At 53.3% G+C, this 57,326-nt stretch carries 52 protein-coding genes, 1 pseudogene and 1 riboswitch (1 of these 54 only partly in view); of the genes and pseudogenes, 30 read left to right on the forward strand and 23 right to left on the reverse strand.

Annotation, left to right across the window (positions count from 1 at the left end):
• Nucleotides 1-26 precede the first annotated feature (26 nt).
• The gene (gene dnaK, locus RHK62_RS09860) at nt 27-2,051 is read right to left on the reverse strand and encodes a molecular chaperone DnaK (protein ID WP_206199749.1); all 2,025 of its coding nucleotides are present in this window, start codon (nt 2,049-2,051) and stop codon (nt 27-29) included.
• A 290-nt stretch (nt 2,052-2,341) separates the two neighbouring features.
• On the opposite strand from dnaK, the gene RHK62_RS09865 reads away from it, so the two are divergent.
• A complete protein-coding gene (locus RHK62_RS09865; RefSeq protein WP_024125163.1) occupies nt 2,342-2,656 on the forward strand; it encodes a DUF6679 family protein in 315 nt (104 codons plus the stop codon).
• Nucleotides 2,657-2,665: 9 nt separating this feature from the next.
• Complete coding sequence (ribD, locus tag RHK62_RS09870) at nt 2,666-3,805, forward strand: bifunctional diaminohydroxyphosphoribosylaminopyrimidine deaminase/5-amino-6-(5-phosphoribosylamino)uracil reductase RibD (protein WP_206199750.1); 1,140 nt, start codon at nt 2,666-2,668, stop codon at nt 3,803-3,805.
• Here ribD and RHK62_RS09875 read toward each other — a convergent pair.
• Nucleotides 3,777-4,247 carry a hypothetical protein gene (locus RHK62_RS09875; RefSeq protein WP_206199751.1) on the reverse strand — a complete coding sequence of 157 codons (471 nt, stop codon included), beginning with the start codon at nt 4,245-4,247 and terminating at the stop codon, nt 3,777-3,779. The two genes, ribD and RHK62_RS09875, sit on opposite strands and share 29 nt — an antisense overlap.
• 616 nt (nt 4,248-4,863) lie before the next feature.
• On the opposite strand from RHK62_RS09875, the gene RHK62_RS09880 reads away from it, so the two are divergent.
• The 3 genes from RHK62_RS09880 (at nt 4,864) to RHK62_RS09890 (ending at nt 8,368) form a co-directional block, all read left to right on the forward strand.
• Entirely contained in the window at nt 4,864-6,192 is a 1,329-nt protein-coding gene (locus tag RHK62_RS09880; RefSeq protein ID WP_310453662.1) for a peptidoglycan DD-metalloendopeptidase family protein, read from the forward strand.
• Between the two features lie 3 nt (nt 6,193-6,195).
• Nucleotides 6,196-7,716, forward strand: coding sequence for a uroporphyrinogen-III C-methyltransferase (gene cobA / locus RHK62_RS09885; protein WP_302678026.1), 1,521 nt, complete (start codon nt 6,196-6,198; stop codon nt 7,714-7,716).
• A gap of 61 nt (nt 7,717-7,777) precedes the next feature.
• Nucleotides 7,778-8,368, forward strand: a complete 591-nt coding sequence (locus RHK62_RS09890) for a chromophore lyase CpcT/CpeT (protein WP_206199753.1) — start codon at nt 7,778-7,780, stop codon at nt 8,366-8,368.
• Here RHK62_RS09890 and lgt read toward each other — a convergent pair.
• Genes lgt through rpmI form a run of 3 tightly spaced genes read right to left on the reverse strand, consistent with a single transcriptional unit; the run spans nt 8,365 to nt 9,775 of the window.
• Nucleotides 8,365-9,171, reverse strand: coding sequence for a prolipoprotein diacylglyceryl transferase (gene lgt, locus RHK62_RS09895; RefSeq protein WP_310453663.1), 807 nt, complete (start codon nt 9,169-9,171; stop codon nt 8,365-8,367). The two genes, RHK62_RS09890 and lgt, sit on opposite strands and share 4 nt — an antisense overlap.
• A 14-nt stretch (nt 9,172-9,185) precedes the next feature.
• On the reverse strand, nt 9,186-9,536 hold the full coding sequence (gene rplT / locus RHK62_RS09900) for a 50S ribosomal protein L20 (protein ID WP_310453664.1): 351 nt from the start codon (nt 9,534-9,536) through the stop codon (nt 9,186-9,188).
• Between the two features lie 41 nt (nt 9,537-9,577).
• On the reverse strand, nt 9,578-9,775 hold the full coding sequence (rpmI, locus tag RHK62_RS09905) for a 50S ribosomal protein L35 (protein WP_149818467.1): 198 nt from the start codon (nt 9,773-9,775) through the stop codon (nt 9,578-9,580).
• 65 nt (nt 9,776-9,840) lie between these two features.
• Here rpmI and RHK62_RS09910 point away from each other — a divergent pair, with 65 nt between their 5' ends.
• From RHK62_RS09910 to RHK62_RS09920, 3 genes are read left to right on the forward strand one after another with little or no spacing between them, the layout of a single operon-like run.
• Entirely contained in the window at nt 9,841-10,239 is a 399-nt protein-coding gene (locus RHK62_RS09910) for a hypothetical protein (protein WP_206201667.1), read from the forward strand.
• The gene (locus RHK62_RS09915) at nt 10,240-10,971 is read left to right on the forward strand and encodes a photosystem II S4 domain protein (RefSeq protein WP_302678027.1); all 732 of its coding nucleotides are present in this window, start codon (nt 10,240-10,242) and stop codon (nt 10,969-10,971) included.
• A 4-nt stretch (nt 10,972-10,975) separates the two neighbouring features.
• Entirely contained in the window at nt 10,976-11,767 is a 792-nt protein-coding gene (locus RHK62_RS09920) for a YdcF family protein (RefSeq protein ID WP_206199757.1), read from the forward strand.
• On the opposite strand, the gene RHK62_RS09925 is transcribed toward RHK62_RS09920, so the two are convergent.
• Complete coding sequence (locus RHK62_RS09925; protein WP_310453665.1) at nt 11,764-12,651, reverse strand: alpha/beta hydrolase; 888 nt, start codon at nt 12,649-12,651, stop codon at nt 11,764-11,766. The two genes, RHK62_RS09920 and RHK62_RS09925, sit on opposite strands and share 4 nt — an antisense overlap.
• Nucleotides 12,652-12,922: 271 nt before the next feature.
• On the opposite strand from RHK62_RS09925, the gene RHK62_RS09930 reads away from it, so the two are divergent.
• From RHK62_RS09930 to RHK62_RS09980, 12 genes and pseudogenes are all read left to right on the forward strand, one after another.
• Complete coding sequence (locus tag RHK62_RS09930; RefSeq protein ID WP_310438237.1) at nt 12,923-13,930, forward strand: PstS family phosphate ABC transporter substrate-binding protein; 1,008 nt, start codon at nt 12,923-12,925, stop codon at nt 13,928-13,930.
• Between the two features lie 135 nt (nt 13,931-14,065).
• Nucleotides 14,066-15,079 (forward strand): phosphate ABC transporter permease subunit PstC, encoded by a 1,014-nt coding sequence (gene pstC / locus RHK62_RS09935; RefSeq protein ID WP_206199760.1) that lies wholly within the window; start codon nt 14,066-14,068, stop codon nt 15,077-15,079.
• Between the two features lie 2 nt (nt 15,080-15,081).
• On the forward strand, nt 15,082-16,029 hold the full coding sequence (gene pstA, locus RHK62_RS09940) for a phosphate ABC transporter permease PstA (protein WP_206199761.1): 948 nt from the start codon (nt 15,082-15,084) through the stop codon (nt 16,027-16,029).
• Nucleotides 16,023-16,826, forward strand: a complete 804-nt coding sequence (pstB, locus tag RHK62_RS09945; protein ID WP_225901538.1) for a phosphate ABC transporter ATP-binding protein PstB — start codon at nt 16,023-16,025, stop codon at nt 16,824-16,826. The genes pstA and pstB overlap by 7 nt, the downstream gene beginning before the upstream one ends.
• Before the next feature lie 110 nt (nt 16,827-16,936).
• Nucleotides 16,937-18,499: a polysaccharide deacetylase family protein gene (locus RHK62_RS09950; RefSeq protein ID WP_206199762.1), complete on the forward strand. Its 1,563-nt coding sequence runs from the start codon at nt 16,937-16,939 to the stop codon at nt 18,497-18,499.
• A gap of 30 nt (nt 18,500-18,529) precedes the next feature.
• The gene (locus RHK62_RS09955; protein WP_310453666.1) at nt 18,530-19,201 is read left to right on the forward strand and encodes a Uma2 family endonuclease; all 672 of its coding nucleotides are present in this window, start codon (nt 18,530-18,532) and stop codon (nt 19,199-19,201) included.
• Nucleotides 19,202-19,224: 23 nt separating this feature from the next.
• Nucleotides 19,225-19,890, forward strand: coding sequence for a Uma2 family endonuclease (locus RHK62_RS09960; RefSeq protein ID WP_302678033.1), 666 nt, complete (start codon nt 19,225-19,227; stop codon nt 19,888-19,890).
• 124 nt (nt 19,891-20,014) lie between these two features.
• The gene (locus tag RHK62_RS09965) at nt 20,015-20,881 is read left to right on the forward strand and encodes a cyanophycinase (RefSeq protein WP_302678034.1); all 867 of its coding nucleotides are present in this window, start codon (nt 20,015-20,017) and stop codon (nt 20,879-20,881) included.
• A gap of 93 nt (nt 20,882-20,974) precedes the next feature.
• Nucleotides 20,975-23,665 (forward strand): cyanophycin synthetase, encoded by a 2,691-nt coding sequence (cphA, locus tag RHK62_RS09970; RefSeq protein ID WP_310453667.1) that lies wholly within the window; start codon nt 20,975-20,977, stop codon nt 23,663-23,665.
• Nucleotides 23,666-23,891: 226 nt separating this feature from the next.
• A complete protein-coding gene (locus tag RHK62_RS09975; RefSeq protein WP_310453668.1) occupies nt 23,892-24,593 on the forward strand; it encodes a hypothetical protein in 702 nt (233 codons plus the stop codon).
• Nucleotides 24,577-25,014 (forward strand): annotated as a pseudogene (locus tag RHK62_RS13115) (DUF2290 domain-containing protein). The gene RHK62_RS09975 and the pseudogene RHK62_RS13115 overlap by 17 nt, the downstream one beginning before the upstream one ends.
• Nucleotides 25,015-25,059: 45 nt before the next feature.
• The gene (locus tag RHK62_RS09980) at nt 25,060-28,707 is read left to right on the forward strand and encodes a hydantoinase B/oxoprolinase family protein (protein WP_310453669.1); all 3,648 of its coding nucleotides are present in this window, start codon (nt 25,060-25,062) and stop codon (nt 28,705-28,707) included.
• A 10-nt stretch (nt 28,708-28,717) separates the two neighbouring features.
• Here RHK62_RS09980 and RHK62_RS09985 read toward each other — a convergent pair whose 3' ends face one another.
• Together RHK62_RS09985 and RHK62_RS09990 are read right to left on the reverse strand one after the other, a co-directional pair.
• On the reverse strand, nt 28,718-29,119 hold the full coding sequence (locus RHK62_RS09985) for an AbrB family transcriptional regulator (protein WP_206199770.1): 402 nt from the start codon (nt 29,117-29,119) through the stop codon (nt 28,718-28,720).
• A gap of 497 nt (nt 29,120-29,616) precedes the next feature.
• Nucleotides 29,617-30,225, reverse strand: a complete 609-nt coding sequence (locus RHK62_RS09990) for a Uma2 family endonuclease (RefSeq protein ID WP_310453670.1) — start codon at nt 30,223-30,225, stop codon at nt 29,617-29,619.
• An 89-nt stretch (nt 30,226-30,314) separates the two neighbouring features.
• Between RHK62_RS09990 and RHK62_RS09995 the strand changes: the two genes are divergently transcribed.
• Nucleotides 30,315-33,326, forward strand: coding sequence for an SMC family ATPase (locus tag RHK62_RS09995; protein WP_310453671.1), 3,012 nt, complete (start codon nt 30,315-30,317; stop codon nt 33,324-33,326).
• A gap of 74 nt (nt 33,327-33,400) precedes the next feature.
• Nucleotides 33,401-34,651: a VWA domain-containing protein gene (locus RHK62_RS10000; RefSeq protein WP_310438231.1), complete on the forward strand. Its 1,251-nt coding sequence runs from the start codon at nt 33,401-33,403 to the stop codon at nt 34,649-34,651.
• Here the strand turns inward: RHK62_RS10000 and RHK62_RS10005 are convergent.
• Genes RHK62_RS10005 through RHK62_RS10025 form a run of 5 tightly spaced genes read right to left on the reverse strand, consistent with a single transcriptional unit; the run spans nt 34,643 to nt 39,304 of the window.
• Complete coding sequence (locus tag RHK62_RS10005; RefSeq protein ID WP_310453672.1) at nt 34,643-35,419, reverse strand: SAM-dependent chlorinase/fluorinase; 777 nt, start codon at nt 35,417-35,419, stop codon at nt 34,643-34,645. The genes RHK62_RS10000 and RHK62_RS10005 overlap by 9 nt on opposite strands.
• A gap of 7 nt (nt 35,420-35,426) precedes the next feature.
• Nucleotides 35,427-36,161 (reverse strand): SDR family oxidoreductase, encoded by a 735-nt coding sequence (locus tag RHK62_RS10010; RefSeq protein WP_310453673.1) that lies wholly within the window; start codon nt 36,159-36,161, stop codon nt 35,427-35,429.
• Nucleotides 36,158-37,516: an FAD-binding oxidoreductase gene (locus RHK62_RS10015; protein WP_310453674.1), complete on the reverse strand. Its 1,359-nt coding sequence runs from the start codon at nt 37,514-37,516 to the stop codon at nt 36,158-36,160. The genes RHK62_RS10010 and RHK62_RS10015 overlap by 4 nt, the downstream gene beginning before the upstream one ends.
• Nucleotides 37,494-37,901: a GtrA family protein gene (locus RHK62_RS10020; RefSeq protein ID WP_206199777.1), complete on the reverse strand. Its 408-nt coding sequence runs from the start codon at nt 37,899-37,901 to the stop codon at nt 37,494-37,496. The genes RHK62_RS10015 and RHK62_RS10020 overlap by 23 nt, the downstream gene beginning before the upstream one ends.
• Nucleotides 37,898-39,304, reverse strand: coding sequence for a UbiA family prenyltransferase (locus RHK62_RS10025; RefSeq protein WP_310453675.1), 1,407 nt, complete (start codon nt 39,302-39,304; stop codon nt 37,898-37,900). Before RHK62_RS10025 ends, RHK62_RS10020 begins: the two co-directional genes overlap by 4 nt.
• Before the next feature lie 239 nt (nt 39,305-39,543).
• On the opposite strand from RHK62_RS10025, the gene RHK62_RS10030 reads away from it, so the two are divergent.
• From RHK62_RS10030 to RHK62_RS10050, 5 genes are read left to right on the forward strand one after another with little or no spacing between them, the layout of a single operon-like run.
• Entirely contained in the window at nt 39,544-40,503 is a 960-nt protein-coding gene (locus tag RHK62_RS10030; protein WP_302678044.1) for an SPFH domain-containing protein, read from the forward strand.
• A gap of 3 nt (nt 40,504-40,506) precedes the next feature.
• A complete protein-coding gene (gene purS, locus RHK62_RS10035) occupies nt 40,507-40,776 on the forward strand; it encodes a phosphoribosylformylglycinamidine synthase subunit PurS (RefSeq protein ID WP_297047835.1) in 270 nt (89 codons plus the stop codon).
• A 5-nt stretch (nt 40,777-40,781) separates the two neighbouring features.
• Nucleotides 40,782-41,387, forward strand: a complete 606-nt coding sequence (locus tag RHK62_RS10040; protein WP_302676104.1) for a hypothetical protein — start codon at nt 40,782-40,784, stop codon at nt 41,385-41,387.
• Nucleotides 41,384-42,109, forward strand: coding sequence for a phosphoribosylformylglycinamidine synthase subunit PurQ (gene purQ, locus RHK62_RS10045; protein WP_302678045.1), 726 nt, complete (start codon nt 41,384-41,386; stop codon nt 42,107-42,109). The genes RHK62_RS10040 and purQ overlap by 4 nt, the downstream gene beginning before the upstream one ends.
• A gap of 23 nt (nt 42,110-42,132) precedes the next feature.
• Nucleotides 42,133-42,813: a C40 family peptidase gene (locus RHK62_RS10050; RefSeq protein ID WP_315862929.1), complete on the forward strand. Its 681-nt coding sequence runs from the start codon at nt 42,133-42,135 to the stop codon at nt 42,811-42,813.
• Here RHK62_RS10050 and RHK62_RS10055 read toward each other — a convergent pair.
• From RHK62_RS10055 to RHK62_RS10075, 5 genes are all read right to left on the reverse strand, one after another.
• A complete protein-coding gene (locus RHK62_RS10055) occupies nt 42,810-43,973 on the reverse strand; it encodes a GuaB3 family IMP dehydrogenase-related protein (protein WP_206199783.1) in 1,164 nt (387 codons plus the stop codon). The two genes, RHK62_RS10050 and RHK62_RS10055, sit on opposite strands and share 4 nt — an antisense overlap.
• 112 nt (nt 43,974-44,085) lie before the next feature.
• Nucleotides 44,086-44,985: a hypothetical protein gene (locus RHK62_RS10060; RefSeq protein WP_302676106.1), complete on the reverse strand. Its 900-nt coding sequence runs from the start codon at nt 44,983-44,985 to the stop codon at nt 44,086-44,088.
• A gap of 144 nt (nt 44,986-45,129) precedes the next feature.
• Nucleotides 45,130-47,313: a glycine--tRNA ligase subunit beta gene (gene glyS / locus RHK62_RS10065; protein WP_310453676.1), complete on the reverse strand. Its 2,184-nt coding sequence runs from the start codon at nt 47,311-47,313 to the stop codon at nt 45,130-45,132.
• Between the two features lie 12 nt (nt 47,314-47,325).
• On the reverse strand, nt 47,326-49,473 hold the full coding sequence (locus RHK62_RS10070) for a polyribonucleotide nucleotidyltransferase (protein WP_302678049.1): 2,148 nt from the start codon (nt 49,471-49,473) through the stop codon (nt 47,326-47,328).
• A 70-nt stretch (nt 49,474-49,543) separates the two neighbouring features.
• Entirely contained in the window at nt 49,544-50,569 is a 1,026-nt protein-coding gene (locus RHK62_RS10075; protein WP_302678050.1) for a hypothetical protein, read from the reverse strand.
• A 201-nt stretch (nt 50,570-50,770) separates the two neighbouring features.
• Here RHK62_RS10075 and RHK62_RS10080 point away from each other — a divergent pair, with 201 nt between their 5' ends.
• Together RHK62_RS10080 and menA are read left to right on the forward strand one after the other, a co-directional pair.
• Complete coding sequence (locus RHK62_RS10080; protein WP_310453677.1) at nt 50,771-51,160, forward strand: hypothetical protein; 390 nt, start codon at nt 50,771-50,773, stop codon at nt 51,158-51,160.
• A 33-nt stretch (nt 51,161-51,193) separates the two neighbouring features.
• Entirely contained in the window at nt 51,194-52,090 is an 897-nt protein-coding gene (gene menA / locus RHK62_RS10085) for a 2-carboxy-1,4-naphthoquinone phytyltransferase (protein WP_310453767.1), read from the forward strand.
• On the opposite strand, the gene RHK62_RS10090 is transcribed toward menA, so the two are convergent.
• The 5 genes from RHK62_RS10090 to metE form a co-directional block, all read right to left on the reverse strand.
• A complete protein-coding gene (locus RHK62_RS10090; protein WP_206199789.1) occupies nt 52,078-52,344 on the reverse strand; it encodes a DUF5340 domain-containing protein in 267 nt (88 codons plus the stop codon). The genes menA and RHK62_RS10090 overlap by 13 nt on opposite strands.
• A 44-nt stretch (nt 52,345-52,388) precedes the next feature.
• Nucleotides 52,389-52,895 (reverse strand): GNAT family N-acetyltransferase, encoded by a 507-nt coding sequence (locus tag RHK62_RS10095; RefSeq protein WP_225901709.1) that lies wholly within the window; start codon nt 52,893-52,895, stop codon nt 52,389-52,391.
• Nucleotides 52,896-53,066: 171 nt separating this feature from the next.
• Complete coding sequence (locus tag RHK62_RS10100; RefSeq protein ID WP_310453678.1) at nt 53,067-53,723, reverse strand: NAD(P)H-dependent oxidoreductase; 657 nt, start codon at nt 53,721-53,723, stop codon at nt 53,067-53,069.
• A gap of 128 nt (nt 53,724-53,851) precedes the next feature.
• Nucleotides 53,852-54,004 carry a His/Gly/Thr/Pro-type tRNA ligase C-terminal domain-containing protein gene (locus RHK62_RS10105; RefSeq protein ID WP_255521535.1) on the reverse strand — a complete coding sequence of 51 codons (153 nt, stop codon included), beginning with the start codon at nt 54,002-54,004 and terminating at the stop codon, nt 53,852-53,854.
• Nucleotides 54,005-54,257: 253 nt separating this feature from the next.
• On the reverse strand, nt 54,258-56,510 hold the full coding sequence (gene metE, locus RHK62_RS10110) for a 5-methyltetrahydropteroyltriglutamate--homocysteine S-methyltransferase (protein ID WP_310453679.1): 2,253 nt from the start codon (nt 56,508-56,510) through the stop codon (nt 54,258-54,260).
• 291 nt (nt 56,511-56,801) lie between these two features.
• Nucleotides 56,802-56,947: riboswitch (cobalamin riboswitch) on the reverse strand.
• 151 nt (nt 56,948-57,098) lie between these two features.
• Between metE and RHK62_RS10115 the strand changes: the two genes are divergently transcribed.
• Nucleotides 57,099-57,326 carry the 5' portion of a SufE family protein gene (locus tag RHK62_RS10115; protein WP_302676115.1) on the forward strand. The gene runs 222 nt beyond the window's last position, so 228 of the gene's 450 nt are visible here — the first part of the coding sequence; it begins with the start codon at nt 57,099-57,101; its stop codon lies off the right edge, out of view.

Here is a 57,326-nt window from a genome sequence, read left to right on the forward strand (position 1 = left end):
GTTGCGGCAAACAATGCAAACAAGTTCTACCAGTCGTCGTCATCCCAATCCTCCCATGCGGCTGAATCACTGCGCTGGGAATACCCCCGAGAACGCCGCGTCCGGGGTGGCTCATCCCACTCATCCTCATAATCGTCACGCCGCCGCTCTCGACCCCGCACCGCATCAAGGCCTTTATTGACTGCTTCCTTGAGGTTGGGCAGCTTAAAGACATCCTCATCGTCTTCCAATGCTTCTTCGCTGAGGCGCAGTTGGCGGACAAAGTCGTAGAGCCGCTCTTCAAGAGCCGCATAGGTGAGGTCAATCTGGCGATCGTCCTCATTGCGAATGGCCTCCTGCAATTGCCGCACTAGGGCCTCAATACTCCGGCGCTGATCAGCGGCAAATTGATAGCCAAATTCCTGAGCCGCTTCCCGCAATTGACGTTCAGCGCGGTGAATCAAATCTTGAGCACGGTTGCGCTTCTCAATGCGTGCCCGCCGCTGGCGATCGCTGGCAGCGTTGGTCTCGGCATCCAAGAGCATCTGCTGAATTTCCTCTTCACTGAGGGTTGATGCCCCCTGAATCACCACACTTTGCTCACGACCGCTAAAGCGATCCAAGGCCACCACTTGGAGCAGGCCATTGGCATCCAAGTCAAAGGATACTTGAATTTGGGGCACCCCCCGAGGCGCTGGCGGAATTCCCGTTAACTTAAAGCGTCCCAAGGACTTATTGTGTTCTGCCAGTTCCCGCTCCCCTTGAACGACGTGGATTTCCACTTGGCTTTGGTTATTTTCTGAGGTTGAGAAAATATCGGAGCGGCGCACCGGAATCGTTGTATTGCGGGGAATCAGCACCTTCGTGACGCCGCCAATGGTTTCCACACCCAAGGAAAGGGGGGTTACATCCAGCAGCAGGATATCCTTCATATCCCCGGCGAGAATGCCTGCTTGAATGGCGGCACCAACAGCCACCACCTCATCGGGGTTGACATTTTGGTTGGGTTCACGGCCAATCATCTGCCGCACCAGATCCTGCACCATGGGCATCCGCGTCGCACCACCCACTAGCACCACGGCATCAATTTGAGCGGGGGTTAAATGGGCATCCATCAGTGCCTGTTCGACCGGATAGCGCAGCCGTTGCAGCAGGTCTTGGCTCAGGTCTTCAAATTGGCGACGACTGAGGGTGGTTTCAATGTGTTTTGGCCCATCCGCTGTGGCGGTGACAAAGGGCAGATCGATATTGGTTTCCAGTAAGCCTGAAAGTTCAATTTTGGCTTTTTCGGCAGCATCGGTGAGCCGTTGTAGCGACTGGCGATCGCGCCGTAAATCAATGCCCTCTTTGGCGAGGAAGTCTTCGGCTAGCCAGTCCACAATCAACTTATCAAAGTCATTGCCCCCCAGTTGGGTATCGCCGCTGGTGGCCTTCACCTCAAACACGCCATCGCCAACATCGAGAATGGAGACATCAAAGGTGCCACCGCCAAGGTCAAAAACGAGAATCGTCTGCTCCTTCTGGCGATCGAGGCCATAGGCAAGGGCTGCTGCCGTCGGTTCATTAATAATCCGCCGCACATTCAGACCCGCAATCCGCCCAGCATCACGGGTGGCTTGCCGCTGTGAATCATTAAAGTAGGCGGGGACAGTAATCACCGCATCGGTGACGGGTTCCCCTAGATAGCGGCTGGCATCCTCCACCAGCTTGCGCAAGACCATGGCTGAAATTTCTTCGGGGGCAAATTCCCGTTGCAAGCGTGGGCACTTGATGCGCACTTTACCCGATTCATCGCGGCGAATCGTATAGGGTACCCGCTTGGATTCAGCCGTCAGTTCACTGTATTCGCGGCCAATAAACCGCTTCACGGCATAGAAGGTGTTTTGGGGATTGAGCACCGCCTGTCGCCGCGCCAACTGACCCACAAGGCGCTCGCCATCTTTGCCAAAGGCCACCACAGAGGGGGTGGTGCGGGAGCCTTCTGCATTGGCAATCACAACGGGTTTTCCCCCTTCCAACACAGCAATGACGGAATTGGTTGTCCCCAAATCAATGCCAACAATTTTGCCCATGCCGTTTGAACGACTCCGCACTGGTTAGAATAAATGAATAGCGTTATAGTAACGGATTATTTACCCTTTGTTACGCTTATTCGATTGTACGAGATCTGCCCCAGACCGTCAGAGAATCACTCTTTCCCCTGTGCTGCGCGATCGCTACAACGATATGAACAACCTCAGTCCCCACACCTCCCATTCACCGCTGCTCATCTTTTGAAGTCTAGCGGTAAGATGACAGGCAAGAGGTTGCAGCACAGCTTATCAACTGTTGCTACGCCCAATTCCGAGAAGGAGACCGTTCTATGCTACACCGCAAGCTTTATCAACTCTATACCGACGGCCAAGAAGTCTGGATTTACTTGCGGGATCAACAACGCCTGATTGACCGGGCACGCATTGTGGACATCGAAGGGAATGTTGTTACCATCCGCTACGAAACGGAGGAAGACGACGAAGTGTGTGCTTGGGAAGAGATCGTCAATATCGAAAGCATTGGCTCGATTTCACGGCGGCTCGCAGCAGTTCCGCGGGGTTATGCGGAGTTACCCATTGCGGATGAGTGTCCAGAGGCGGAGCAACTGCCGAAGCATTCCTCGGAAACCGAACACGAGCGTTGATTCTTACCCATGCGCTCAGCCCCCGTTGTGGAGGAGATAGCCACGATTGATGCCCAGTACATGGGGCGCTGCCTTGAGTTAGCCGCTCGTGCCAAAGGCTGTACGGCTCCAAATCCCCTCGTGGGCTGTGTGATTGTGGCGGAGGGACGGGTGATTGGGGAGGGGTTTCATCCCAAGGCAGGGGAACCCCATGCCGAGGTGTTTGCCCTGCGCAGCGTCAGCGAGAGCGATCGCCCCCTCCTCAGCAAGGCCACCCTCTACGTCAATCTTGAACCCTGCAACCACTATGGCCGCACGCCCCCCTGTACCGAGGCGATTATAGCGGCGGGTATTCCCAGGGTGGTGGTGGGCATGATTGATCCGAATCCCCAAGTGGCCGGGGCGGGGGTAGAACGGCTGCGCTCAGCAGGCATAGAAGTCACCGTCGGCGTGCGGGAAGCAGAGTGTCAACGCCTGAACGAAGCGTTTGTGCATCGGGTGCGCTATCAGCGTCCCTTTGGCATTTTCAAATACGCCATGACCCTCGATGGCAAAATTGCCTCCAGTGCCGGCCACAGTCTCTGGGTGAGTGGTGAAGCCGCACGCGCCATGGTGCATCAACTGCGCTCTGAATGCGATGCCGTGATTGTGGGGGGCAATACCGTGCGTCTGGATAATCCCCTTTTGACCTCGCGCCATGAGCGCAATCCCCTACGGGTGGTGATGAGTCGTACCCTTGATCTACCGCCGAATGCCTCTTTGTGGGAAACGACCACGGCTCCAACATTGGTGGTTACCGCTGCTTCACCCCAACATCCCCTCATTCCCCAATTGCAGGCACGGGGCGTGGAGGTGGTGCACCGAGAGCCGCTAACACCGACCACCGTTATGGCAGAGCTGCATCAACGGGGCATTATGACGGTGCTTTGGGAGTGCGGCGGTTCCCTTGCAGCGGCAGCGATCGCCGAAGGCATGGTACAGAAAGTGTGGGCATTTATTGCGCCAAAAATTATTGGTGGCTCCGATGCCCCCGCCCCAGTGGCCGATCTCGGCTTAACCAAGATGAATGAGGCCTTGTGCCTCGAGGACGTGACTTGGCAAACCGTGGGCGAGGACATTCTCGTGGTGGGCTACCTACCGCCTAGGCCTCGGGTTCCGTCAATTCAATAATGGTACAGCCCGTTTCTGTGGGGGGCGTATCCGCCTGCTCATAGAGCAAATCAATCCACAGTGACTCCGGGTAGGGCTTGCGACTAGAGACATAAAAAAGCCAATGCTGGCTGACATTGAGGGACTCGCGCCGCAGCTTGGCCATTGCCGGGGTTGTAATCAGGCGCAGAGCAGCGTTGGCATTGCGCCACTGCTCAATAATCCCAGCCGCCACCCGCAGGGTTTCCCCCTCGCTATTTTCTAATTCCAAAATGCCGTCAATGTGGATACTCTCCCACCAGTGCTGTGGATCCCGCAGATCCAATCCTTGGCCATCCATATAGTCAATGAGGTTGGGAAGATATTCGCGAATAAAGTTTTGGACAACACTAAAGGGAGGAAAAGGACGCAAGACTTTGAGGCGGCTTGCTGTTTGTTGAAACCACAGCTTGTGGTAAGTCATGGGGACAACGCTCCATCAAAAAGGCGATCGCCAAAAATCGTTACAAACTGGTTTATTTTACCAAGCAAGCTTGCTCTAATTGTTCCTAAGAGCGAAGATGAATATGTGCCACTTTTAGCGCAATTTGGCACAAGTGTTATAGGACAATTTTGATTGAACGACCAACGCTGAGAAGGATGTCAACTGACTTACATTATTAAAAAAAACTATACACACTGATTAGCTAACTTTACTCTACTTATTTATTTATTGGAAATAATGATTTTTCTTTCATGGGTAGTAATTAAGCCCAAGTCGTGATGAATTCAGGTTTTTTTGATTATTGACCAGTAGGTAGAAAATTCGTATTTTTATTTTGCAGCAAGTAATTCACCCCCCCAGAGAGGGCAGGACGAGGCAAGGGGGTGGCTTGTCATTTGGTTGTGGATTGGGTAAAGTCACCTAGAAGTTTCGTCGTGGTGCCAAAACACCCTTTGCATAAACAACAGATTGGGACAGTTTTAGGCATAGATGCGGCGAGTGGCCTCTGGCTACCTTGGACGATTGCTCATGATGTGTGTTCTCGGTTCACCGCTTTGTCGAATCACTGTCAATTTTGTGTGCGAGGAGGATTACCTTGAGCAACGATAGTCGTACCCCTACCGCCTCTCAGGATGCACCCCTTGCGTCTGCTGCTATGCTTGGTCGTTCGCTGCGCTCCCTTTGTTCCTGTCTGCCCCTGCTGGGTACCTTTGTTCTGATTCAGCCTACGCAAGCCCTTGATTTGACCACTCTTGCGGGCGATCGCGATCTGGGTTCAAAGGACATTCGCCCCGAATCTCTCAACCTCCCCTCCCTCTTCAGCACTGAAACCCAAGACCCGCTTGCTGAATTTGAAAATCTTTTATCCGCCGACAAAACCGACCTACTCTTGGGCGTCACCCAAACGGCATGGCAACGCACCATCCAGCCCCAAGTCAGTTTTGCCCCCCTCACCCTCAGAAGACCGGCGCTGACCCTCTCTGCCTTTGCTTCCTTTGACCGTCTCAGCCGTCCTTCTGAGCCGACCTTCAAAGTGGTGGATCGGCGGGTTCGCACCGATAGCTTGGCGGATCTAGTGACACAAGCCACCACCACTGCCATGGCCACTTTGGCCATTGATACCCCCTTTGCGATGGGTGGCTCTTTGGAGCAAACTACGACGGCAGTTGAACCACAGTCCGCCGCGGGGGAAACGACTCAACTCTCGCAGCGGGTGGCAGTTGTGCACTCTCCAGCCGCATCGACCTCAACTGCAACCCTAGAGCCTGTTCCCTTTGGGCGGGCTGCTGAGCGGCGGCGGCGTACCACCCCTGCCCTAGTTTCAGTCCAACAACCGCCTGCTCGCCCAGCGCTACCCCAGCCCACTGTTGCAAATCGCCCGCAAACAACAACAGTAGCAGCACCGACACCTGCCGCTGTACAGCCCATTGCCCCCCCTGTGCCCGTCAAAGTGGCACGCTCAATTGTGGCTCCCCCTTTACCCAGTAATCTCGACCTACCCCCTCTGCCCAACTCCGATCGCTTTCTACCTAGCCTAACCACCAACTTTATTTGGCCGGCGCGTGGTGTGTTGACCTCTGGCTTTGGTCCGCGCTGGGGACGGATGCACCGCGGGATTGATATTGCTGCTCCCATTGGCACGCCCATCTATGCTGCTGCCGCCGGTGTCGTTACCTACTCCCAATGGAATTCTGGTGGTTTCGGCAACCTGGTGGAAATTCGCCACGCCGATGGCACCCTGACGCTCTATGCCCATAACCATCGCAACTTGGTGCGCGTGGGCCAATACGTTGAGCAGGGTCAGCAGATAGCCGAAATGGGCAGCACCGGTCGCAGCACAGGGCCCCACGTTCACTTTGAGATACATCCCCCAGGGCGGGGTGCGGTCAACCCAATGATCTTCCTGCAACGTACCCAAGGCTAGTCATTGGCGGTTTATTTTGTGGGTGCGGGGTTAGGTACCCCTCGCTCTCTCACGCTCGAAGCATGGATTTGCCTGCAGCAGGCGCAGGTGGTACTTTACGATGCCCTGCTCTCCCCTCGCCTCCTCGAACTCACACCCCCCGATTGTTTGCGAGTCGCGGTGGGCAAACGGGCAGGGGCTGAGGCAGTTCCCCAATCAGAAATCAACCGCCTTTTAGTGGCCTATGGCCAGCAGTACCAGCGGGTTGTCCGCCTCAAAAGTGGCGATCCGGGGCTGTTTGGCCGTTTGCATCAGGAACTGGATGCTGTCCTAGGGGCAGGTCTAGAGGCGGTGGTGATTCCGGGTCTATCGTCAGCGCTGGCGGCACCACTGCTGGCGGGATTGTGTCTGACGGCAAAGGATGTGAGCCAGTCCGTAGCGATTCTGTCGGGACATGCGCCAGAAACCCTTCCTTGGGCAGCGATCGCCCAAATGGAGACGCTGATTTTTTTGATGGCCACCCGTTCCCTGCGATATATTGCCGAGCAATTGTTGAGGCAGGGGCGATCGCCCGCTGAGGGACTGGCAATTTTGCAATGGGCCGGCCAGCCGCAGCAACAGTTTTGGTTCGGCACGTTGGAGAGCTATCTAAATACGCCTCACGTTCCAGACAGGGCACCAGCCGTCGTGGTTGTGGGGGCGATCGCCCAAAAACGCTACCCTTTGGCTAGTCTAGATCTGGTCTTCCCTGAATTTTTGAAGATTTCCCCATCAGCCATGTCTCCGCTCCACGGCAAAACCATTCTCGTCACCCGGGCAGCAGCGCAAGCGAGTGACTTTACGCAGCAACTGACAGCCGCCGGTGCCACCGTTTTAGAAATGCCGACACTGGAAATCGTTCCCCCCAGTTCTTGGCAGCCCCTCGATCAGGCTTTGGCGCAACTCAATACCTTTGACTGGCTCATTCTCACGTCCCACAATGCCGTTAGCTTTTTTATGGAACGGTTGCAGCATCATGGCAAGGATAGTCGTACCCTCGCGGGTCTCAAGATTGCTGTTGTTGGCGAAAAAACCGCCCAAACCCTCAGCAGTTACGGCTTAGTGGCTGACTTCACCCCCAGTGAATTTGTCGCCGATGCCCTAGTGGCAGAATTCCCAGAACCTGTAGCGGGGTTGCGTTTTCTCTTCCCACGGGTTGAAAAGGGTGGGCGACCCGTGCTAGTAGAGACCTTTACAGCGGCCGGGGCTGAGGTTGTTGAGGTGCCCGCCTACGATTCCCGCTGTCCCCAAACTGTTGATGCCCAAGTCTTAGGGGCGCTGCAAGGGGGTCAAGTGGATATGATCACGTTTACCAGTTCTAAGACGGTGAAACACTTTTGCCAATTGGTGGGTGCGCAGGCGGCAGAGTTACTTCAGACTGTGCAGATTGCCAGTATTGGCCCGCAAACCTCGCAAACTTGTCGCGAACTCTTGGGACGGGTGGATACTGAAGCCACAGAGCATACCCTTGAGGGACTCCTTCAGGCATTATTACGGATCACTTAGTGCTTTGGGTGCACCAATCCGCTAGTGTGAAAAAAGGACTGTTGTAAGGCAATTGTGGAGCATGACACACGCAACCGATGTGCTGACCCTTGGCCGTTGGATGGCGGCGGATTTTAGTAACCAAGCCCAAGCCTTTGAGAATCCCCCCTTCTATGCCCATATTCGGGTGTGTATGCGCCCCCTGCCCAGTGGTCTTTTGGAGGGCATTGCCCTTTATGTGGAACAGGCCTACGACTATTTGCTAGGGGTGCCCTACCGCACACGGGTTTTAGAACTGGTGCCCGCCAATGATCACATTGTGATTAAAAATTACGTACTCAAGGATGAAAAACGCTTCTTTGGCGCAGCTCGCGATCGCCAGCGGCTTCAGGCGATGACAGCCGATGATTTGGAACTCCTCTGTGGCTGCAATATGCTCACCTACTGGACAGGGCACAGCTTTCGCGGTGAAGTGGAGCCGGGCAAAGCCTGTAAAGTCGTGCGTAAAGGACGGGAAACCTATCTTGATAGCACGTTTGAAATTGATGGCGATCGCTTCATTAGCCACGATCGCGGACGGGATCCCGAAACCGATGAGCACGTTTGGGGCTCCGTGGCAGGTCCCTTTCACTTTGTGCGCTGGCAGAGCTTTGCTGATGAAATTATTGCCTAGGCGGTTTGCCAATCGGGTAACGGTTTGCCTTGGTAATAAAGGCGAAAGAGTCCCCAAGCCCCTAGGGCGATCGCAACCAAGCTAACCACTTGGGCAATTCGCAGCAGCCCCAACATCAGGCTGTCCATGCGCAGTCCTTCAATCCAGAAGCGACCCAAGCTGTAGGCAATGGCATAAACCATCAGGAGCGTTCCCGGTTTTTGATAGCGAGGTTGACGAAAGAGCCACAGCAGGAGAACAAAGACTCCTAGGTTCCAAAGGGACTCATAGAGAAACGTGGGGTGGTAATAGGCTTCGTTGATTAGCGCCGGGGGACGCTGCGGCGCAGGGATATAGAGTTTCCACGGCAAATCCGTAGGGGCACCAAAGGCCTCAGAGTTAAAGAAATTGCCCCAGCGTCCAATGGCCTGTCCCAAAATTAGTGAAGGGGCAATGACATCCGCCACTTGCCAAAAGGAAAGCCGCTGCACATAGGTAAAGATCGCCATCGCTAGCATACCGCCGAGGATGGCACCGTGAATGGCAATGCCGCCTTTCCAAATTTGCACCACTTGATCTAAGTGCTTTTGGTAAAAGCCCCAGTGAAAGGCGACGTAATAGAGCCGGGCAGCGGGAATAGCGGCAACCACAAGCCAAATCGACAGATCCGCAATCAGATCAGGATCAATCTGCCGCTGGCGTGCCAAGCGTTGACTCAGCCAAATGCCAATAAAGACGGCGGCAGCAATGAGTAGACCGTACCACCGTAGGGTGATGAACCCTAGCTCAAGGGTGGCACCGGGGGATTGGAAAGTGGCGATCATGCCTAGAATAGGTTCTAAACAGCGCGAGCAGTCTGAATGACAGTGGCAAAGGCGTCCGTATCCAACACGGCCAATTGAGCCAGCATCTTGCGATTGAGTTGAATATCGGCTTTTTTGAGGGCGCCCATGAGTTGACTGTAGCTCATGCCATGTTGACGCGCAGCAGCGTTAATCCGCGCAATCCAGAGCCGCCGAAAGTCCCGTTTGCGCCGCCGGCGATCGCGATAGGCATTGCACAGTGCCTTCATGACCACCTGATTGGCGGTGCGGAAGAGCTTGGAGTGCGCCGCACGATAGCCCTTGGCGAGCTTGAGAATTTTTTTACGCCGTTTGCGGGCAACGTTACCCCGTTTGACCCTTGCCATAGTTCAATTTCACCCTTGATCAAAAACTAAAAATTTATCAATTAAGCGTAGGGCAGCATCAGCGATACTCGCTCAAAATCCCGTGGATCGACGAGGGCTTTGTGGGAAAGACGATTCTTGCGATCGCTCCCCTTATGTTCGAGTAAGTGATTTTTGTTGGCCTTACGGCGGACAAACTTACCACTGCCCGTCGTCCGAAATCGTTTGGCAGCAGCACGACGTGTTTTTAGCTTTGGCATAGCCTTGCCCTATTTTAGACACAGCTTACTAGTGTACTATTTTGAAGAGAGTCTTGGCAAGCTGCATGGAACTGGAGTTCATTCCTGTCGAAGAGTTTTATTTTGCCCTTACCTTGGCCATGCGCACCCTAGAAGATTTAGGCGATGCGGCATTTGTGGAGCGGGTGCGATCGCGCTTGCAGGAGCGGTTTGGTCAAGCCTCAACGGTTGCTGCCGGCAAGCAAAACACCTTTAACTATGTCTTTCGCGTCAAGGGGGTGGACAATAGCCCCGCCCCGCAGTTAATGCTTTCGATCGCTGACTGGCAGGGAAAAATCCGCCTCAGCAGTGACTATGGCTGGACATTGGATGCGCAGCGCAAAACAATCCGCACCGAGAAATTTGGCGATCGCTCCCAATTTTGCCAACAGGTGAAAGCCCACTTAGCCCAGTGGCTGGAATTACCCGAATTTCTTGAGGCCTAAATGTTTGACCTAGGGACCGCCCTTGAGAGAGCCATTAAAACTTGGTCGGTGGTGCATACTCTCTTTTTGCCGCCAGATCAGGTAGTGCAGGCACTCCGCACCCTTGAGCAACGAGCCGATGTTCATGGTCTCGCCTGGGGGGGGTACCCGCAAGCGGAACGCTGTCGGCTGGCGATCGCCCCCACTGAACTCAGTCTTGAGGAGCAACAGCCGCCCCTTGCTTTGGTGCGAATCACAGGCAACTTTCTCTTTGATCCCGCCACCTACAGTGATTTTGAGCGAGCGATCGCCAATGCCGGTCTTGATGACGGCGATTATGGGGATGTGATTCTCCTTGGGGAACGGGGGGCACAGGTCATTCTCATCCCTGAAAAAGTCCCTACTTTACAAGAACACTTAAAACAAGTGCGGACTGTAGCGGTGACCGTCGATCTCTGTGACTGGTCAGAACTGGCCGTAGCGCCCCCCCAACGGAAATCCCTCAGTACCGTCGAAGCATCATTGCGCTTAGATGCAGTGGCCTCAGCCGGCTTTGGCGTCTCCCGCAGTAAAATGAGCGAGTGGATTAGCCAAGGGCTAGTGCGGGTCAACTGGCAAGTGGTGCAACAACCGCGCTATCTGCTCAAGGTGAATGACCTCATTGCCATTCGCGGCAAAGGGCGATTGCGGATTCAAGAGATTCAAGTGACAAAGAAAGAACGCTACCGCATCCAGATGGAGCGCATTCGCTAACACTATGGCTCTGCTGCTGTCGAAATTACTGCCGCCACTGCTGTATCCATTGTCCTTGGCCTGTTGGGCATTGGTTTTTGCCATTGTTCGCTTTTGGCGTGCTCCCCAACAGGCAGCGATCGCCCTTGTGATTGCCCTGAGTATTTTACTCCTGAGCGGCAATGACTATGTGGCAACAGCGCTTATTGCTTCCCTAGAGCGGCAGTATTTACCCCCTGATCCCATGCCCAAAGCTGCCGCGATCGTGGTTCTCGGTGGGGCGGTTGTCCCGCAAACGGCGCCGAGGCCGTGGGTAGAAGTCACGGAAGGGGGCGATCGCATCCTCTACGGTGCCCACCTCTTTCGCCAAGGCTATGCCCCCTATCTCATCCTCAGTGGAGGGCGTATTGACTGGCTGGGCGAAGCCTTTCAGCGGGGCGAAGCAGCAGACATGGCGGAAATTGCTGCCACCTGCGGTGTGCCGACAGACAAGATGCTGCTAGACACCACCTCACTGAACACCTATGAAAATGCCGTGAATGTCAAAGCGCTTCTGGAGCAGCATCAAATTCAGGGGGATCTGCTGCTGGTGACCTCTGCTTACCACATGCCCCGCTCCGTGGCTATTTTTCGCCGTTTGGGAATGAAGGTGATCCCGGCACCCACGGACTATCGGTACCTGTCGATCGCGCGATCGCCCACTTGGCAAAACCTGCTGCTCAGCCTGATCCCCAATCCCTACAACGTGGACATCACCACGATCGCCCTACGGGAATACCAAGGTCTGCTCGTTTACAAACTTAGAGGTTGGCTTTAGAGACCCTGAGCACGCAGAAACCCTTGACAGGCCTCCACAAAAGCAGGGGCTGACTCATAGGGCAAGACATTGCGCCCCGCAATCACCACTCCCTCAGCATTGGGAAATGTCTTGGTATAAAACTGCAACCGTTCTTCAGGCAATTCAGCCCCACCCTCCCGACTGATACTCGAGGCTTGGTCTCCCATCACCACAAGCACTGGCTGCTGAGTCTGCCGCATTTTCTGACGATAGTCTCGCCGCCAAAAACCCGACAGGAATGAATACACGCCATGGCGACTCTCAAGGTCAGCACAACCAGCGGCCAGCATCTTTAGCCACTCATCATCCACATCCTCAGGCTTGGCAAAAAGCTGCTTGATTGAAAACTGCCGCAGGAAACGTTCTTGGCGGGCATAGAGATAAAAGCCCCAACCCAAGGGGGAGTCAAAGAGATTCCAGCGCACCTTTTGCCACCTAGGATCAGTGTTTTCAGAAACGAGAGAAGCCGCTGGAGGGCCACTGAGGATCATGGCTCGAACGACTTGGGGATCAAGGTGCACTAGCTCCATCGCTACGGGAAACAATGCCCCTTGGACAACAAGAATCACCGCTTGGCGAATCTCAGAGGCGATAAAGACCTGTAACTGAGCCGCCCAATCTTCGGGGTAATAGGCAATGTGGGGTAGGGCGCTCTGGCCACAGCCGAGCAAGTCAGGGATATAAAATGAGTAACCTTCCCCTTGGAACTGCCAATGACCCACACAGCGATCCCAGAACCGCCCAGAGAGGCCAACCCCCACTGGATGGATAAAAAGAATCGGTGTTTGCCCTTCTTCCGAACTCAAGCGATAGGCGCAGGAAAGACCCTGCCACTGATAAGTTCTAGAGGCCAATGACGGCATTCCTAACGCTCCTGCAAATTGCCTGAAAAAACTCTATGTAACGCGATCAACGGTAAAGTTGTTACTCCTCTCAACAATATGACTGAACCCTAACATTCAGTAGAAATTTTAACCAAATTTTTCCCTTGCCTTAACCTAATCCCTTGAATCTGTTGCTTATTCTGACGAAAGGGTAGTTTGATCGGTTCGCCTTTTTGAAATGTGTGGGCAACCGTCACCCCGAAGGTACTTTACTTGCAAAACGTTGTTTACTCCGCTAGGAAACATCACCATGTTTACATCTGCAAAAAGCTATGCCCGCCTAGGGGTAGTTGCAGCCATCGCGGCTCTGTCGGGTAGCCTGATTCCCGCTGCTTTTTCCCAAGGGACACCTACGATTCGCATTGATGGCTCCAGCACTGTTTTCCCCATTACCGAAGCTGTTGCTGAAGCCTTCCAAAAAGCCCAAGGGGGCAAAGTCCGCGTTACGGTAGGTGTGTCCGGTTCAGGCGGTGGCTTCAAGAAGTTCTGCCGCGGTGAAACGGATATTTCCAACGCCTCACGCCCCATTCTGGCCAAAGAAATTGCCGACTGCCGCGCTGCTGGTATCAACTTTATTGAACTGCCAATCGCCTACGATGCCATCACCGTGGTGGTTCATCCTCAAAATACTTGGGCAACAAGCTTAACGGTTGCTGAATTGAAGCGGATGTGGGAACCCGATTCTAAAATCAATAACTGGAGCCAAGTGCGCCAAGGCTTCCCCAATGTTCCTTTGAAACTCTTTGGGCCAGGTGCTGACTCTGGAACCTTTGACTATTTCACTGAGGCCATCAATGGTAAATCAAAAGTCAGTCGCAAGGATTTCACTGCCAGCGAGGATGATAATGTGTTAGTCCAAGGTATCGCTCGCGATCGCGGTGCGCTTGGATACTTTGGTTTTGCCTACTATGCGGAAAACCGCAATCGGCTCAAAGCGGTTGCCATTGACAGCGGCAAAGGCCCTGTTCCACCTTCCGAGCAAAACGTGCTGAATGGGACATACCAGCCCCTCTCCCGTCCCATCTTTATCTACGTCAACGCTAAGTCAGCGCAGCGGCCTGAAGTACGGCAGTTTGTCACCTACTACCTAAATAATGCCCCGGCCATGGTGAAAAAGGTGAAGTATGTGCCTCTGCCGGCTAGTGCCTACCGCACGATTCTGGCTAACTTCAACCGCAACCGTGTGGGTACGATCTTTGGGGGCAAAGAGGCTATTGGCTTGACAATCAACCAACTGCTGAGGATGCAACCCCAATAGATTAATATTTTGATTTAATGAAGGGTGTGAGGTATCAGCCCTCCACCCTTTTTTCCCATTTTGTCAACCTCAGTCGTTGATTCTCTGAAAAGATAAATTCCAACTAAAAGATTTTTGCTTGCTGGAATAATACCCATGGTAGAACAGCCCCTACCCTACTCAACGAAGCTCCCCGTCGCCTTGCCATCCCGTACTGTGAGGATTTGGCGCGAACGGATCATTGCTAGCATTCTTTTTTTGGCAGCGATCTCATCGGTCGTAACAACACTGGTCATCATCTATATCCTTTTTGCCGAGACAGTCATCTTTTTTGAAAAGGTGATGGAAGTGCACCAAGAATCTCTCTTTGAGGCTCTGCTGGAGTTCTTTACGAGCACGGACTGGTCACCTCTAATTGAGCCGGTGGGAATTGGTATCTTACCCTTGCTCTCCGGAACCTTCACGACCTGCTTTGTGGCCAGTTGTGTGGCTATTCCCCTTGGCACGATTGCGGCCATCTATCTGAGTGAGTTTGCACCTGCCAAAACGCGGGAGATCCTCAAGCCTATCCTTGAAATCTTGGCGGGTATTCCCACTGTGGTTTACGGCTACTTTGCCCTTTTGGTGGTCACTCCCTTTCTCCAGAAAATCATTCTTGGCGTTCAGCAATTCTTTAATCCTGGTAAAGAACCTTGGGAATACTTTGAGCTGCCTGGTTTTAATATGTTGGGGGCAGGTATTGTGGTGGGGCTAATGGTGCTGCCCTATATTGCCAGCTTGACAGAAGATGCCCTCCAAGCTGTTCCTTTGCAACTGCGGGAGGGATCCTATGCAATGGGGGCAACGCGTTTGCAAACAGCAATCAAGGTTCTCATGCCGGCTGCTATCTCTGGCATTATGGCCGCCTATATTTTGGGGCTGGCACGGGCAATTGGCGAAACAATGATTGTGGCCGTGGCCGCGGGGTTACAGCCGAAGTTTACGTTTAATCCTCTAGAGGGGGCTTCAACCACAACTGCTTTCATTGTGTCAGTGAGTTTGGGGGACTTGCCCCACGGATCACTAGAGTATCAGTCGATTTTTGCCGCAGGGATCATGCTGTTTTTTGCAACCTTGATCTTAAACGTGCTGGGCTACTTCTTGAGTCGCCGTTATCGTGAGGTGTACTAGCCATGCGTAGCCAACGAACGATTCTCAATAACCTCCGCAATTCGATCGCGATCGCGGCCTCGATTCGGGAGCGCAAGCGCTGGGAACAGTTTTTTATCGTTTTAGGTTGGTTCTCCCTGCTAGTCGCCTTACTCACCCTTGTTTTTCTTGTGGGTGACCTCTTCCTGCGCGGCTTACCCATGCTGAACTGGAAGTTTTTTACTTCACCGCCGAGTAGTGACCCCGAAGAGGCAGGTATCCTCACGGCATGGGTGGGTAGTTTATTGGTCATTCTTGTAACGGCGTTTGTGGCTATTCCTTTGGGCATTGCGGCGGGCATTTACCTCGAAGAATATGCTCCCAAAAACTGGCTGTTGGATTTCATTGAGGTGAACATTACCAATCTGGCGGGTGTGCCCTCAATTATTTATGGCCTACTGGCTCTCGGTTTCTTTGTCTATATCCTCAACTGGGGCGAAAGCATTCTGACTGCCGGGTTTACACTGGCATTGTTGATTTTACCCGTGGTGATTGTGACCACCCGTGAATCCTTGCGCGCCATTCCCCAGGGGATTCGGGAAGCCGCCTATGCGGTTGGTTCGAGTCGCTGGCAGGTGATTGCTGATCATGTGCTGCCCTACTCAATGGGGGGGATTCTTACGGGGATTATTGTGGGTATCTCCCGCGCGATTGGCGAGACGGCGCCCCTGATCACCATTGGTGCTTTGACGTTTATCACGTTCTTGCCAGATCCACCGATTCAAAGCGAGTTTCCCTACATTTCGTTTAAGTGGATTTGGTCTCCCTTTACGGTGCTGCCGATTCAAATGTTTAACTGGGTTTCCCGTCCGCAAGAGGCCTTTCAAGTGAATGCTGCAGCGGCTGGGATTGTCCTGCTGGTGTTGACGCTGGCGGTGAATGCAACAGCTATTTATCTACGCTATCGTTTTAGGAAGAGTATCAAATGGTAAAACCTACAGATCGGGTCGTGACTACCGAGAACGAGCCACTGAAAAAGCTGGCAGAAGTTCGGGACTTGAACTTTTACTACGGTGGCAAGCAGGCTCTGAAAAACATCAACTTGCCGGTCTATGAAAAGAAAGTTACGGCACTGATTGGGCCTTCAGGTTGTGGCAAGACCACGTTGCTGCGTTGCTTTAACCGCATGCATGATCTGTATCCCGGCAATCGCTACGAGGGGGAAATTTGGTTGGGGGATGAGCAACCGCGTAACCTCCTGCAAATGGATCCAATCGAAGTGCGGATGCAGATTGGCATGGTCTTCCAAAAGCCCAATCCTTTCCCCAAGTCGATTTACGAAAACGTTGCCTATGGATTGCGGGTGCGCGGCATCAATAACCGTGCGATCCTCGATGAGGTGGTGGAGCGATCGCTCCGTCGTGCTGCCCTGTGGGATGAAGTCAAAGATCGTCAGAAGGAACCGGGCACGTCTCTGTCGGGCGGTCAGCAGCAGCGGCTCTGTATTGCCCGTGCCCTAGCCACTGATCCAGAGATTATTCTCTTTGACGAGCCAACATCGGCATTGGATCCGATTGCCACGGTCAGTATTGAGAACCTGATTAGCGAACTCAAGGAGCAAGTGACGATTCTGATTGTGACCCATAACATGCAGCAGGCGATTCGTATTTCCCAGTTCACCGCCTTTATGTATTTGGGCGAAATCGTTGAGTACAACGAAACCATGTCCATCTTCACGAAGCCAGTGGAACAGAAGACTGCCGATTACGTGAGTGGTCGCTTTGGTTGATCGCTGCGTCAAGTCCGCTTGAGAATGTGGTCTAAGAGGTAAGGTGTGGTTGTGAATCGATCGCTACCCTAGGGCTAGTAGTTATTTGTTCTCGCTCTAGGAGCGCAGTTATGGTGGCATCGCTGGAGTCAACGGTCAGGGAGATTTCACCTCAGGCGATCGCCCGTGAATTAGCGCTCCGCCTTGCGCCGCAGGCCACCTATGTGCGTGTCGCTCACTCCGCCGAAGGCTGGAAAATTCTCCTAGAGGCAGAGCAAATTCCCAATCAACGCACCTGCCTTGATGTCTTGGTTGCTTTTTTAAGTCCTGTCCTCCCCCAATCCATTGATGTCTATGGGCGACAGTTGGGGGGGCAGCGCCCTGCATGGGGAGTACGTCTGCGGCCTCGGCCGGTTGCAACCCCCACACCCACAACAGTTCGCGATCGCCAGCTTGAACCCTTAGCTTTAGCGGCCAGTGTCTTAGGGATTTTTGGTTTAGGAGCCGTCGGCCAATGGCAGTCTCCCAGTGTTTGGTTGGCAGCAGCACCAGAACCCAGCGTTGAACAAGTGCGATCGGTCATTCTCAATGCTGCGCCCACTCTGGCTCCCGCCCGCCCACCCCTGTGGTACCACTACTCACCCCCTGAGGCCTTCCGTGGCCGTGTGTTTAATCAGGTTACCTTACCCCCTGAGCAAAAGTTGGTGGCACTGACCTTTGATGATGGCCCTGATCCGACCTACACGCCCCAAGTTCTCGACATTCTTGCCCAAGAAAAGGTCAAAGGGACATTTTTTGCTATTGCCAGAGCCGTTGCAGCGCGCCCAAAATTAGCGCAGCGCATTGTTAGGGAAGGTCATGTCTTGGCCAACCACTCTTGGAGCCACGGCTACCATTACTTTAATCCTGCCGCTGCCCAGCACGAGGTGGATCAAAGTCAACAATTGATTGAAGACATCAGCGGGGCAAATATCAAGCTCTTTCGACCACCGGGGGGAAATCTCCATAATGGTCTGGTGAGTCGCGCCAGCCAACAGGGTTACGGTGTGGTGATGTGGTCAGTGGATCCACAGGATTGGTTACCTCGCCAAACGAGCGATCGCATTGTCAACACAGTTGTTCAGCAGGCGCATGCCGGTGCCATTGTCCTGCTCCATGATGGGGGTGGCTCGCGGCGAGCCACGGTTGCGGCCTTGCCCAGCATCATTGCCGAACTGCGGGCTAAAGGCTATCAATTTGTCACTGTCCCTGAGTTGATTGCGGCTCAAGAGCCAACAAGTCTACCAGAACCCCCTTCTTGGCTAACGATTCAAGAAACGGCGCAGCTTCAGCAGTTGGTTCTGCAACTGGAGACCCGCATTCAAGCTTTAGAAAAAGATTTAAGGACCACACCCCCATGGGCGATCGCCGAACGGGAATACCTAGCAGCCACCCTACGGGAGCAACAGGCAGCCCTGTCTTGGGTGCAACAACGGCTGGCCTTTGAACAAGCTGCTGCAGGTCAATATCAAGCGGCTCTCAAACTGGCGGAGCAGGCGACGCTTGCCGCTAAGGCACAACAATCATCAGTGGCCAAAATCTTGTGGCAGCGGGCGATCGCCACCCTAGACACCATTCCCAACACGGCCTTTGTTGCCCCCCTTGCCCGGATCAAGCAACGACAATATAGCCGCAGAATGCACCAACTAAAATAAAGGCAGCACGCGAATCCCCAACAGCCTGCCATGACAATTGAACACCCAGTGCAACTGCCGCCCCTTGAAAGTGGCGATCGCCTGACGCGGGACGAATTTGAGCGCCGCTACGCCGCCATGCCTCAGCTGAAAAAAGCAGAACTGATTGAGGGAATTGTTTACGTGGCTTCTCCCCTACGCTACCGCAGTCACGGTCAACCTCACCTATTCCTAATCACTTGGCTCGGCACCTACTGTGCAGCCACACCGGGGGTCGAAGCGGCAGATGCCCCGACTATTCGCCTAGATGCCGATAATGAACCGCAACCCGATGCAATTTTACGCCTCAGCCACGGGGGGCGATCGCGAATTACTGCCGATGACTATATTGAGGGCGCGCCGGAACTCGTAGTTGAAATTGCCGCCAGCAGTGCTGCCTACGACCTGCACGATAAGCTCAGGGTGTACCGCCGCAATGGCGTTCAGGAATATCTTGTCTGGTGTACCTACGATCGCCAGATCCACTGGTTCTCGCTTGAAGCAGGAGAATACCAGCCACTCACTGCCGATACTGAGGCGATAATTCGCAGTCGTCAATTTCCCGGACTCTGGCTTGCCCCTGAGGCATTACTGACCCATGATCTGGGTACGGTTTTGCAGGTACTCCAACAGGGAATTGCCACCCCCGAACATCAAGCGTTTGTGGCTCGCCAGCAGCGATAGAGAGGTTCTGAGGAGAGAGAGCCATGACACTAAAGTATTCTCTGCCGCCCCTTGAAAATGGCGATCGCCTGACGCGGGACGAATTTGAGCGGCGCTACGCGGCCATGCCCCACCTGAAGAAAGCAGAACTGATTGAGGGAATTGTTTACGTGGCTTCTCCCGTTCGTGTCAGTCACAGTCAGCCCCATGCCGAGATCATGGCTTGGCTGGGTTTTTACAAAGCAGTTACGCCGGGCGTTCTTGTCTATGACAATCCGACCGTTCGCCTAGATGGCGATAATGAACCGCAGCCCGATGCTGTGCTCCGCCTTGAAAGCGGGGGCAACTCCCGCATTAGTGAGGATGGTTATATCGAGGGGGCACCGGAACTCGTGGTTGAAATTGCCGCCAGCAGTGCTGCCTACGACCTGCACGATAAGCTCAGGGTGTATCGCCGCAATGGCATTCAGGAATACCTCGTCTGGTGTACCTACGATCGCCAGATCCACTGGTTCTCCCTTGAAGCGGGGGAATACCAACCACTTGTTGCCGATACTGAGGCGATGATTCGCAGTCGTCAATTTCCCGGACTCTGGCTTGCCCCTGAGGCATTACTGACCCATGATCTGGGTACGGTTTTGCAGGTACTCCAACAGGGAATTGCCACCCCCGAACATCAAGCGTTTGTGCAAATCTTGACCGAAACTTAAAAAATTTCCCTAATCTGGCATTATGCTGTATAGAATCCCCGTGTCAATAGGGGGGTATTGGCATCGCCCTTGCCAAATGCATTGATTCTGTCTGCCGATTGACCGTTTCATTCACCGTAGCCCTATGTTGCAATTAGACCCCATTTCCAAAACGACCAATCAACATTCTGGTCACAAAGGCTTAGTGATGGCGATCGGGGGAGCGGAAGACAAAGTACGTGGGCGACAAATTCTCACCACCTTCTGCCAACGCGCTGGCGGCCTAGATGCCATCATTGGCGTCATTCCCTCTGCTTCCCGTGAACCCGATGCCATGGGGCGGCTCTACCACGATATTTTCCGCGAAATTGGTGTGCGCGAAGTGGACGTTCTATTGGTGGGCGATCGCGCTGATGCCGAACAGGAAGAGATGCTAGCTCGCTTGAGTCGCTGTACTGGCATTTTTATGTCCGGGGGCGATCAACTGCGTTTGTCGGCGCTGCTGGATGAAACCCCCCTCCTCTACCAATTGCGCCATCAAGTCTGGGAAGGCAAATCAATTCTTGGGGGCACGAGTGCCGGTGCCGCTGTCATGGGTGAGTGCATGATTGCTAGTGGGGGCAGCAATGAAGCTCCAAACCGCTCCTTAGTCGATTTGGCCACAGGCTTGGGTATTCTTCCCGATGTTTTAGTGGATCAGCATTTCCACAATCGCAATCGCCTCGCGCGCCTGATCAGCGCCATTTCTGCTCACCCCGACAAGCTGGGAGTCGGCATTGATGAAGATACCTGTGCCATGTTTGAAGCTGATGGTATGCTGCGGGTTCTTGGTCGTGGCTCTGTCACCATTGTTGATCCTCGGGATGTCAGCTACACGAGCTATGCCCATGTGGATGTTAACGAACCCTTGAGTATCTACAACTTGCGCCTGCACATCCTCAGTGATGGTGACTGCTACAATCTCCGCACCCATCAAGTGCAGCACAAATGTATTTTGCCTCCCCTAAATTAAGTTTTCAGGAAAGTGTTGCTTAAGATACAGTCTATTGCGTCACTCGCCTCAAAACTAAAAATGGTAAGCTGTCCTTAAAAAAGCCACTCTTCTATGAAGATTCTCAAATTACAAACGCTGCGGGGTCCCAATTATTGGAGCATTCGGCGTCATAAGCTGATTGTCATGCGTTTAGATCTAGAAGAGGTGGCCAACACCCCCTCCAATCAGATTCCCGGCTTTGTGGATGGGTTGGTGCGGGTTTTACCCAGTCTCTACAATCATTTTTGTTCCCTCGGCCATGAGGGGGGCTTTCTCACCCGCCTTCGCGAAGGAACCTACCTCGGTCATGTGGTTGAGCATGTCGCCCTCGAACTCCAAGAACTAGCAGGGATGACCGTTGGTTTTGGCCGCACGCGGGAGACCTCAACGCCGGGGGTGTATCAAGTCGTCTATGAATACCAAGTGGAAGAAGCGGGTCGCTATGCCGGCCGCGCAGCGGTACGACTTTGTCAAAGCATTATTGATACGGGCACCTATCCCCAGCGCGAACTGGATCAGGATCTCGCCGATCTCCGCGAGTTAAAAGCCAAAGCCTCCCTAGGCCCAAGCACGGAAGCGATTGTCCGCGAGGCGGAAGCCCGTAATATTCCTTGGTTTGAGTTGAGCAGTCGCTCGATTATTCAATTGGGTTATGGTGCCCGCAGTCATCGCATGCAGGCCACCTTGAGCGATCGCAGTGGCATCTTGGCCGTGGAACTCGCAGGGGACAAAGAAGGGGCAAAGCGACTGCTTCAGGATGCCGGAATTCCTGTGCCCAAGGGAACCGTCGTCCGCTACATTGAAGACCTCCCTGAAGCCATTGAGGACATCGGCGGCTACCCGATTGTCATTAAGCCCCTCAACGGCAACCACGGTCGGGGGATTACGATTGACATCAACAGCCTAGAAGAGGCCGAAGAAGCCTTTGAAATTGCCAGCAGTGTCTCCAAATCAGTGATTGTGGAACGCTATCATGCGGGTCGCGACTTTCGGGTTCTAGTGGTCAATGGCAAAGTAGTCGCCGTTGCTGAACGGGTGCCAGCCCATGTTATTGGCGATGGCCGCTCCACTATCGAAGAACTCATTGAGAAAACCAACCAAGACCCGCAGCGGGGAGACGGTCACGATAATATCCTCACTCGCATTGAGGTGAATCACGACACATGGACACTCTTGGAAAAGCAGGGCTATACCCTAAATACAGTCTTGCAACCGGGGGAAATTTGTTATCTACGCGCCACGGCAAACCTGAGTACCGGTGGCATTGCCGTCGATCGCACCGATGAAATTCACCCGGAAAATGTTTGGATTTGCCAGCGGGCGGCTCGGATCATTGGCCTCGATATTGCGGGGATTGATGTTGTCAGCCCCGATATTAGTCAGCCCCTGCCTAAAGTTGGCGGTGTGATTGTCGAGGTCAATGCTGCTCCCGGCTTTCGCATGCACACGAACCCCAGCCAAGGGATTGCCCGCAATGTCGCCGAACCGGTGTTGAATATGCTCTTTCCACCGGGAACGCCCTGCCGCATCCCGATCTTTGCGATTACGGGCACCAACGGTAAAACCACCACCACCCGTCTCATTGCCCATATCTGCAAACAAACGGGGCAAACCGTTGGCTACACCACCACAGACGGCATCTATATTGGCGATTATCTGGTGGAAAAAGGGGACACCACGGGGCCTCAAAGTGCCCAACTGATCCTGCAAGACCCCACGGTTGAGATTGCTGTCCTAGAAACAGCGCGCGGTGGTATTCTCCGCTCCGGCTTGGGCTTTGACCACTGTGATGTCGGGGTGGTGCTGAATGTGCAGGCTGACCATCTTGGCCTTGGTGATATTGACACCGTTGAACAGTTGGCGGACTTAAAGGCCGTGGTGGTGGAATCCGCTTGGCCGAATGGCTATGCTGTCTTGAATGCCGATGATCCCCTCGTGGCGGGAATGGCACGCCAAGTCAAAGCCCAAGTGGCCTATTTCTCGATGAATCCCCACAATCCGATTATTCGGCAGCACATTCAGCAGGGGGGCCTCGCCGCTGTTTATGAAAATGGCTATCTCTCGATTTTGAAAGGGGACTGGACGCTACGGATTGAGCAGGCAGAAAATGTGCCCATTACCCTTGGCGGTCGAGCCGGTTTTATGATTGCCAATGCCCTCGCTGCCAGTCTAGCCGCCTTTGCCCAAGGCATCAGTATTGAGCATATTCGCGCTGCCTTGACCACCTTCCGAACTTCAGTGGAGCAAACCCCCGGGCGGATGAACCTCTTTGATTTGGGGCAATTTAGTGTCTTGGTGGACTATGCCCACAATCCAGCAGGGTATGAGGCCATTGGTGAATTTGTCCAAAAATGGCCAGGGCAGCGCATTGGTGTCGTTGGCGGACCGGGCGATCGCCGTGATCAAGACTTAGAACAACTGGGTGAACTTTCAGCGAAAATCTTTGATTGGATCATCATTAAAGAAGATGACGATACCCGTGGCCGACCGCGTGGCGATGCTGCCTATTGGATTGAACGGGGAGTACATCACCACAGTGTCCAACGCCAATACAACATCATCCATGACGAGGTGGCAGCGATTCAATTTGCCCTCGATCGCGCCCCCCAAGGCTCCCTAGTGGTGATCTTTCCAGCGGAAGTCAGCCGCACCATTCAACTGATTCACCAGCATCATCAACGACTCCAAGGGGAAACGACCAATGGCTTTCATAGTGAGGGAATTCTCACCAGTGGTGATCTCAATCCCTCCATCTCCCATTAGGCAGTTTTTCGACCACTAGCAACGCTGATCTGATCAAGTCACTCTGATCAACAGCGAGAAGCACAGTATAGGCCTTTTCAAAAAGGTTGGAGGATCTCACCGCTTTTACGTACTCCCTTTATATTAGAAAAAGAATGCTGTATTATCCGAGTGAAGTTCTCTCAGTGCCGAGGATGTTGTCTTTTTATTACAACCCTTTTTGCTTTAAATTCATAAATAATCAATTATGAATGAGATTCATTGCATCCACGGCATTAACAATAAGCCAGTTGCTTCTAAAGCACTTGAACATGCACTTCAAGCAATCTCAAACATCCACAGAGAGTGTTTTCTGGGATATCTTCTACCGACACCAGAAGGACTTTCAGCCATTGAGAATCTCTCCTCTTTACGGAAAAAGTCTCAGCAACGCCAAATTAATAGACCGAATTCTCGTGGAGCAAAGCTTAAGCAACTAGAAGATTCAATTGCTACCCTCGACCATCAGCAACATCGGGCGGTGATTGAAACCATTGATAGCGTCCAACGGATTCGTGGCTTAGCAGGCTCCGGTAAAACTATTATCCTTGCTCTAAAGGCTGCTTATTTACATAGTCAACACCCTGATTGGTACATTGCAGTAACCTTCCAGACGAGAGCCTTAAAAGGACAATTCAAGCGCCTAATTAATCAGTTCTGTATATCGCAAACCAATGAGGAACCAGACTGGATAAAAGTGCGGATAGTTAACGCATGGGGAGCTAAGGGGGATGAAGAACGGGATGGACTTTATTATGAATTTTGTAGAGTTACGGGTAGTGAGTTTCTTGATTTTTCAACAGCTAGGAGTCGTTTTGATAGTGGTGAAAAAGCTTTTGACAGTGCTTGCCAGCTAGCACTTGATACAGCCACAAAAGTGCCAGAAATTTATGATGCTATTTGGTACTAGTATAATTAATGATCAAAACTTTCCTAAGATAGTTAGGCACCCCAAATCCATATGGGATGTCAAATTTGATCACTGTGAAAACATTGCATTAGTAATAAGTGAAACGGATTATTCAGTAATTCACCAAATACTTAAAAATAATAGATACTATAGTGTAAAAATGATTGATGGTGGATTGCTTCAACTTATTTATCGGTTCCAAAGAAATACTCTCATTCAGCATCGCCTTGCTTATTATCTATCTTCTCAATTACTGCCATTTCAAGAAGATCCAGCATCTTATTTTGAAGACACGCACTTCCTTTAGATTATTAATAGACGTACTATTGCTTTTCCTTTGCGGTTTGACTTTGATCAGCAAGCGGCTATCAATAAGACACACCCAGCTTGTCATCTAACTTTGGGCGATGCAAAAAATTGATGAAAGTGGTATGGTTCACGTTGTCATTCCTGATATAGAGTGATCATGAACAATGCGGTTGCAATGAAAGCCAAATGGCAATTTTGGATCGATCGCGGGGGCACGTTTACGGATATTGTCGCCCGCCGTCCCGATGGTCAAATGGTGGTGCACAAGCTGCTCTCAGAGAATCCAGAGCAGTATCGCGATGCAGCAGTAGCGGGAATTCGTACTCTCATGGGGTTGGCGCCGGATGCCCCCATTCCCAGTGAAGCCATTGAAATTGTGAAACTGGGGACAACGGTAGCCACCAATGCCCTTTTAGAACGCAAAGGCGAGCCAACGGTGCTCCTGATTACCCAAGGCTTTGGGGATGCTCTAGCCATTGGCTACCAAAACCGCCCGGATCTGTTTGGCTTAGCGATTCAGCAACCGCCGCCCCTCTACAGCCATGTCATTGAAGTCAAAGAACGGGTGAGTGCCCAAGGGGAAATTCTCGTCCCCCTTGACTTAGAAGCCCTGAAGCCCCAATTGGCAGCGGTCTATGACCAAGGCATCCGCAGTTGCGCCATTGTGCTCGTGCATGGCTACCGCTACCCTGACCATGAACAACAGGTGGCAGCCTTGGCAAGGGAGATGGGGTTTAGCCAAGTGTCGGTGTCCCACGAGGTAAGTGGCCTGATCAAGCTGGTCAGCCGGGGCGATACGACTGTTGTGGATGCTTATTTGTCGCCGGTGCTGCATCGCTATCTACAGGGGGTGCAGGGGGAGCTGGGGGAGATTCCCCTCTACTGTATGCAGTCCAATGGCGGTGTGGTGGCGGCGGCCTGCTTGCGCGGTAAGGATAGTCTGCTTTCAGGCCCTGCTGGGGGGATGGTGGGGGTGGTGCGCACCGCTTTAGCCGCAGGGATTGAGCGGCTGATTGGTTTAGATATGGGGGGCACCTCGACAGATGTCTGCCACTATCGTCACAATCCGGATGCCCCTTGGCCAGAGTATGAGCGGTGGCAGGAAACGACCATTGCGGGTGTGCGGCTGCGATCGCCCCTCCTAGCCGTGCATACCGTCGCTGCCGGCGGTGGCTCGATTTTGCGATTTGATAAGGGGTGCTACCAAGTGGGGCCAGACTCTGCCGGTGCCAATCCCGGACCTGCTGCCTATCGTCGCGGCGGACCTCTCACGGTGACCGATGCCAATCTCCTCTTGGGGAAAATTCAGCCCGCCTATTTCCCCGCTGTCTTTGGCGCCGATGGTCAACAGCCCTTGGATCGCGAGACGGTGGAACAGCAATTTGCTCAACTGCGCCAAGAGATCTACGAGAGCACCGGAGATGCCCGCAGTGTTGCCGATGTGGCGGCTGGTTTTATTGAAGTGGCCGTGAATACCATGGCACAGGCAATTAAGAAAATTTCCCTAGAGCAGGGGCACGATGTGCGCGACTATACCCTCTGCTGTTTTGGCGGTGCCGGCGGCCAACACGCCTGTTTGATTGCCGAGGTGTTGGGAATGCCGCAGGTGTATCTCCATCCCTATGCGGGGGTGCTCTCGGCCTACGGCATTGGTCAGGCGGAGCTGCGGGTACTCAAGGAGCAAACGATTGAACAACCCCTCACCGCCGCTGTTCTGGGGGAGCTGCAAGGCCAAATTGAGCAGCTAAAAGGGCAAGCAATAGATGAACTTGTTGCCCAAGGGGTCGATCGCCCGCAGATTCAAAGTCAAGTGCGCATCGGCTTAGGTTATGTGGGGACAGATACAATCCTCTGGGTGCCCTGGGCAGATTTGGAAAGGATGGCAGCCGCATTTGCCCAAGCCCATCGCGATCGCTATGGGTTTACTATACGGGGGCGATCGCTCCGCATCGGTCAAGTCGCAGTTGAAGCCGTTGCTGTTCAAGCAGTTCCAGCGGTCACGATGCCCCATGCCGCCACAGAACTCACGCCCCTTGCCCATGTGTCGGTTTACAGCAAAGGCCAATGGCACAAAGCACCCGTCTATGAGCGCGATCGCCTCCCTGCCCATCAGATCATTGCAGGGGTGGCCTTGATCTTAGATGCTACGGGTACCAATGTGGTTGAGGCAGGCTGGCAGGCCGAAGTGGATGATCAAGGGGGGCTGTGGCTGCGTCCCCTGCAGGAATCTCCGAAACCATCAAAGCAGATTGCCGCCACCGTTGCGGATCCAGTGCAGCTTGCAATTTTTCAACAGTTATTTCGCGCCATTGCTGAGCAGATGGGGGTAACACTCCAGCAAACCAGTGCCTCGGTGAATATTAAGGAACGGTTGGATTTTTCCTGTGCTCTGTTTGATGCTGCCGGCAACCTTGTGGCCAATGCCCCTCATATCCCCGTCCATTTGGGGTCAATGAGCGAAAGTGTCAAGGCACTGCTGGCTGAGAAAGGCAACACCCTCCGGGCGGGTCAAGTGTTTGCCACAAATAATCCCTATCGCGGTGGCACCCATCTGCCGGATATTACCGTGATTACACCGGTGTTTCTCAAGGGGGAAGCGCAACCTGCCTTCTTTGTTGCCTCACGGGGGCACCATGCTGACATTGGGGGGATCAGCCCCGGATCCATGCCGGCCAATAGTACCGATGTCCGTCAAGAGGGAATTCTCTTTGATAATGTGCTGCTGGTGGAGGGCGGGGAGTTTCAAGAGGCGGCGATTTATCAACTGTTGAGCCAAGCCCCTTGGCCGGCTCGCTATCCTGAGCAGAATCTGGCGGATCTGCAAGCCCAAATAGCCGCCAATCAGCGGGGGGTACAAGAACTGATTACCCTGTGCGATCGCTATAGTCGCGAGGTTGTGGCTGCCTACATGGAATTTAGCCAAGCCAATGCCGCTGAGTGTGTGCGCCAATGCCTGCGATCGCTCCAAGGGGGTCGCTTTTGCGTGGCCATGGACAACGGCAGCCAAATTCAGGTGCAAATTACCATTGATAGCACCGAAGGCACCGCTTGCCTCGACTTTGAGGGCACCTCCCCGCAAACCAATGACAATTTCAATGCTCCCCTTGCCATTACCAAGGCAGCTGTGCTGTATGTCTTCCGAACCCTCGTACAGGAGGACATTCCCCTGAATGCGGGCTGTTTGCGTCCCATTGAACTGCGGGTGCCGCAAGGCTCACTGTTGAACCCCCAGTTTCCGGCGGCGGTGGTTGCTGGCAATGTCGAAACCTCGCAAACCCTTACCAATGCCCTCTACGGTGCCCTCGGCATTATGGCAGCGGCTCAGGGAACGATGAACAACCTCAGCTTTGGCAGCGATCGCTATCAATACTACGAAACCATCTGTGGCGGCGCTGGGGCAGGAGCCACCTTTGCCGGAGCCAGTACCGTGCAAACCCACATGACCAACTCTCGACTCACCGATGTCGAAGTGTTAGAAAACCGCTACCCCGTGATTGTTTGGGAGTTTTGCCGTCGCCGGGGCAGTGGGGGCAAAGGGCAGCAACCGGGAGGAGATGGGGCAATTCGTGTCCTTGAGTTTCGTGAACCCATGACCGTCAGCCTCCTCAGCCAGTCGCGCAAAATTCCCCCCTTCGGGCTTTTTGGAGGTGAATGCGGTGCGGTAGGTGAAAATCAATGGCTGAAACTCGGCCAAATCCCCCATCCCTTAGCAGGAACCGCCACAATCAATGTCCAAGCGGGCGATCGCCTGCGCATTTGTACCCCAGGTGGTGGTGGCTTTGGGGTACCTCAACTCTCAGATTAGATATATCAAATTAATCTTCATCGTCGGTGGGTTGACCGTTGCTGCTCACTTGTCTAAGGTGAATGTGCTTACGGCCAAGGGTAATTTCAAATTCATCCCCCGGCTTGAGATTCATTTGCTTGGTATAAGCTGAACCAATGAGCAAATTACCATTGGCTTGTACCGTGATTCGATAACTAGCACTGCGACCACCTCGGCTACCACCACGTCCTGACTTCGTATCAAGATTCATCCCCAAGGCTTCAAGAAGCGCCTTATTAAACTTCATTTTGCTGATGCGCTCCTTACCACTTTGGGTGATCGTATAGTAGCCACAGGCCTTTGCTTTTTCCTCGTGGCTGAGATGTTCCAATTGTTTGTACTTCTCTAATAAAGCAGCACCTGTCAAGGGTTCTACTTGTTTGCGTCCCATTTTAACCTACCTTTTCAATGATCAAATACTGTCTATTCATTGGCGATTCAATCAAAGAGTGCCAAAGTCTGACAGCGGACTCGTAATGAATGAGTGTCTATTTTTAGCAAACCATAATTTTTTTCAGAATTCAAGTTGCGATCGCCCTTGAGTCAGGGTTTTACATTTCCTTTAGACGAGTTACATTGACACTCTTTTCGCAGGGACGCAAGAGGCTCAAAAAAGGTGAGGGCTAGTGTAGAAAGTACGCCACCTCTTTTACAGCCCTTTTCACAGGTGTCCACAGACTCAACACTACAAAAGTCACGACGAAAGAGATTTCTATCAGCGTTTATGTGTCCCCTGTTTAAGATAAGGGCGGTAGATGCTCTATCCTTCAAAACAATGACGCTAATCAAACTTACGGCACTTTTTGCAAGAATTGAATACGCTCACAACAGTCGCTTCAGTGTGAGGTGGAAAAGCCCAAGAGTGTCAAACCCGAGTTGGCCTGCTGATCATTGTGAATTATTTGGGAAAATAGAAGCAAGCTCAAGCACTTGTTCGGGGAACTGCGGCAATTGCACAACGCCACTGGTCGGAATAATTCTCTTGCTGAGGTAGCCAAACTGCCGCGGTGTAATTTCAGCAGGTTCGCTATAGACTTCCAGTGTGCGATCGCTGACATTGAACAGCCAATAATAGGGAATCTTGGCTTCGGCATAAAGCGATAGTTTCACTGTGCGATCGTACTCTAGGGATGAATCCGCCACTTCTATCACTAGGAGCGTGTCCGCAGGTGTGGGATGGGCTGAGGCATAGTCATCTTCTTGGTTTTTCACGATCGCCACATCGGGTTCTGGCTCACCATCAAAGGCAATCGTAATCGGCGACTGGCACTGAAGCGTGGCGCGATCGCCCACAATCTTCGGTAAAATTCGCAATAATCGCCGCAGACAGCTTTCGTGCGCTGTTCCCTTTGCCGCCATGCGCACCAGTTCCCCCCGAATTAGCTCAATGTGGTCATCTTCCCTCAGAAACCCAAGTTCCAGTAAACGGTGGTAGTCCTGCACCGTAAATCGCACTGGTTGGGGGGTTGGAGTGGGTTGGCAAGTAGTAGTGATCATGATCTTAATTTTAGGCAGAGTCTCAGAAGTGACGCATTCCTCGCTAGAGAATGCCCTAAACTGTGGAAACATCAAGGGTGTGGTGCCCTATGATTCCACGTCAACTGGTATTGCGCAATTTCCTCAGCTATCGCCAAGCCACTCTTCCCTTTGCGGGGTTACATCTGGCCTGTATTTGTGGTGCTAATGGGGCGGGCAAGTCCTCGCTTCTTGAGGCGATCGCTTGGGCACTGTGGGGGCAAAGCCGCGCTAGCCGTGAGGATGATGTGATCTACTACGGCGAAATGGAAGCCCAAGTGACGTTTGAGTTTAGCGTTCAGGGGCAGACCTATCGGGTGGTACGGTTGCGGCGCCGCGAGCAACATACGGTTTTAGAGTTGCAGATTCAAACAGTAGCGGGCTATACCTCGCTAACGGGGCGATCGCTACGAGCAACACAGGAAAAAATCATTCAAATTCTGCGCCTTGACTACGCCACGTTCGTCAACAGTGCCTATCTGCGCCAAGGCCGTGCCGATGAATTTATGGCCAAACGCCCCAGTGAGCGCAAGCAACTCTTGGCCACCCTTTTAGGCTTGGATCAATACGAGACCCTAGCGGAGGCGGCTCGCGATCGCGCCCGTGACTACAAAGCCCAAATCAGCGTTCTGGAACAACGCCTCCAGAGCCTAGGGGAGCAACTCGCCCAAGAACCGCAGTTACGCGCCCAACAGGCAGCGGTGAGCCAGCAGATTCAACAGCAACGGCAGCAAGTCGAGCAGTGTCAACAACGGCTCCAAGAGCAACAGGCCGCCTACCACGTCTATCAGCTGCAACAGCGGGACTATGAACACCTGCAACAGCAGCGAGACACCCTCGGGACAACAATCGCCCATCTCGAGCAGCAGTGCCAGACGCTCCGCCAAGAACAGGCCGCGATTGCGGATCTAGAAGCCCGTGCCCCCCTCTTGGAAGCCGCCGTTAGCCAATGGCAGCGCCTGAAAACCGCTGAAGCGCAATTGCAGCAGTGTTTTGCTAACTATCAACGGCTGCGCCAAGAGCGCGATCGCTACCAGCAGAACCTCGACCAGCAGCGCCAAGACCTTCTGCGCACCCTGCATGGATTGGAGAGCCAGCAGCAATTTCTTCTGGAACAATGCCAGCAGTTGGAAAAGCTCCTCAAGCAAGAAAATCAGATTGTCGCTGCCTTTGAACAGTTACAGCGATCGCGCGCTCAGCTCCAAGCCCAGGAAGAGCTTCAACAAAAAGTCTTTCCCCTTCTGCAAGCCAAACAGCGCCTTGAACTGGAACGGCAACAGCAGGAACAACGCCTCCGCAGCCGGCGCGATGAATTGCAACAGTTGTGGCGGCATCTCCATCAACAGGTGGAACGACAACCCGCTCTCCAAGAGGCAGTGACATTGATTACTGCCCAGATTGAAACCCTTGAAAAACAGCGCATCTATCAAGACCATGTGCGGGAAAAGGGACTAGAGCGCCGCCGCTTCCTAGAGCAACTGCAAGCCCGCCAGCGGGAATATGAGCGGCAAATTAATCAACTGGAGCAGCGCTTAGAACTGCTGAATCAGCCGGGAGCGATTTGCCCCCTGTGTCAACGTCCCCTCGATGCCGAGCACCACGAAGCTGTCCTGCGCCGCAATGCCGCCGAAAAAGAGGATCTGCTGAATCAGTTGTGGGTGATTCGTGAGCAATTGGCGGTCACCGAGCGGGAAATTCAAGTCCTACGGCGGGAATATATTACCGTGGGCTATGAGATCTCGCAACTGACGCAACTGTTTGAGCAACGGGGGCAACTCCAGCAGCAACTCCAGAGCACACAGGATTTAGAACCGCAATTGGATCGCTTGGCCGCAGAAATTCAGCAGATTGAGCGGCAGCTGAGGAACGGCCATCAGGAAACCCTTGGGGAACTGCAAGCCATTGAGGCGGAACTGAAACGCCTGAACTATGACGAGAAAAATTTGGCGATCGCCCGCGGGCAAGTGGAAAAATGGCGTTGGGCCGAAGCCAAGGAACAGGAACTCCGCCAAGCGCAGCGGCAATACCGCCAAATTCAGCAACAACTGCCGGCCCTAGTGGCACAACAGGAAGAACTGCAACGCCAACTCAATGCCCTTGAAACCCTCTCCCCCTTGTCACAAACCTTGGCCACCATTGATCAGCAGTTGGCGGCCTTAGCCTACGATCCTGAGCAGCATGCCCAAATTCAGGCACAACTGGCGGCATTAGAACCGGACTATGAGGCCTATCAGACCCTGCAACGGGGGCGATCGCGCCAACCCCAACTCCGCCAAGACCTCCAGCACCTAGAGGAAACGCTGCACCAACAACGGGAACAACTGCAACGCATTACTGACAAACTTGCTACCCTTGAGGACACTGCACGCGCCGCCAGCCGCCTTGCCGCCGAGCTGAACCAACGTCAACAGGAACTCCTGAAGCAGCAGCAGACCCTCGAAGCTAACCTTGCCCAGCAGGGCAAACTCACCGCTGAATTAGAGCAACTCCATCGCCTAGCCCAGGAATACGAACAGGGACAGCAAACCCTTGCCCACCTCCGCCATCAATACCGCCTCTACTGCGAACTAGCCCAAGCCCTAGGCAAAAATGGCATTCCTGCCATGCTCATTGAAACCGTCTTGCCCCATCTGGAGGCAGAAACCAACCATATCCTAGGCCGCCTGAGTAACCATCAACTCCATGTCCAATTCATTACCCAACGCAGTCGGCGGCGCAGTGGCGCTGATACTAAGCCCATTGAGACCCTCGATATTCTCATTGCCGATTGCCAAGGGACTCGACCTTACGAAAGTTATTCGGGGGGTGAAGCCTTTCGCATCAATTTTGCGTTGCGTTTAGCCTTGGCCCGACTGTTGGCACAGCGATCCGGCAGTGATGTTCAGTTTCTCATTATTGATGAGGGGTTTGGTACTCAAGATGCCCAGGGCTGTGAACGGCTGATTGCCGCCCTGAACGCGATCGCCCCTGAATTTCACTGCATCCTCGCCATTACCCATGTGCCTGCCCTCAAAGAAGCTTTTCAAACCCGTATCGAAGTCACCAAAATAGGGGGAGCCTCCCAACTCAGCATCATTACCTAGGACAGGGGTAGCAGCTTGCGGCACAATATCGGCAAAATGGTAGAGTAGGGTCAGCAACAGCACACTTTGCCACGATGACGGTTGAACTTATTGCCAAACTCAGCGATCCCATTGTCAGTGCCGGACAGGGGGCACAGCGCCAACTGGAACTAACGTTAGCGGCACAGCGACAACAACAGCAGCGCGCTCCTCTCAATCTCTGCCTGATTTTGGATCACAGTGGCTCAATGGCATGGCAACCTTTGGCAATGGTCAAGCGAGCCGCGCAGTCCTTGGTGGATCGGTTACTGCCGACGGATCGCCTGAGTATCGTGGCCTTTGATCACAAAGCTCAGGTGTTAGTGCCCAATCAATTTGTGCAGGATAAAACTGCAATCAAGGAGCAAATTGCAACCCTTGAGCCAAGTGGTGGCACTGCCATTGATCTGGGGATGAAACTGGCTCTGACAGAGTTGGCCAAAGGCAAACAGGGAACCATCTCCCAAGCCTTTTTGCTCACCGATGGGGAGAATGAACACGGCGATAACCAACGCTGCCTTGAACTGGCCAAGCTGGCAGCAGAGTACAACATTACGTTTAATACCTTGGGGTTCGGCGTTCACTGGAATCAGGATGTCCTTGAGCAGATTGCTGATGCGGCAGCAGGGCGTTTAGTCTTTATTGAATATGCGGAGCAGGCGATCGCCTGTTTTCAAGCGCTCTTTAGCCACATTAGCAGCGTGGACTACACCAATGCCCATGTCCTATTGACCCTGAGCGAGGCGGCACAACTAGGGAACTTCAAACCAGTCAACCAAGTGGCTCCCGATACGATTGAACTCACCTACGACAGCCCCACCCCCCACGAGTATGTGATTCGGGTTGGCGATGTTTCCGCTACCGTCAAACGCACACTCCTGATCACCCTGAGTACCCAACCCTTGCCCCCAGGCTCTCACCTCATTGGTTTTGTCCAAGTCCGCTACGATGACCCCGTGCAGCAAGCCACTGGCCTTTTCTCCGAGAGGATTCCCCTGACGCTCACGGCAGAACCCGATCACATCGCCCAAGTGGATCCAGAAGTACAGCAGAGTATACTCACCCTCGAAAAATACCGCAAAACCCAGTTGGCAGAAACAAAGCTGCAAGCGGGAGATACCGCGGGCGCTGCCACCTTTTTGCAAAGTGCTGCCAAAACGGCTCTGCAAATGGGAGATACGGAAGCAGCAAAAGTCCTTGAAGCCTCGGCTCAAGAGCTACAGCAACAATCTACCCTCAGTGAAGCCGCCCTCAAGCGCACCCGCATTGCTTCAAAAACCGTCCTGAGCAATCCCCCCTCAAACTAGCCACACAGCATCGCCATTCTGGCAGCCTAAGAGCGACTGGGCATTGCCACCATTAATGGCTAGCTCAATAAACCCATGACTGCCTACTAATGCCATCAGATGTTGAGGTGGAACATCACCATAGGTGTGGACGAGGGGAATCTGCTGCCCCTGAATCTGAATGTGGTGGTAGTCCTTGGCTAAAAGCGCCGCAGGGAGTGTGGTGATCACATTCCCAAAGTGATCAATCGCTTGAATCCAACCTTGGATGCCTTGGGGGGTAATCTCATAGGTGAGATGGGGCAAGCGCACCAAACTGTCTGGCTCAATGGCAGAGCCAAGGCGCGCCAAATCGGTTCCTGCAGCTAAATGGGCGGCCACGGGGGCAAAAATATCCCGCCCATGGAAGGTAGCACTGGGGTTGGGGGTGCGCCAAAACTGCGGCTGGGTGAGTTCAACCACTCGCTGAGGAGGATAGCGATCGCACACTTGACTAAAGACACCATTATCGGGCCCCACACAATACCCGATCCCCAGATCAAGGGCGATCGCCCGCCGACGGGTTCCCACCCCCGGATCCACCACCACGACATGCACCGTTTGCGGGGGAAAATAGGGCACCGCTTGCAGCAGTTGAAAACTGGCCGTGCGACAATCCTGCGGCGGAATTTCATGGCACAGGTCAATCACTTGGGCTTGGGGATAAAGACTTAAAATCACCCCCTTCATCACACCGACATAAACATCCTGATGGCCAAAGTCCGTCAGCAGGGTAATGCAGCAAGCCATGGGCGGTTTACAGAGACAGTCGCTTAAACAAGGGTTCAGGAACCCAACGAATGATCACCATGACCCAGCGCCAAATGGGTCGCACATAGATCACATCTTTCTTTTTTTCTATGGCTGTGTAGATAGCAGTGGCCACTTCCTCAGGCTCCGCCGTCAGCAAGGGGGGCAGTTTTGTGCCCTCGGTCATCCGTGTCCTCACATAGCCCGGCAAAACCGTTAAGACTCGAACCCCCGATTTGGCTAAGCGCTGCCGCAACCCCGACAAAAAGGCTGTAAACCCCGCCTTGGCAGAGCCATAGCAGTAATTCTTTGCCCGCCCCCGTTCCCCCGCCACCGAGGAAATCCCCACTAACGTCCCAAACCCCCGCTGCTCAAACACATTAGCAAAGAGACTCAAAATAACGGCTGGCCCCTCATAATTGGTGCGCATCACTTCAAGGGTAAGGGATAAATCTTGCTCACATGCCTTTTGGTCTGGCATGAAGCCAACAACGCAGATCACGATCGCTGGTTGCTCCGGGAGTTGCTGGATAAAACTTGCATGGGTCTCCACCGCTAAAACATCAAATTCATGGACACTGACGGCCACGCCGTAGCGTATTTCCAGATCTGCTTTATCTGGTTCTAGGCGACTCACCTGCCGTGCCGCCAATTGAATCGGATAGCCTTTAGCTGCAAAGCGGTGGGCGATCGCCCGCCCCATATCGGAAGTTGCCCCCAAAATCAGCACAGGCGCCCTCATAGATGTAACCTCTTCGACTGTTCCGACGCAAAGTTGACCTGCCACTGATGGGCATTCCTAACTTGAACAAACCTCTCTACCCGAGCATCGGACTGGCGCAAGCGCATCGGCGTTAAATGGCTATCCTTGGCAAGGTAAAAGCGACCCCCATAGTGTAGGGTGATCTCCTCCAGTTGATCCAAAACCTTGAGGGTGCGTTGCGACATCGGAAAGTCCAAGGCCAAGGTATAACCCGCCATGGGAAATGAAAAATAACCCTGTTGATCCCCCAACTTCTTCAAGACCGCCAGAAAGGATCCCGCTCCTGCAGCTGACGTGCAATGCAGTAAGGCCGATAAACCTTCACGGGCAGTGCTCAGGGGCAAGACACATTGGAACTGGACAAAACCGCGCCGCCCATAGATGCGATTCCATCCCAATAAGCTATCAAGGGGATAGAAGAAGCAATCCCAATCCACAAAGGACTGACCCGCTTTGCGTTGACTGTTGAGGAAATACAGTTGATTAAAGGCACGCACGGTCAATGAATTCAAGGCACCATTGGGAAAATCCACGGGAATCGAGAGTTTGCGTCGTTGCGGAGTCCGCAGTGGCCTTTGGCGATATTTGGCTGGCAACTCCTCCCGTGTGGCGTGTTCGCCCAGCATGAGCACAGACCGTCCTAACTGCGAACCAGTCGCCAGACAATCAATCCAAGCCACGGAGTAGGTCACGTCCTGAGCCGCCTCAAAGAGATCAATGACCTCGTCTAAATGCTTGGCGATGCGGGTGGTTTGGCGAATCCAAGCGGTTTCAATGGGGCGCAAGCGAAAGGCTGCCCTGAGGATCACCCCCGTCAAGCCCATTCCCCCCACCGTCCAGTAAAACAAATCCTGATTTTCGGAAGGGGAGCAGCGATAAATTTGCCCCTCGCTGGTGAGGAGATCCAGCCAGTCCAAACTGTGAACAAAACTGCCCTCTTTGTGGTGATTCTTGCCATGAACATCAGCCGCAATCATGCCCCCCACGGTGACAAACTTTGTACCGGGGGTAATCAAGGGAAACCAACCGCGAGGCACAAAGATCTCTAAAATCTCCGCCAGCAGCACCCCCGCCTCAGCAATCAATTGACCCGTGTGCGGATTAAACCCCAATAGGCGATTGAAGTGGCGCATTTGCAGCGTTGCTTCGCTATTGAGGGCGCTATCGCCGTAGGCGCGGCCATTACCGCGGGCAATGAGCGACAAGCCACTGTTGAGCAGCTGCAGAATTTCGGATTCTGAGCGCGGACAATACACATGACAGGTCTGCACAGGATAACGTCCCCAGCCGCAGAGCGGTTGTAGATAGCTCCTATGGGTGATGGGAAAAGACATATCGTTTATCTAAGTGATACTTGACCACGTAGCCAATGGCTAGACCAATAATGGCGCCAATTTCGCGCATGAAATGGCTTTGCCAAATCAACCAAAAGACAGTTTCAAATCCCCAAAAGATGGCGGTTGTGAAAATCCCCATCGAAGCATACAGACTAAATTGACGGCTATAGTGATGCACACCCTTTTTATGATCAAAAAAAATCCAGCGCTTATCCAGATAGTATTTCACTACCAAACCCACGAGGGTACCCACTGCCACTGCGGTTATAAAATAAGGGAAACTATTATCAATGAGTAATATCACCCTTTGAAAAAATAAATTCATAAAGGTGGCAATAACCGCAAAAACTGTATAGCGAATAATCAGAGTTTGCAAACTCATAGAATCCCACCAAGAATAAAAAGAACTAGGCAGATCAAGAAACAAATTTGACTTTGGCGATCTTTAATTGCATAAACAATTGGATCATCGTGCATCAAACCCCGATGGGTAATCATAATGGTTCTTGTAATCCAGTATAGAAGCACACAGCAAATGCCCCAGAGCACCTGTGGTCTTGTGTAAAGAAGCTGCACTTGGGGAGAGTTGATATAGAGCGCCAGCACCAAAATTGAGACATAACCCGCCCCAATGGCCATCATGCTAATAATCGGCAAATCGTCAATGTGGTAGCCCCGACCACTGGCCTTGAGTTGTTTGCGGTGACGATGATCCACCAGTTCTGCTTGCCGCTTGACTGTTGCTAGGCAAAAGAAGAAAAAGATGGAGAAGGCCAAAAGCCAGACACTGAGGGAAATTCCTGTGGCAACCGCACCCGCAAAGATGCGAATGGTGTAAAGACCAGCCAGCGTGCAAATGTCAATAATAATCCGTCGCTTTAGGTAAAAGGAGTAGGCAGTTGTGAGACCATAATAGGCCAGCAGAATGCCCAGAAATGGCCAACTAATGGTGGTGGCGATCGCCATCCCCAGTCCTAAAAGCACCAAAATCATCCAGATGCCATGACAGAGGGGAAGATCTCCAGCAGCAAAGGGACGATGACGCTTGCGGGGATGGGCGCGATCGACCTGCAAATCCAAAAGATCATTTAAGACATAGACACTGGACGCCGTCAGACTAAAAGTAGCCGCTGCCACCAGCGAAATCCAAAAGGTTGGTAAATCAAATTGATGTGCCGCGAGCATTGGCACAAAGACCAAACTATTTTTCACCCATTGATGGGGGCGGATTTCTTTCAGGTAGGGTTGAATGCTTCGTTTTGCAGTACCTAGATGTTCAACATTAGAATTAACTTGCTCTACTTTCTTGCGCAGCCGAGGTGAGGCATTGACGGTAATTGCTTTGGCCGCAACTGCCCACACAGGCAAATCAGCCTCAGAATCCCCCATGTAGATAAAATTTTTCTCACCAAAACGCTCTACGATAAACCTTGCTTTATGCTCTCCCTTCAAATTAAGCTGGCCATCAGACCCATAAACCTCATCAAAAAGCCCTAAATGGGCAGCAATCTTATCAGCAATGAGTTGATCAGTGGCAGTGATGAGAGCAACCTTACCCCCCTTTGCTTTCCAAGCTTGGATATACTGAATAACCTCCGAGTTATAGGGCAGTGCTGTAACATCTATTTCAGAGAGTTTAGCTAATTTTCTTTTGATTTGGGCGCGATGAAAGCTTCTTATTTGAAAGAATATAACTAGAGACTGAGCCAAAGAAGAACAGATTAATTCCAGCAAAATATCCGTCTTCAGCAGTGTATTGTCTAGATCGATAAGAAGATAAACCATCTTTTACCGTTTAAGACTTGCGCTATGTTCTTGGTCAGCTTAAAGTAAGCTACCGCTTAACCCATTTTTTTCCATGAGCTGCATGATGGTATTAACCGAAATCCTTGCTCCATGGTGCCAGAATCAGCACTCCTAGGTCAGCTAAAGGCGAGTAACAGATTATGAATTAGTCGCTGCTGTAGCCCAACCTAGGCCGCCAGCTACTAGAGTAGTAGTGAACTGATTCGGGAACGGAAACTATGGGTGAACTCTTTGGCCTGCTGTTTCTACTGGGGTTTGGAGGCTGGGGTATCGCTAACTCTGTGCGCATTGTCAATCAGGGCAATATGGCCTTGGTGGAGCGGTTAGGCAGCTATAGCCGTCGCTTGGAACCGGGGCTAAATTTTACAGTGCCGTTCCTTGATCGCGTGGTCTTTGAGCAAACGATTCGGGAAAAGGTCTTAGATATTCCGCCGCAGCAGTGTATCACCCGTGACAATGTGACGATTACCGTGGATGCCGTTGTCTATTGGCGGATTATTGATATGGAGCGCGCCTACTACAAGGTGGAAAACCTGACGATGGCAATGGTGAATCTGGTGCAAACGCAGATTCGAGCAGAAATGGGGAAGCTAGAGCTGGATGAAACCTTTACCGCCCGCACTCAGGTGAACGAGAATCTCCTGCGGGATCTGGATATTGCTACCGATCCTTGGGGGGTGAAGGTGACCCGTGTGGAGCTGCGGGATATTGCCCCCTCGAAGGCGGTTCAAGAGTCGATGGAACTGCAAATGTCCGCTGAGCGCAAAAAACGCGCTGCGATTCTCACCTCTGAAGGGGAACGGGAAGCAGCGATCAACTCGGCTCGAGGTAAAGCGGAAGCTCAAGTGTTAGCCGCCGAGGCCGAACAAAAAGCCGCTATTCTGGCAGCGGAAGCAGAACAAAAAGTGGTGGTGTTGCGTGCCCAAGCGGAGCGCCAAGATCAGATTTTGCGTGCCCAAGGAACTGCAGAAGCAATGAAGATTATTGCCGCAGCACTGCGTGAAGATCCGAAGGCGAAGGAAGCGCTCCAGTTTCTCCTTGCTCAGGGCTATTTAGATATGGGACGCACCATTGGCCATAGTAATAGCAGTAAAGTACTATTTATGGATCCCAGCAATATCCCGGCCACAATTGAGGGTGTAAAATCCCTCATTGAACAGCCCTCCCGTGAGGTATAACCCATGACACAATTTCAGGCACAGGTTTTTGTGACCCTGCGACCATCGGTGTTAGATCCGGCAGGAGTGGCAGTACAGGCGGGAATTCATCATCTCGGCTATACAAATGTGCAATCGGTGCGCATTGGCAAACTGGTGGAACTCACCCTAGAGGCCAGCGATCGCGCCACTGCCGAGGCACAACTCACCCACATTGCCGATCAACTGTTGGCCAACCCCGTGATTGAAACCTTTCGCATTGAATTGCAGGAGCTGGCAACTGCCGCAGGATAGGCACGATGTTCAACTGGTGGGATGATCTATTAGCCAGTATCGAGGCGGGCATCAAGGCCGGGATTGAATCGGGATTACAGTCCTTGGCGGAGACCCTTGCCCCCTTGCTTCAGGTACCGGAACCTGCAGCCCCGTTCCAACGCATTGCCCTTTTTCGGGCGGGTGTCGATCAACCCATTGCTGGCTCTGGTCTCAGGGTTGAAGGCGCCGCTTGGTATCTGGAGTCCCACTGGCCGCAAACAATTCCCCTCTTTGAACTGCCGGAAGCCCACCTGTGGTTGGAAGTGCCTTCTGCCCAAGGGGGAGATCAGTTGCTCCTGTGTCGCGCCCTAGTGAAAACCGGGATGCTGCCTGAGGGAGGGCAACTGGTTCTCAGCCGCAGTCAACCCTTTGGTTGGACATTTTCGCGCACGGTTTCCCTCGTGGGCGATCGCGATTGGCATCTGTGTGAAGTGCCTTTTCACCTGAAACCAGAACCCCAGACCCCCGGCTTGATTAAAATTGGGGTGGAATTCATGGGACGCGGTGTGGTCTGGCTACGGGATATTGAGCTACTCCATGCCCCTGCCAAGTTAAAGCCGATTACTGACGTGATGGATGGATTGCTGTGAGTCATGCCCTAAACGTGGGGATTGTGGTTTTTCCCGGATCCAATTGCGATCGCGATGTGGCCTACGTCACGAGTGAGATTCTCGGCTGGCCCACTCAACTGCTGTGGCACGAAGAGACCCATCTGAGTGACTATGATTTGATTGTGCTACCGGGGGGCTTCAGTTTTGGTGATTATTTGCGCTGTGGGGCGATCGCCCACTTCTCACCAATTATGTCCGCCGTCAAAGACCATGCCGCCGCTGGCAAATGGGTGCTGGGCATTTGTAATGGGTTTCAAATCCTGACCGAGGCCAAACTGCTCCCCGGTGCTCTAGTGCGCAATCGGGACTTGCATTTTATTTGCGATCGCGTGTATTTGCGCTTAGAAGCCAAGGAACGCCCGTGGCTACAGGCCTATGGCGATAAAACGGTGATTCGCTTGCCCATTGCCCACGGTGAGGGCTGCTACTACGCCGATGCCGCCACCCTCGCTGAACTGGAAGCCAACCGCCAAGTCCTCTTTCGCTATGCCGATGCCCAAGGGAACGTCACCCCTGAGAGTAATCCCAATGGTTCGCTCAACAATATCGCGGGTATTTGCAATGCTGCTGGCAATGTGTTAGGAATGATGCCCCACCCTGAGCGCGCCGCTGACCCCGCCTTGAGCCACTCCCCCAGTGATCACACGTTGGATGGCCTGCAATTGTTCAAATCGCTTTTGATGGCTGCGGCTGAGGTTTAGAGGTGTTTTCGTCTTTGGAGGCGATGCAACTTCATCAACTGACGGCAACCGTCAACCTCTATGATGCCCCCACGGGCGATCGCTTGGCGACCCAAGGGGCAGCAGGACGCTTGCTCTGGGCACCTGCTTTGGGGGCTGAACGTACCTACGTGCAACTTGCTGAGGATGAATACTGGGGCTGGCTGGATCCACAGGATTACCGCCATCTCACACCCGCCACTCAGTCCTATCAACCCATTGCCCGCGATCGCGCCTACATCGAGGCTGTCCTTGAAGAGGTGATTGCCTTTTGCTGCGCGGCACAGCAGGTTCCCCATGAATATCTCTGGGGCGGAACCGTTGCTCCCAACTACGACTGTTCTGGCTTGATACAGGCCAGTTTTGCCAGTCAAGGCATTTGGCTGCCCCGTGATGCCTATCAGCAGGAGGCCTTTGCCACGCCCCTAGGGAGCAACTCCATTGAGGAAACCTTACCCCAGCTTCAGCGGGGTGATCTGGTGTTTTTCGGTACGCGTGAAAAGGCGACCCATGTGGGTCTCTATCTGGGGCAGGGACAGTATATCCATAGCTCTGGCAAAGAATATGGCCGCAATGGCATTGGCATTGATACCCTCTACCCCAGTGAAGATCCCGTCAGCATCGCCTATCAGCAGCAGTTTCGCGGCGGTGGCCGCATTGACTATAGCTATCTGCCCCTAGGCTAGCGCCCCATCCCCAGTTTTTGCGCTTTTTGATAGACCTTGCCTTCCGTGAGCAGGGAAGGAGCAATGACAATCTCCACCTGCTGCATTTCCCGCAGATCCTTGGCGCCAAGGGTGCCCATACTGGTTTGCAATGCCCCAAGAAAGTTGTGGGTACCATCATCCAACTGAGCCGGTCCCCGCAGAATCTGCTCAAGGGTGCCAGTGGTGCCGACATGAATGCGCGTCCCCCGAGGCAGCACCGGACTAGGCGTGGCCATCCCCCAGTGATAACCGCGACCGGGGGCTTCTTTGGCACGGGCAAAGGGGGATCCCATCATCACCGCATCTGCGCCGCAGGCAATACACTTGCAGACATCGCCACCCGTGACAAGGCCCCCATCGGCAATCACAGGCACATAGCGTTGCGTCTCTTCAAAATAGGCATCCCGTGCCGCTGCACAGTCAGCGATCGCCGTGACCTGAGGCACCCCCACCCCAAGCACGCCCCGGGAAGTACAGGCTGCCCCCGGCCCAATCCCCACCAGAATCGCTGCTGCACCACAGTGCATGAGACTGAGGGCCACCTCATAGGTGACGCAATTCCCCAAAATGACGGGCATTGGCATCCGTTCACAAAAAGCAGCAAGATCGAGTGGTTCTGTCCCCTCAGGGGCAAGGTGAGCCGGTGAGACGACCGTGGCTTGGACAAAGAGCAAATCGGCCCCCGCCGCTGCCACAACATCGCCAAAACGACTAGCCCCCGCTGGGGTTAAACTGACGGCAGCAATCCCCCCTTGGGATTTGATTTCTTGAATGCGTTTTTCAATGAGGTGGGGCTGAATCGGCTGGGCATACAACTGCTGCATCAGGGGCACAAATTCATCAACACTGACGCTGGCAATGCGTTCGAGAATCGGTGCTGGATCTTCGTAGCGGGTTTGAATCCCCTCAAGGTTGAGGACGCCCAGTGCCCCCATTTGGCTGAGTTTGACGGCCATCGTAACATCCACGACCCCATCCATGGCACTGGCAATAATCGGAATTTCCCGTTCAATGGAACCAAGGCGCCAGCGGGTATCGGCCAGCTGGGGATCAAGAGTGCGGTTGCCGGGGACAAGGGCAATTTCATCAATACCGTAGGCGCGACGGGCGGTGCGATGTCCCCCTAGTTGAATCGTCATGGTGTTCCTCGCAGTAGGTGGGCTAAAGGATCAAGTACGGTGTCTAAGTTGTTGTTGACAGTGCAACAAATTTACAAAAATTTACAACACTTCGACAAGCCATGCCTTGGCGCTAGTTCAATGGGGGATTGGGCGATCGCCGAACCGGGCGAAAGGAGGTCGGACGCGGCGATGTGGGCGATGAACCGGGACGCTGAGGGCGCTGGGGACGGGCTGGCCGTGCCTTGGCTTTCTTGGGCTTCTTGATTTTGCGGGGGGGCAAAATACCCACCGTGGCTGCCTCCTGAACCACTAGACTTGTGCCCTGTCGCTGTACCTGAAAGTCCCAAAAGTATCCGGGTGACTTCATAGGCACGGTTCCTGTGAGTTTCAGTTTGAAAGCTTTGGGTTTCTCGCCCCGCCGACGCGGCAACTGTTGAATTTTAACGACGACAAAGTTCTTTTCTTGGGAGTTGAAGATCACTTCTCCGCGTACAGAAAAGTAGCCGTCATTGACGCCGGGATCCGCTGCTGCGGCATTGGCCTGTTGCAGGCGTTCCGGTTCCCATACACCCACAATTTGCAGGTGCAGCTTCACCGCTTCTTTGTCAACGTCGCGGGTGCGGGGATAGACCACCCAGAGGTGGGGTTCATTCAGGTCGAGATATTTTTTAATCAGGTTCATCACCTGCCCCAAGAGGACGGTTTCAATTTCCACGCCATCCTCGGTCATCATCACCCCGCGGTTGAACTCCTCCTCCGAAGCGGGTACATAGCGACCGCGCACAACCCCGATCGCCCGATATTGCATCCGTTCACTGGGGGGCGGGATCGGCTGGGGACGGGAAGGAAGATCTTCTTGCTCAGAAATCGCTTCTTCAGGAGCAGTATTGACCTTGGGCGGTGAGCTACCCGCTACCGCAACACCGAGAATTTCTGGGCGAGATTTGGTTTCTAACTCAGGGGAAGGCGTTGGCGGAGTCGCTGGGGTCTTCTTGGCGCGGGGGCGCTTGGCCGGGGGTTCAGCAGTCATGGCAATTCTCGCAAACAGTCTAAACACCAACTGAGCACCTGTTCAGATGAACAGGCCACGGCAATTCTCAATTGGGGTACTCTCAATTATGCGTTGCCGCTGTGAGCTAAGCAACACTTTTGTTCCTGCCAAAAGTTGTGAGAACTATGAGCTGGATGCAACGCTCTCGATTTGGACGATCGCCCCAAAATCGCCAATAATTGCCGCACAATTGCGCAATAGACCAAGGAGCGCTAAGCGATTGGCACGTACCGTTGCATCCTCTGCCATCACCAGTACACTTTCCTCGCCATCGAAGAAGCGACTGACAATCGGAGCCAAGGAGGCTAGGGCACGAACAATCTCGCCATAGGCGCGCTGCACTTGAGCTTGCTGGACGGTGGGCAAGATGTCCTTGAGGGCGGCATAGAATTCCTTTTCAATGGGGGCTGCGAGGTGCTTGGCCTTGACGGCACGGATATTCAGGCAGTCTGTCCCTAGGGTGCCTTGGCGTGCCAAGCGAGTTGCCCGGTTTACCGTGGGGTAAATCGTCATCAGTTCACCGGATTGGCGCAGTTTTTGGAGAAATTGGGCGCGATCGCGGGCATCCACCACATCCCTGAGGGCACGCGTCTGCAACCCCGGCTGATCCTCTGGAATGACGGCATTCACCAAGTCATACTCAATGCCGAGTTCTTCTTGCAGTAGGGTTCGCAGCCGTTGGCTAAAAAACTGCCGCAGTTGCTGCTCTAAGTCAGCGGCACTGAGCTTGGCGGCAAATTGGCGACAAAAGGCTTGGGCAGACTCCTGTAGCAAAGCGAGGAAATCCAAGTGATGTTCCCCCTGCCAGAGAATGGTGATCACGGCATTGGCAGCCCGCCGTAGGGCAAAGGGATCTGATGACCCCGTGGGACACAGGCCGATACCAAAAAGGCAGACAAGAGTATCCAAGCGATCGGCGAGTCCCACCACCTGACCCGTGAGACTTTGGGGCGGGCGATCGCCAGCAAAACGCGGCAGATAATGCTCAAAAATCCCCGTCGCCACCGCTGGCGCTTCCCCGGAGACCGTGGCATACACTTGCCCCATGTAGCCCTGCAGTTCCGGAAATTCCCCTACCATCTGCGTCACTAGATCCGCTTTGCACAGGCAGGCCGTGCGTTCAATGGCAGCAACGTCCGCAGCCGCACAATTTAAGGCGGTGGCAATTTGGCGAGCCAGCACAGTTAGCCGCTCCACTTTGTCGGCCATGGATCCCAATTCATCTTGGAAGGTAACCGTGGCTAGTTTGTCGCGGTAGTGCTCTAGGGGCTGTGCCGTATCCGCCTTGTAGAAGAACTCGGCATCCGCTAGGCGAGCACGAATCACCCGCTCATTCCCAGCACGAATCAAGGGGGTGGCCGCCGGGTCGCCATTGCTAATCGTGATGAATACAGGGAGTAGCGCTTGGCGAGTGGCATCGGTGTACACGGGAAAATACCGCTGATGGGACACCAATACGGTGGTAATCACCTCAAGGGGCAGGGCAAGAAACCGCGCTTCAAAACTTCCCAAAACCGCCGTTGGCCATTCCACGAGGTGGGTGACTTCCTCCAAAAGGGGCACCTCTAAATCCACCCATCCCCCCGCTTCCGCAGCAAGGGCAGCAATTTGCTCGCGAATCCGTTGCTGGCGAACCTCTGGATCCACCAAGACTCCCGCCGTTTCAAGGGCAGCTTCATAGTCTTGGGCATGCTTGAGGACAATAGCCCCTTGAGAAAGGACGCGATGGCCATAGGTGGTGCGATCGCTGGCAATGCGCACGGAATGGCTCTCCAAGACCAAGGGCAGCACCTGATCCTCCCACAGCAGCACTAGCCACCGAATGGGACGCGAAAACCGCAAATCCCCATCCCCCCAGCGCATGAAGCGGGCACCCTCAAGGGCGGCAATCCACTGTGGTGCCAACTCGGTCAATCGTTGGGGCGTCGGTTGGCCGGGGCGAACTTGCTTGAGATAGACCACCTCCCCTTTTTCCGTGGGACGGATTTCAATTTCCTCAAGACGACCTTGGCGCGATCGCAAGAACCCCAATAGGGCAGGGGTAGGTTCCCCCTCGCGAAAGGCCACGCTGGCCGCTGGCCCTTTGATTTCAATTGCTTGATCGGGTTGCTGGGGCGGCAACCCCTCAATCAGTACCGCTAAGCGGCGCGGGGTTGCCCAGACTTTGACTTCCCCCTCCAGTCCCTGTTCCTTGAGGGTTTGGGGAATCAGGGTGTGCCACTGGCGCAGGGCACTACTGACAAAGCGGGCGGGGAGATCCTCGGTTCCCACCTCTAGGAGGAACGTATGCGGTGATGACTTGGGCATGGTGACCATGGGCTAGATAACGGAGCTACTGCGGGCGGCTTCGGCCTCGTCGGGATGAATACCAAGGCGGGTCAAGTTAATGCGACCTTTGCTGTCCACCTCACGGATTTTGACGACAATTTCATCGCCAATTTTCACTTCGTCCTCGACTTTGCCAACGCGATATTCCGCCAACTGGGAAATGTGGATCATCCCCTCCTTGCCGGGGAGAAACTCGACAAAAGCGCCAATGGGAATAATCCGCGTCACCTTGCCCAGATAGACATCACCGGCGTTGAGCTTTCGCGTCAGACCCTCAATGGCCGCCCGTGCTTGCTTGGCGTTGGTTTCATTGGGGGCAGTAATGGTGACCAGCCCTTCTTCACTAATATCCACCTTGACGTTGTATTGCTCGGAGATACCGCGCACGGTTTTACCACCGGGACCAATGACAAGGCCAATCATATCGGGGGGAATTTGCAACGTCAGCAGTCGTGGCGCACTGGGGGGCAGTTGTGGACGGGGTTTGTCCAGCACCGCCAGCATTTTCTCAAGGATATGGAGCCGTGCCGGACGTGCCTGTTCGATCGCCTGCTTGATCACGGCAACGGGCAAGCCAGTAATTTTCATATCCATTTGCAGGGCGGTAATACCGCTATCGGTGCCGGCTACCTTGAAGTCCATGTCGCCAAGGAAGTCTTCAATCCCCTGAATGTCGGTGAGGATGCGCACCTCATTGCCCTCCTTGATCAGCCCCATGGCCGCCCCACTGACGGGTTTACGGATCGGTACCCCGGCATCCATCAAGGAGAGGGTGGAACCACAAACGGATCCCATGGAGGTAGAACCATCGGAAGAGAGCACCTCCGACACGACGCGAATCACATAGGGAAACTCCTCTTTGGGAGGAATGACCGGTTCGAGGGCACGCTCGGCGAGGGCACCATGGCCAATTTCCCGCCGCCCGGGCGATCGCAGGGGTTTGACTTCACCCACAGAGTAGGGGGGAAAGTTGTAGTGGTGCAGATAACGTTTGCTGTCCTCCGGATGCAGATCATCGAGGGCTTGGGCATCGGCAGGAGAACCGAGGGTGGTCACAGACATCACCTGCGTCAAGCCGCGATTAAAGAGGGCACTGCCATGAACCCGCTCTGGCAGAACCCCCACCTCACACCAAATGGGACGCACTTCATCGAGACGGCGGCCATCCACTCGCACCCCTTTTTCAATAATTTGCTGCCGCATGAGTTTCTTCGTCACGGCCTTAAAGAGGGTAGGCAGGGCTTTCGGGTTTTCCGCTGCCGCCACTGCGACCGGGTGATCCGCTGGCAGGGCAGCAATTTCTTGGGCGATCGCCCCTTGCACCTCATCGAGGGCAGCATCGCGAACATTTTTGTCCTTTTCAAAGCGTTTGAGAATGGCTTTGACCGGTTCAACAGCGCGATCGTAGATGAAGTTTTCCAAGGTGGGGTCGATCGCCGGCGGTTCCGCGTGGACAATGTCAATGCCCAATTCCTTGAGGAGATCCCGCTGCGCTTGAATCAGGTCTTGGATCACCTCATAGCCAAAGTCAATGGCTTCAATCATGTCGGCTTCGGGCAGCTCATTGGCACCGGCCTCCACCATCACCACGCCATCGGGAGAGCCGGCCACGACCAGATCTAAGCCACCGCGCTCAATTTCTTTGTAGGTGGGGTTGATAATAAACTCATCCCCCACAAGGCCCACCCGCACTGCTGCCATTGGACCATTAAAGGGAATTTGCGCCAAAAGAACAGCGATCGAGGCTCCCGTTACCGCCAATACATCGGGGGGAACATTTTCATCCAAGGAAACCGTCGTGGCTACTACTTGCAGATCATCGCGCAACCATTGGGGAAAGAGGGGGCGCAGCGGCCGGTCAATCAGGCGACCAATGAGAATCGCTTTTTCGGGGGGGCGACCCTCACGCCGTAAAAAACCGCCGGGAATCCGCCCAGCGGCATAGAGGCGCTCTTCGTAATCCACCACAAGGGGTAAAAAATCAATGCCTTCGCGAGCGGCGGCACGATTCGCCGTCACGAGTACAGCCGTTTCTCCCGAACTAATGAGAATGGAACCGGCAGCTTGGGGGGCAAATTTTTGCAATACTACCTTAATATCCCGCCCATCTAGGGGGATAATCTTTTCTAGACCCTTCATTGGCGTTCTATTTTTTCCTTCTTCCTATTTCTTTCTCTCTACTAGGATAGCCGCTTCTGCCACTCATCCGCTAAAGTTCAAGGATCAGCCGTGTGCCCCCAAGGACGGCAAGACTGGGGGTCGCTGTCCAGCTTTGGGTTAATAAAATTTGTATCAGTTCTGCCGATCGCCGGCTGCTGGGGCTGTCCTGTAACCCCAAATAGAAACTGGCAGAGTGGTGGCTATCTTGACCGAGCACTTTCAACAGATCATCAGCGTAGTGAATGGCTTTTTCCATCTGGGTTTGCAAGTTAGTCCACAGATCGACATTGCGAAGATTGCTCAGGGTTTCGGCCACCACATCTTGACGGTGTTGAATTAGGATGGTTCGCGGCTGTAGCTCTGGCGGTAAATCCGCAAAGAAAATGGCCGGGCCATAGCCAATGAGATGAACCATCTCCATCCATTTCGTTTGTGGCAGCAGCAATTGGCGGACAATGTGGCAGGCAAGGGCAGTAATAATTAACCCTTGACTATGGGCGACAAGGTACAATTCGGCTCCCGCTTGTAACCCCTTGACGATTTCATAGGCCAACCGCAGGGTGGGACGCGGCGCGCCGGCTGGAAAGGCACCGTAGAGATACTGGACAAAATCCCCCCAGCCTAATTTTTGTAGGAACGAGAGGTCAAGGAGTTTCGTTAAGTCAGCGGTGCTATTGATATCGAGGGGGCGCTGTTGCAGTTGGCTCGGTTGGGCGATCGCTAGAATATCGGCATCATCGGTCAGATCTTGAGTCACCAGTTGGCTAAGGAGTTTGGCATACTCATAGCGGCGATCTTTGCTGGGGTCTGGGGCTGGGGTCTGGAGCCAAAAACGGTAGAGTTCTGCCTTACCGAGGAAACTTTCCAAGAGATCCGCTTGGAAGCCATGGGTCTGATTGTGAATGCCCCGAATTTCTAAAGGATAAGTCGCTGTGAGTTCGGCAAGGCGGTTCAAATCCCGCCGTTGCTTGGCAGCATCGCTCCCTATCCCATTCACATGGAGTAAACGCCGCCGTAGGGGGACGCTCAGGGGGTTGCCGGGCAAAATAATCGTACCGTCTAGGGGAGAGGTCATAGGGAATTTGGAAAGTCTAATGAGAGAATTTGGTGAAACGCAATAAAAGGCGGCTAAATTGTGATCATCGTCACAGTCATTCTATCGGGGGATGGGTCATACTAAATAGTGACTCAGTACTATCCGAGTCATCAACAGGGAACACACAACGAGCCGACAGACTGTAGGTAAGTTTGTCGGTTTTTTTTTAGAATTTCAGGCATGCCCCACAAAAAGATCACGGTTCGTTTAGATGCTGAACTCTATGGCCAACTCCAACGCTGGCAAGTCCAGCAGGGATGCGGTTCCCTTAGTAAGGCAATTCGTAAAATTTTGCAACAATCTCTTCAGCCGACGGAGATGGCCTGTCCCACAGTTTTGCAGCGACTGAGTGCCCTAGAACGGCAAGTGGCCGCCCTTGAACGCCGACTGTGTCCGCCTCAACCCACTATCGAAACGCTGACGATCGCGGAGCTAGAGCGGCTGACTCGCCCACAACTGGTGGCCTTAGCGCGGGACTTGGGCATCTATAGCTATAAGCTGAATAATCCAGCGTTGCGGCAGGCCATTTGGGCAGCGAAACAAGCGATCTATGGACAGGAGCGGCAATGATATGCTGACGAAGGTGACTCAAGTATGGGTGAGATGGCTAGTCCGTCAGAATCGATAGATCGCTCCCGTTTGTGGTTGGCGGCGATTAAACTGCCCATGTACAGTGTGGCAGTGATGCCCATTTGGTTGGGCACGGCGGTGGCGATCGCCGAAACGGGAAGGGTGCACTGGTGGCCTTTTGGGTTGTTTCTGACAGCGGCAGTGCTGATTTTGGTTTGGCTGAATCTCAGTAATGATGTGTTTGATGCCGAAACGGGGATCGATCGCCGCAAGTACCATTCGGTCGTCAATCTCACGGGCAAAAAGCAACTCATCTTCTGGCTGAGCAACCTCTGCTTACTCTTGGGGCTACTGGGGATTGCGGCCATTAGTTGGTTGCAACAGGATGCAACGGTTTTAGGGTTGGTATTGCTCTGCTGTGCCCTAGGCTATAGCTACCAAGGCCCGCCCTTTCGTTTGGGCTATTTGGGCTTGGGGGAGCCGATTTGTTTTATCTGCTTTGGACCTTTGGCGATCGCTGCTGCCTACTATAGCCAAGTGCAAACCTTTAGCCCTAGTATTTGGCCAGTGGCTATCCTCAATGGTCTAACGACAACACTGATTCTTTTTTGCTCCCACTTTCACCAAGTGGCCGATGATCTAGCCGCTGGCAAACGTTCACCGGTCGTGCGCTTAGGGACGGCTCGCAGTGCTCAACTGGTCTATGGTGCCTGTGGTCTTTTTTATGGGGTGTTGCTGGCCAGTGTCGCATGGGGAATCCTGCCATGGCCAACACTGCTGGCTTTGAGTTCACTGCCTTGGGCGATTTATTTGTGCCAGCGGATGGCGCAATTTCACAGTGTCCCTGAGCAGATCAAGAACTCGAAATTTATTGCGGTGCAACTGCATTTTTGGAGTAGCTTGCTCTTGGGATTGGGTTACTTGCTCTGAGCTGGGGGGCGATCGCGATTCAGCGACCATTGGTACTCCACACTGCCGCCTCTCAATTGCCATTCCTCCTCAAACTGCTTTTGCAGCCGCAGGGCTTTGCGCAGATGAATGACCGCACTATGGAGTTGCTGGTAACCACTGGAGTGGGGAGGGAGGGCGGGCAACGAGACCTGTTCCAAAATTTGCAGCGCTAACTCGTAATGGATGTGGGCAGGAACAGGAATCTCATCTGAGGGGGCAGAAGAAAGAGTCACCGGGGCAGACACCTCCAAGGAACGACTATCTAGATTTCCGCTTTCTAGCGGCGGCGGGGACGGCGATAGGTCAACCGCTCGGAGCGATCGCGCTCGTAGGCAATCAGCCGGCCATAGATTTCGTGCTTGGTTAAGTTTAACGAAAAAAAGACATGCCGCCGCGGATTGCCAAAGCCCTTACGCGTAAAGAACTTCACTGCGGGCGTGTTGGCCGGATCGGTATCCACCAGCATAAATCGCGCCCCCTCCTCAATCATGCGTTCAATGAGCTTATCTACGAGCTTATCGGCAATCCCCCGCCGTTGATACTGCGGATGTACCCCCAGCCAGTTAATGTAGCCATAGACCCAAGGGGCTTTGCTAATAATTGTGCCTAAGATAAACCCTGCCACTTGCGAGTCGGCTTCGGCCACCAGACAGTATTCGGGATCGGTGTTGTAGAAACCAATAACCTCCCACTCATCCCAGATGCGATACAGCGAGGGATACAGATCACTGGTGAAGAGTTCCTCACCAAGGTGAAATACAGGGGCAATGTCGTCAATGCCCATCTCGCGAATAATAATGTTGGTGGGTTCAGAGCGCTCTTCTTCTTTGGCGGGAACGATTTCTAAATCAACTAAATTGTGGTCAATGGGATCATCGGTGTGCAAAGACATACAAACGTTTGTACCGAGCTATTTCTAGCTTAGCCTATGTCCAGCGGGGTCAATTCGTGAACCTTAGCGCACTTCCACAACTGCCTCTAGGGGATAGCGTACCTTGGGCAAAGTCGCATAGTTGTCATCGGCCGCTCGATAGCCCGCTGCACATAGAACGACGGCATGATAACCCTGGGCAGGTAGACCGAGAAGGCGATCATATTCTTGGGGCAAGAAACCCTCCATCGGGCAGGTGTCAATGCCCAGCAGCGCCGCCGTCACCATAAACTGACCCAAAGCAATATAGACTTGGCGGGTTGACCATTCATCAACATTGAGGGGGTAGGGGGGTGACTGCAAAAAGCCCTTGACCAAGTCCCCATACTTTTGCAGATTTTCCACTGCGGTTTGGTGGACTTCCGCTTGCCGTGCAAGGTAGCGATCGACGTCCGTAGCATTGAGATTGGTTTTAATGGCAAATACCACTAAGTGGGAGGCATCCACCACCTGCCGTTGATTCCAAGTGTGGGGGAGCAGGGCTTGGCGTAGCGCAGGCGTCTCAATGACGTAAAACTTCCACGGTTGCAGGCCAAAGGAAGAAGGAGCCAGTACCAGACTTTGTAGAAGTGTTTGCCACAGATCCACAGGAATTTTGCGATTGGGGTCAAATTTCTTCGTGGCGTAGCGCCATTGCAGTTGTTGCAAAACCGTTGTTGGTGAAATCGGTGTTTCAGTCATTCTGTTCCCTAGAGAATTGATTAGAGCGATTACCCAAAGGGTACGCTACGCGATCGCGAGAACCACTCGCCGCTCATTTTGACAAACTATTAAAGGTGAGGTCAACTGCCCTGTAGATCAATTGCCCACTATTGCCACTGAATATCGGCATCGATCGCAGTCATGGCAGAGGTGAGTTTTTCAACCAGTTCCTTAACAGGGAAAGCGCCGACATCTCCCGCTGCACGGGTGCGGATACTCACGGTCTCGCTTTCGACTTCCTTGGCACCCACAATGCCCATCACAGGAATTTTCTAGGTTTCAGCATTGCGGATTTGTTGACCTAGCGATCGCCCGTACGATCCACACTCATGCGGATGTCCCATCAGCCGAGGTCAGGTGCCCCTACCAATCATGGAGCAGGTCTTTAGGCATGGGGCAGCCTGCTTACAAGCATTGCCCCGCTAATCGCAGGAATGGAAACGCAGTTTTGAGTGGTGGAAAAATCCTGCGATTTTAAGGGGGCAACGGTGCGCTGGCAGCGACAACAGATCCTCAGTTGGTAAGACGAGCCCCTCGCAATTGCTGGGCGGCGGCCACCATGTTTTTCAGTGAGGGAATCACTTCCTCCCAGCGACGGGTTTTCAGACCGCAGTCTGGGTTAACCCAAATCTGGTCACTGGGTAGATGGGCGATCGCAGTCTCCAGCTGCTGAACCATCTGCTCAACAGTGGGAACTGCCGGACTATGAACATCATAAACACCATTGCCCACCTGCTGTTGATAGCCGGCATCAGTAATTTCAAACAGCGTTTCATTGTTACTGCGGCTATTTTCAATGGACAACACATCTGCATCTAGGCGCTCGATATGTTGAATAATGTCGCCAAACTCCGAATAGCACATGTGGGTATGAATTTGGGTTTCTGGCTTAGCCACACCAGCCGCCAACCGAAACGCATCGACGGCCCAAGCCAAGTACTCCTGCCAACGTTCCGGCTTGAGGGGTAATCCTTCCCGTAAAGCGGGTTCATCAATCTGGATAATCTTTGCCCCAGCAGCTTCTAAATCGGCCACTTCATCCCGTAGAGCCAAGGCAATCTGCATCGCCTGTTCGCTACGCGGAATATCGGTGCGGGTAAAAGACCAGTTAATCATTGTTACCGGCCCCGTCAGCATACCCTTGACGATTTTTTGTGTCAACGATTGCGCCACCTTAAACTCTCGCACCGTCATTGGCTCGGTTCGCGCTACATCCCCATAAATAATGGGTGGACGCACACAGCGACTGCCATAGCTTTGCACCCAGCCGTGTTCAGTAAAGACAAAACCAGTGAGCTTCTGGCCAAAGAATTCCACCATGTCGGTGCGTTCAAACTCGCCATGCACCAATACATCTAGGCCAATTTCTTCCTGCAATCGAATGCATTTGGCAATTTCAGCATCAATTGCTGCTTGGTACTCAGCAAGGGTGATTTCTCCGCGCTTGAGCTTCACCCGCAATTGCCGCACTTCTGGGGTTTGCGGAAAAGAACCAATGGTAGTTGTCGGAAAGAGCGGTAAGGTGGGCTGCAGTTGGCGGCGTTGTTTATAGGGCATAGCCCGTTCCAGATCGTTGACGGTTAAATTGCGCAACCGCTGTTGTACCACTGGATTCACAGGCCTAAATTCCTTAAAGGCCTGCCACTGGGCTTCAATCTCTGCCAATTGGGGGTGCTGGGCAAGGGCTTTGGGACTCTCCTGCAGGGTCTGTGCCAATAGCACCACCTCATCCAACTTTTGTTCGGCAAAACTCAACACCCGCCGCAATGGCTCTGGTAACTTCACTTCTCGTGCTGCATCGTAGGGGACGAATTGTAAAGAGGCTGAGGGGTGCAACCGGATATTAGTTGTGATACCCTGAATCGCTGCTAAGGTTGACACGACAGGTTCTGGGCAAATTTTCCAAATGTTTCGGGCATCCACAATACCCACTCCCAGCTGTTTATCCCTTGGGAAACCATACTGCTGCAATAATGCCAAGTTCTGCCCACGGGTAAAATCTAGACTAATGCCGGCTACGGGCAACGTCACCACCCAAGGATAGGCAGCGCCGAGATCATCAAAGTAGGTCACTAGGTAAATCGGCAAGCCAACTTGACAGAGCGCATCAAACGTTGATTCATACAATTCCCTGAAGTTGTTGGTGTCCCCAAAAACCAAGGCAGGTTCGTGGATTTGTACCTCAACCACCCCTAGGTTCTTCAATTCAGCCAACAGGATAAGATAGCGCTCCACTAGGCAAGACAACGCTTCCTCTAGATTCATCTGCAGCCGACTCAGCCGTAGCAGGGTTAAAGGCCCTAGCACCATGGGAACGGCGCGATCGCCCAAGACCCTTTGGGCACGACCGATGATCCCCAGAAAATCACTAAAGTCCGCTGCCTGAAGAGGCTGACTCATTTCGGGAACCAAGTAGTGATAGTTGGTGTCAAACCATTTGGTCATCTCAAGAGCTGGAATCCCCTCTTTGCCACGAGCCATTGCAAAGTATTGCTCCAGCCCTGTAAAGGCTTGATACCGCTGTGGGATGAGACCGAGGCGGACACTCCAGTCAAGGACGGGATCGTAAAAACTGGTATCGCCAACGCCAATGCGATCAATGCCAGCCTTTAGTTGCGTTTGCCAATTTGCCAATTCAATCTCTTGAACTGTTTGTAGCAAATTTTCTTGATTGTATTTGCCATTCCAAAAGGCTTCCAATGCCTTTTTCAGCTCACGATTTTTACCAATACGGGGGTAGCCTAGCGTTGCAGTTTGAATGGTCATTGTTGCAGTACCCTGAGTTTTGACAGTTCTCTCAATAGACAAAGAAAGATAGCTGTTTTCAGCCCAACAAGCAGTACACTTCCAGCATCATCAGCAGAACCTAACGTGGGTCACTGCAAGAGCAACCCCTTGTCTAAGTGCTTGTAGGTGCTTGAAAATCTCCAAAATCACTTGTGCTACAGTAACGGCAGCAACGTTGCGAGAAAAGGGCGGTAGGGGGGTTCTTTACCTAGGCAAATTAATGAAAATTGAAGCATGAAGAACATCATCTGTACCTCGCAGATGTTGGCATAACGACATTCACAACTCGGCGGGCATTCTGACTGAGAGAGTAGTGCCTCTCATCACAGCTGCGGGACAGCGGCAGATTTGCACTGCACTTTCCCCCTTGCGTCTGATGGCTGATCCCCACCAGAACCGAGTGAGTACATTCAAGGCTAACACAAGTTATGAGTTAAGGGTAAGAGCACGGCGGTCTATTGGTATGAAAAGCTGCCCCTAGGTTGACTGCTGCCGTTATTGTGCAACTGCTGAGGCTAAAATGAGAAATAGTTATCATTTTTCTCAGCAGCGTTCTTCTAGGTAAATATGCCCTCCGCCTGCCAGCCTTTACCGGCTTCCCTCGATCGCATTGTTCAGCGGTTCCAACAGATCTCAGATCCAAAGCGGCGCTATGAATACTTACTGAGCTTTGCAAAGCGCCTGCCGCCATTTCCTGAGGAGCAGAAGGTTGCCGCCAACCGCGTACCCGGCTGTGTCTCCCAAGTGTACGTGATGGCCTCTTTAGAGCAGGGCAAGGTGATTTTTCAGGGGGAT

Source organism: Thermosynechococcus sp. HY213, from assembly GCF_031460975.1.
GTDB lineage: Bacteria > Cyanobacteriota > Cyanobacteriia > Thermosynechococcales > Thermosynechococcaceae > Thermosynechococcus.

Coding starts and splice junctions, on each gene's coding strand:
- dnaK (WP_206199749.1), bottom strand. CDS start 2,051: ATGGGCAAAATTGTTGGCATTGATTTGGGGACAACCAATTCCGTCATT.
- RHK62_RS09865 (WP_024125163.1), top strand. CDS start 2,342: ATGCTACACCGCAAGCTTTATCAACTCTATACCGACGGCCAAGAAGTC.
- ribD (WP_206199750.1), top strand. CDS start 2,666: ATGCGCTCAGCCCCCGTTGTGGAGGAGATAGCCACGATTGATGCCCAG.
- RHK62_RS09875 (WP_206199751.1), bottom strand. CDS start 4,247: ATGACTTACCACAAGCTGTGGTTTCAACAAACAGCAAGCCGCCTCAAA.
- RHK62_RS09890 (WP_206199753.1), top strand. CDS start 7,778: ATGACACACGCAACCGATGTGCTGACCCTTGGCCGTTGGATGGCGGCG.
- lgt (WP_310453663.1), bottom strand. CDS start 9,171: ATGATCGCCACTTTCCAATCCCCCGGTGCCACCCTTGAGCTAGGGTTC.
- rplT (WP_310453664.1), bottom strand. CDS start 9,536: ATGGCAAGGGTCAAACGGGGTAACGTTGCCCGCAAACGGCGTAAAAAA.
- rpmI (WP_149818467.1), bottom strand. CDS start 9,775: ATGCCAAAGCTAAAAACACGTCGTGCTGCTGCCAAACGATTTCGGACG.
- RHK62_RS09910 (WP_206201667.1), top strand. CDS start 9,841: ATGGAACTGGAGTTCATTCCTGTCGAAGAGTTTTATTTTGCCCTTACC.
- RHK62_RS09915 (WP_302678027.1), top strand. CDS start 10,240: ATGTTTGACCTAGGGACCGCCCTTGAGAGAGCCATTAAAACTTGGTCG.
- RHK62_RS09920 (WP_206199757.1), top strand. CDS start 10,976: ATGGCTCTGCTGCTGTCGAAATTACTGCCGCCACTGCTGTATCCATTG.
- RHK62_RS09925 (WP_310453665.1), bottom strand. CDS start 12,651: ATGCCGTCATTGGCCTCTAGAACTTATCAGTGGCAGGGTCTTTCCTGC.
- RHK62_RS09930 (WP_310438237.1), top strand. CDS start 12,923: ATGTTTACATCTGCAAAAAGCTATGCCCGCCTAGGGGTAGTTGCAGCC.
- pstC (WP_206199760.1), top strand. CDS start 14,066: ATGGTAGAACAGCCCCTACCCTACTCAACGAAGCTCCCCGTCGCCTTG.
- pstA (WP_206199761.1), top strand. CDS start 15,082: ATGCGTAGCCAACGAACGATTCTCAATAACCTCCGCAATTCGATCGCG.
- pstB (WP_225901538.1), top strand. CDS start 16,023: ATGGTAAAACCTACAGATCGGGTCGTGACTACCGAGAACGAGCCACTG.
- RHK62_RS09950 (WP_206199762.1), top strand. CDS start 16,937: ATGGTGGCATCGCTGGAGTCAACGGTCAGGGAGATTTCACCTCAGGCG.
- RHK62_RS09955 (WP_310453666.1), top strand. CDS start 18,530: ATGACAATTGAACACCCAGTGCAACTGCCGCCCCTTGAAAGTGGCGAT.
- RHK62_RS09960 (WP_302678033.1), top strand. CDS start 19,225: ATGACACTAAAGTATTCTCTGCCGCCCCTTGAAAATGGCGATCGCCTG.
- RHK62_RS09965 (WP_302678034.1), top strand. CDS start 20,015: ATGTTGCAATTAGACCCCATTTCCAAAACGACCAATCAACATTCTGGT.
- cphA (WP_310453667.1), top strand. CDS start 20,975: ATGAAGATTCTCAAATTACAAACGCTGCGGGGTCCCAATTATTGGAGC.
- RHK62_RS09975 (WP_310453668.1), top strand. CDS start 23,892: ATGAATGAGATTCATTGCATCCACGGCATTAACAATAAGCCAGTTGCT.
- RHK62_RS09980 (WP_310453669.1), top strand. CDS start 25,060: ATGAACAATGCGGTTGCAATGAAAGCCAAATGGCAATTTTGGATCGAT.
- RHK62_RS09985 (WP_206199770.1), bottom strand. CDS start 29,119: ATGGGACGCAAACAAGTAGAACCCTTGACAGGTGCTGCTTTATTAGAG.
- RHK62_RS09990 (WP_310453670.1), bottom strand. CDS start 30,225: ATGATCACTACTACTTGCCAACCCACTCCAACCCCCCAACCAGTGCGA.
- RHK62_RS09995 (WP_310453671.1), top strand. CDS start 30,315: ATGATTCCACGTCAACTGGTATTGCGCAATTTCCTCAGCTATCGCCAA.
- RHK62_RS10000 (WP_310438231.1), top strand. CDS start 33,401: ATGACGGTTGAACTTATTGCCAAACTCAGCGATCCCATTGTCAGTGCC.
- RHK62_RS10005 (WP_310453672.1), bottom strand. CDS start 35,419: ATGGCTTGCTGCATTACCCTGCTGACGGACTTTGGCCATCAGGATGTT.
- RHK62_RS10010 (WP_310453673.1), bottom strand. CDS start 36,161: ATGAGGGCGCCTGTGCTGATTTTGGGGGCAACTTCCGATATGGGGCGG.
- RHK62_RS10015 (WP_310453674.1), bottom strand. CDS start 37,516: ATGTCTTTTCCCATCACCCATAGGAGCTATCTACAACCGCTCTGCGGC.
- RHK62_RS10020 (WP_206199777.1), bottom strand. CDS start 37,901: ATGAGTTTGCAAACTCTGATTATTCGCTATACAGTTTTTGCGGTTATT.
- RHK62_RS10025 (WP_310453675.1), bottom strand. CDS start 39,304: ATGGTTTATCTTCTTATCGATCTAGACAATACACTGCTGAAGACGGAT.
- RHK62_RS10030 (WP_302678044.1), top strand. CDS start 39,544: ATGGGTGAACTCTTTGGCCTGCTGTTTCTACTGGGGTTTGGAGGCTGG.
- purS (WP_297047835.1), top strand. CDS start 40,507: ATGACACAATTTCAGGCACAGGTTTTTGTGACCCTGCGACCATCGGTG.
- RHK62_RS10040 (WP_302676104.1), top strand. CDS start 40,782: ATGTTCAACTGGTGGGATGATCTATTAGCCAGTATCGAGGCGGGCATC.
- RHK62_RS10050 (WP_315862929.1), top strand. CDS start 42,133: ATGCAACTTCATCAACTGACGGCAACCGTCAACCTCTATGATGCCCCC.
- RHK62_RS10055 (WP_206199783.1), bottom strand. CDS start 43,973: ATGACGATTCAACTAGGGGGACATCGCACCGCCCGTCGCGCCTACGGT.
- RHK62_RS10060 (WP_302676106.1), bottom strand. CDS start 44,985: ATGACTGCTGAACCCCCGGCCAAGCGCCCCCGCGCCAAGAAGACCCCA.
- glyS (WP_310453676.1), bottom strand. CDS start 47,313: ATGCCCAAGTCATCACCGCATACGTTCCTCCTAGAGGTGGGAACCGAG.
- RHK62_RS10070 (WP_302678049.1), bottom strand. CDS start 49,473: ATGAAGGGTCTAGAAAAGATTATCCCCCTAGATGGGCGGGATATTAAG.
- RHK62_RS10075 (WP_302678050.1), bottom strand. CDS start 50,569: ATGACCTCTCCCCTAGACGGTACGATTATTTTGCCCGGCAACCCCCTG.
- RHK62_RS10080 (WP_310453677.1), top strand. CDS start 50,771: ATGCCCCACAAAAAGATCACGGTTCGTTTAGATGCTGAACTCTATGGC.
- menA (WP_310453767.1), top strand. CDS start 51,194: ATGGCTAGTCCGTCAGAATCGATAGATCGCTCCCGTTTGTGGTTGGCG.
- RHK62_RS10095 (WP_225901709.1), bottom strand. CDS start 52,895: ATGGGCATTGACGACATTGCCCCTGTATTTCACCTTGGTGAGGAACTC.
- RHK62_RS10100 (WP_310453678.1), bottom strand. CDS start 53,723: ATGACTGAAACACCGATTTCACCAACAACGGTTTTGCAACAACTGCAA.
- RHK62_RS10105 (WP_255521535.1), bottom strand. CDS start 54,004: ATGGGCATTGTGGGTGCCAAGGAAGTCGAAAGCGAGACCGTGAGTATC.
- metE (WP_310453679.1), bottom strand. CDS start 56,510: ATGACCATTCAAACTGCAACGCTAGGCTACCCCCGTATTGGTAAAAAT.